Genomic DNA, 57,671 nt, shown 5'->3' with positions numbered 1-57,671 from the left:
CTTCACGCATCGGGCTGTGGCAGGCGTGAATGCTCAAACTTTGATCATCGGCGGCAAGCAAAAACGGCGGGCTTTTTTGCAATTCTTGCAGATCCAAAATCGCATTTTGCAGTTGCGCCAGCAAACTGTCGCCGTCCGCCGCCGCATAAGCATCGATTTCATTGGCTTCGCTCTGGCTTAATAACGCCAAGAAATCGCGCCCCATTTTGCCCCACGCCGCCAGCAGCGGATTGCCGGTTTGCAAGTAACCGAGCGGATCATCTTGCCAATCGGGCTGTGCCAATTGCGCCAACTGTTTTTCATTCAGCCAATCGCTTGACGCTTGCTCGGACGGCTTCAGGCGCTTGCGCAGTTTTAATTTTTGCAAAAACGCCGGATCGATAATATCGCCCCAGTAGTAACGGCACGGGTTATTAAAAAACAGGTGTACCTCGCAATATTGCGCCATTGCCTGCAACGTCTGCAAATAGACGTTCGGCAACGCGGAAATCCCGAAAATAAACAGGCGTTGCGGCAGGTGTTTCGGTTGCTGCTCGGCGAGGGTCTGCAAATATTGCCGGTGCAGCGCCGCACGGTGCCAACAACGCTCCTGTTTTTGCGCCGCCTGCCGTTCAATACGGGCATACAGCGCACGCCACAACTGCCCTTGCCAGCTGACCGCACTTTGCAGATCCTGTCTGAAACGAGCGGAAAGTTCGTTATCGGTTGTGCTGACGCCCTGCAGCAATTGCTGCAAGACGTTTTGATCTTGCTTCGCCTCCCACGCCGAAATCCAATCCGGACGATACACCAAATATTGATCAAACAGATCGGCGATTTTGCCGCTTAATTGATACAACTTTTCCTGTTCGCCGTGTTGCTGCTCACGCAGGTATTTTTTCAAACCGCCGAAATCGGGTTGGTCGAGCAAGGTCGGAATCAGCGCCATTAGGTGCCACTGCATCCGCTCTTTTTCAAAGGCGTTATGCTGCGGCACGTCGGACAAGGTGCGGTGATATTGGTGCCAGATAAAACTGGCAGGCAGCGGAAAACTGATATTGGCGGCAACACCGCACTTTTCGGCGATTTGCAGTTTCAGCCACTGCGCCATGCCCTGACTTTGCACCAAAATCTGTTCGCTTTGAAACGGATCCACCAGCGGTTGTAACGCCAGCAAACGGATCAACAGCGCTTGTTGCGTATCCAAATGGTTAGAATAATATAAATGCAGCACCGCATAGCCTCTATTTTGATTAAATGGCTTGATTGAATGGGGTTATTGTCAACGACAGCAGGCGCGGTTGCAAGCCTGATTATTCACTTTCTGCATTCAGCGTGATTTCGCCCGTCGCAAACCGCACTTTGACCTGTTTGCCTTGACAATTCAGCCTGAACACTTGTTGATTTTGTTCGCTTCGCGTTTCGCACGCTAGCCCCAAGCGTTGACGGGCAAATTGGTTCTGTGCCAGCAACAACGCTTGATAACGCTGGTAAGTCAGCAAACCGTCACGCTGTTGCAGATTGACCCAACGGGAAATCCCCGTCATCACCAAGCTGAACAGCGCCAGCGTCACCAGTACGCCGAGCAGACTAGCGCCTTTTTTGCCGTGAGCATAAATCGGCTTATAACGCCTTTTATAACGCATTTTATAACGTATTAAAATCATGCCAACTGCCCTGCTGATAGATCCATTGCCGATATTTTTCCGCCACCTGCCGCACCACGTCATGACTAAATTCCAGCTGGTTTTCTGCATGCAGCAACGCCGTTTGATAGATCACCGCGCCGATAATTTTGCCTTCGCCCGATAAATGCAAACGCTCCTTGGCAATCACCACGCCGTAAAAATCCTGTTCCGGTTGCCATTCGCCCGCCTGATCGAGCCATAAAATCTTATTCGCAGTATAATCTGCCGCAGCCAACGGCAATTCGGCAAAATCCCAAGCCGTTTGCCAGCGCTCGAAATCGGCGCTTAAAAAACGCGTTATTCCTTGTTGCGCCGCCTGTTGCGGCAAGGTTTGCAACAGCGACACACGGCGGCAGCCAATTTTATGCTGCTGATCCTGCGTTTTATCACTAAAGCGGATCGTGAAAAACAGCAGATCATCGGGCTGAACCGCACTTTGCGCACGGCAAAGCCGATCACCGTCAAGCACCGCACTTTGCTGCAACAAGTTTTCCCGTTGCTGCAAATAGCGCAACCGTTCGCCGAAATTGGCACGCTGCATGGCTAAAATCTGTTCGTCCAGCATTAAAAACAGCAACAAGGCGCTGGAGAGTATCAGCAAAGCGGAAAGCGTTACCATGCCTTTTTTGATCATGTTTTTTCCAACCTATTGAAAAATAAAGCCTATAACCGATTAACTATCGGAATAACGACCGCACTTTGATAGCGGATTTCGCTCTGTTTTTTATAGCTGCCTTCGATCTCCGCTAACACGCCTTTGCCGTTCGCCAGCCATGAAAAGTGCAAACGGGTGATTTGATAGGTATCGCTGTCCAGCAAATCGGTCCAGCCGCGCGTATCGCAACCTCCGTCGGCGATATAGGCGTGACATTGCGCCGCATCGCACTGCTGAACCGTGCCGTTTTTATACATCGCCCGTGTTTCGATCATCTTGCTTTTCAGGCGGTAGCCGAACAGCTCTTTTTGAATATCCTGCGTGTTGTTGCGCTCGTCACGCTGACATTGCGCACCGTGATTGCTGCCGATGCAACCGCTGTGATCCAAATCGTACCAAAACAGCAGACAACTGTTTTCCGGCTCTCGGTTGGCGTGGGTAATACTGCTTGCCGCACCGTCGGCATGGTTGAATAAATCGACATTGGATTGTTCAACTTGTTGATGAAAATGGTAAAATCCGCTGCGCGCAATATCTTTCGCCATTAACTGCAACACTTTTTGGATCTCTTGTTGCAATTGTAAGCGCAGTAGCAGTTCACGGTTTTGACTGAGCGCTTGGGTGAAAAAAGCGACGATTACCAGTAATAAAAACGAGCCGATCGCCGTGGCGACCATCAACTCCAATAGCCCGAAACCGTTTCTGTACGGCAGTTGAAACCGCACTTTGTTACGATTAATTGTCATTAACGCAGGCGCTGGCGGCTTGATCATCTTTCACCCTCAAACTTCCGACATTAAACAATGAAAAAATCGACCGCACTTTGCCCGCCTGCAACACAAAACAAGCGGCGGAAAAGGTATCGCGGATTCCGCTCAAACGGCTGATTTCATTCGGGTAATATTTTTTGCTGATAATTCGGGTCTGCTGCGGAAACGACGGATAATAGAAGTGCGCCTGCACCCTTTTCGGGCAGGCGTGCGCAATAAAACAGTCGCAAATCAGGTTATCCTTGCGCTGTACACTGACGCACCAGCGCCGCTGGCTGTCACGGTTGATCAACAAAAACCAAATATCCTGCGAATTTTCGATCCGCAGCTGCATATGACGCAAAAAAGCGAACAGCCTGCGCTGCTCTTTCTGCAACACCTGATAATCCGACAGCGCCTGCCACTGCGGCACTGCCAACGTTGCCGCCGCACTCAGCAACGCCACCACCAGCAACATTTCCAATAAGGTAAATCCATGACGCATTTTTCCTCCTTATGTTAGCCGTAAGTCTAAAAAAACGGGGAAAAATACAAAGTGCGGTCAGCTGTTTTTACGAGCGAGATCGCAAAAACAGCAATTGATTGATTTAAAAACGGAATAAATAAAAGCGGCAACTGACAAAGGGGAATGAAAGTGCGGTTTGGGATCAGATCACAAACCGCACTTTCGCCGTTTCAAGCTATCAGCTCAAGTCCACCTCTTTGGCAAAAAAGTAAGTGGTTAAAAAACCAACGCCATAGGCCGTTAACGTGCCGAGCAGATAAATCGCTATTGCGCCGAATACACCGTTCGGACCGGTTAATAACGGGATTGCCAACAGCCCTGACGGCCCGAATACACTGTTTAAGCCCATCGGGAAGCCCAAATAGGCAATCAGCCCAATCACAAAACCCCCTGCCGCACCGCCGATACAGGCAGTGATAAACGGCTTGACCCGCGGCAACGTGACCCCGTAAATCAACGGTTCGCCAATACCGAGAAAGCCGGGTAAAATCGCACCTTTGATTTGCGCACGCAAGAGCGAATGTTTGTTTGCCATGGTATATAGTGCAATGGCTGCGCCGACTTGCCCTGCGCCTGCCATTGCCAAAATCGGAAACAGCGCGTTGAATCCTTGGGTTTCTACCAAGGCAAAATAGACCGGCACAAAGCCCTGATGAATGCCGAACATCACCGACAACAAAAACAGCCCTGCCAGCACCGCACTGCCGAACGGATTGCCGTTTAAGTGACTGAACAACCATGACATTGCGTTAAACAATACCACTCCGACCGGCATGATCAACAAAAAGGTAAATGCGCCCATAATCAGCAGCGTTACGGTCGAGGTCAGCAGCATATCCAAATTATCCGGCACAAATTTTCGTACCCATTGTTCGACTTTCGCCCCGATAATCGCGGCAATCAGCACGCCGATAATATTGCCGCGCGGATCAATTTCCAGCCCGAAAAATGTGCTCATGCCGGAATAGATCCCCTTGGTCGCTTCCGGATTATAACCGAGGATAAAAAACGAAGCGATAATCGCACCGTTTACGCCGCTGCCGCCGAATGCTTTCGCGGCATTGTAGCCGATCATAATGCTTAAAAAGCTGAACAGACCTTTGCTGAAGACTTTCAGATAGCCGATCAGCGCAACCAGCGTAGCATTCGGATTTTCAACACCGGCGACAAAAGATTGTTCCAGTAACGTGCCGATACCCAACAACAAGCCTGCGCCGATAAACCCCGGAATCAATGGGGTAAAAATCGTGGCGAATTTGCTTAAAAATTGGTGCATTCCGCCGGTTTGTTGCTGTTTTAACTGCTGTTTGTGGCTTTGTGCAATCTCTTTTAAATCACCAACTGCCGCATTTTCCCGTAGATACGCCGTGCAGAGTTCCGCAGCCTTTCCCGCCTTACCCGGCCCCAAGATAATTTGCACCTGATCCTGCATATTGACCACGCCCAAAACACCGTCCAAGCGTTTCAATTCTGCTATATCCACCTCTTGTGCCTGATTGACTTTCAAGCGCAAACGCGTCATACAATTCCCGACCGAAGCGATATTGGCAGCGCCGCCGAGCAGTGTTACAACTTGTGAAATAAAATGTTTGTTTATCTCTGCCATCATGAACTCCTATTGATACTGTTAAAAGCCATTCCGTTGGAAATGCGCACTTAACGCTTGTCGAATAAACCCGTTATGTTGTGCCAGCAAGTGCTTCGCGTCATCAGCGGACAAATCGGTCAGAATCATCAGGATCGCCGTTTTACACTGCTGCTTGCTTGCTTTAAGCGCTTGTTCCGCTCGTGATTTTTCACAACCGGTCGCCTGCATGACGATATTCTTTTGCCGTTCGACCAATTTATGGTTGCTCGCCTGCACGTCCACCATCAAGTTACCAAACACTTTACCGCTACGAATCATCGCGGCGGTAGTCAACATGTTTAACACCAACTTTTGCGCCGTACCCGCTTTCATGCGCGACGAGCCGGTCACTACTTCGGCGCCGACCGCCACACAAATCGCAATGGCTGCCCGTTGCAATAACGGCGAATCGGGATTACAGGCAATGCCGACCGTGACACAGCCTATTTTTTCAGCGTATTCGATGCCACCCAGCACATAGGGCGTGCGGCCGCTTGCCGCAATACCGACCAAGACATCATGTTGGTGCAATCTAATCCCTTGCAGATCTTCAATTGCCGCTTGGCGATTATCTTCCGCGTTTTCCACCGCACTAAAAACCGCACTTTTGCCGCCGGCAATCAAGCCGATCACCTGCTGCGGATCCGTGCCATAGGTCGGCGGACATTCGCTGGCATCGAGAATCCCTAATCGTCCGGACGTGCCGGCGCCTAAATAAATCAGCCTGCCGCCCTGCCGAAATGCGCTGACAATATGGTCAACAGCCTGTGCAATGTTTGCGATCTGGGTTGCAACCGCCTGTGCGACCGTTTGATCTTCGCGATTGATCAGCTGCAAAATTTCTGTGGTGGATAAACGGTCGATTTCCGCCGATAGCGGATTGCGGCTTTCGGTGATTAACCGGTTAAGAACTTCCTGCATACAATCTCCTTTGCCAGTGCCGCTTGATAACGCGAAAACGGATATTAATGATTGACTAAAAACGCACTTTAAACTAACTTATTCCAAAATTATAAAAAATAAAGAATTATTTATTCTTTTTGTGAGGTAGATATGGGTTTTTTAAATAAAATCGAGTATTCACTAAACAGTTACTCCAAAACGGAACGGAAAATTGCCGAATTTATTTTGCAGCACAGCCTGCAAGTCAAAAATCTTCCCTCCACCAAATTGGCGCAAGCGGTCGGCGTCAGCCAATCTGCCATTATCAAATTCAGCCAAAAATTGGGCGTACGCTCCTACACCGAGTTCAGGGTGGCGCTCAGTGAAGATTTGGCGTTAAACCATACGTTAGAAAAGAGCCTCAAACTGCATGACGACATCGGCGCCGAGGACAGTCTGACAACCGTCGCCGAAAAACTTTTTCAAGAAAAGCAACAGGCGTTGCAAGAAACTTACCGGATTAATTCCCTGAAGACCCTGCAACAGGTTTTGTCGCAGCTGAACCAAGCCAAAAAAATTCTGCTGATCGGCATCGGCAATTCGGCGCTGGTCGCCAAAGATTTCGCCTATAAATTGAATAAAATTTCGATCACAGCGTTAACCGAAATGGATACGCACGCCCAACTGGTGCTGAGCCAAACATTAACGCCGCAAGATTTGTTGTTTGTGATCTCTTTTTCGGGGCAAAAGAAAGAGTTGTTATTGGCGGTTGAAACCGCCAAAGCGCGGCAGACACCGATTATTGCGTTGACATCGGCGACCTTTAACCCGCTGCACCCCTTGGCCGATCAACTGCTGTTTTCCATTGCCGACGAAGCGTTATACCGCAGCTCGTCGATTGCCTCGCGCACCGCGCAACACGCGATTACCGATCTGCTGTTTATGGGATTGGTGCAACAAAACCAGCAAACGGCACTGACGCAAATTCAACAAAGCAAACGATTGGTTGCCCGCTTATCCGAATAAAAAAAACCGCACTTTTGCCATCAAAAAGATGATCTTAAAAGTGCGGTTGTCGGGGTTAAGTAAAAAGGCTAGCGAAATTAAATCGTAACACCCAGTTTTTTCACGGTTTCCGTCGTGGTCCATAAATCATTAGCGATCAGGCGGAAATTGATCAATGCCGCCAGATAGCCGTCGCCTTCCGGAATTTTCGGTCCGGCGGTGGCGTCTTTGACAACGGTCACTTCAAAACCTTGTTCGATAAATTCGCGCAAGTGCGATTCGATACACAGATTCGCCGCCATCCCCGCTAAGATCACTTGATCCACGCCTTGTTTGCGCAATTGCAGCACCACGTCGTTGGTTTCCGGACCGAATACTTTATGCGGATTGGCGATAATGGTTTTGCCGTCATAGATATACGGTTTGTACTCCTCCATAAAATCCGCACCGGAACCTTCAAAGCCTTCCAAGGTGTATTGCCCTTTACGCGCAAACATACCGCTATCGTGCATGAAATGTTCGCCCGGACCGCCGAATTTCCAGCTGTGATCCTGCGGATAGTAATAGTGCGGCGATACAATCACCGGAATATCCACCGCTTTGGCGGCTTTGAACAGGCTTTCGATATTCGGCACTGTGTTGTTGCGGGTAATGCTTTCGCCCATCACACCCCAGCTGATTCCTTTCGGGCTTAAGAAATCAATTTGCGGATCAACCACCACCAACGCAACCCGTTTTTTATCCAGTTTCATACCGTGACGCGGCATGCCGTATTGTTCCGGCTCGGCATACGGATCCGCCGCTTTGCCCTCTTTGGCGGAAGCAACCGCACTTAAGCCCATTGCGCCCAATGCCGTTGCCGCCATCGCGATTTGCGAACCTCTGCCCAACACTTGACGACGTGTTGTATCAATTTGTTGCGTTTTCTTCTCATTACTCATCAGAATCACTCCTTTTAGTTGACTATTCAAACTGAACATTTAAGAATACTTCAACCGCATTGCTGAAATATCCCTTGTTTGTTGCTTCGGGGGTAGTATAAGAAAACCGTTACACAGCAAATTAACTGATCGTCCGGATTTTTTAACCGAGGAAACAAATGGATTCTTTGACGGAATTTTTTGCTCGCTTTAATTTCAGAAGTGATCTTTTTTTCAGCAGCCTGCTATGCCGAATCGGCGAATTTAACGAACCGAATAAAAGCTATTTGCATATCGTCCATGCCGGCGCATTTAATCTGGTGCTGAGTAATTCCCGCCAAAAACGCATCGACGAACCCTGCATGATTTTCTGCCCGAACAGCACATTACACCGGCTTAACCCGCTTGATGAGCAGGGAATCACCGTCTCTTGCATCAGCTTTGATTTTGGCGAAGGCGTCAAGAATCCGCTCAATCAGGCGCTGGACGAATGTGTGATTATGCCGTTGAGCCACTGCCCCGAATTGCTGACTATCGGGCAGGCGGTGTATCAGGAATATCAGGCGGAAAAACTGGGCAAACCGATTGCGATTCACCATTTATGCAGCTATTTTTTGATTCGGATTATTCGTTACGGTCTGGAAAAACAGCAATTGACCACCGGTTTTTTAAACGGTTTGAGCGACGCTAAATTAAGCCGCCTGCTGACCGCACTTCATCAAAATCCTGCACACCCGTGGCAGCTGGACGAAATGGCGGAACTGGCGGCAATGTCGCGCTCCAATTTCGCCGCCTATTTCAAGAAAGTTTTGGGCGTTTCCGCGATGGATTATCTGATCCAGTGGCGGCTGACTCTGGCGCAGCGTAAAATGCGCACCGGCACGCCGATCGCACTTGTGGCGGAAGAGGTCGGCTATCAATATGCCAGCGCCTTCAGCCGTGTTTTTACCGCCAAAATCGGCATGTCACCGCTCAAATGGCTTGCCCAATACAAAGAGAGTTAACCGCCCGATGAAAATTCCTTATAAAAAAATCGCCAAAAATGGCATTTCCCTGTTTTTAACCTTGATTGTGATAAGTGTGATCATCGACTGGCTGCGCAAGCCCGAAGTTCCGAATAATGCCGACAGCACCGCACTTTACGATCTGCAACACCAACCGTTCTTTTTAGGGCAACTGAGCCAAGATCGCCCGGCCGTTCTCTATTTTTGGGGAACTTGGTGCGGTTACTGCCGCTATACTTCGCCGGCAATCGACAGCCTTGCCAAAGAAGGCGTGCCGGTCGCCACCGTTGCCTTGCATTCCGGCGATAAAAACACGGTACAGGCTTATCTCACCGAACATGATTACCAATTCACGACCGTCAATGATCCAAGCGGAGACATTGCCGCCCAATGGCAAGTGGCTGTCACGCCGACCATTATCATTTTTGATCAAGGCAAAATGGAATTTTCCACCAGCGGTTTAAGCAGCTACTGGGGCATCAAAGTGCGGTTGTGGCTGGCTAAGTGGTTTTAATAAGAAGCATAAGTGGTTTTAATAAAAAGCATAAGTGGTTTTGATAAAAAGAATTTGAAGCTTATCGCAAATCTGCCAACAAACACTGTTCAAAAAATAAAACCTTGATACTTTAATACGGTAGGCTGTATCCAACAGGCTATAAGAGGTCATCAAATGAATTCCCTATAAACTGACGGGAGGTTTTTATGAGTGGTTTCGGACTGGTTATTCTCTTGATTGCGGGTATTCTGTTTATCGTTATTTCCACCGCAAAATACAAATTACACCCTTTCATTGCGCTGTTACTCACCGCATATGCGATTGCGCTGCTCTCTGGCGTGCCGATTGCCGATACGGTGAAAACCATCACCACCGGTTTCGGCGGTATTTTGGCGTATATCGGAATCGTGATTGTGCTTGGTACGATTATCGGCACGATTTTGGAAAAAACCGGTGCTGCCATTGCAATGGCGGATTTTGTGTTGAGCAAAATCGGGCGCCAGCGTCCGGTCTTGGCGATGAGCATTATCGGCTATATCGTCTCTATTCCGGTTTTCTGCGACTCCGGTTTTGTTATTTTGTCGTCGCTGAAAAAATCCCTGATTCGGCAAACCGGAAAATCCGCGGTGGCGATGTCGGTTGCTTTGGCAACCGGTTTGTACGCCACCCACACGCTAGTGCCGCCGACACCCGGTCCGATTGCCGCCGCCGGTAATTTACACGTCGATAACTTAGGTTTGGTGATTCTGTTCGGGCTGGTTATTGCCCTGTTTGCTGCCGCTGCCGGTTATGTCTATGCCGAGTGGGCAGGCAAACGTTATCGCTGTGCACAAGACGATCTACCGAAATTGGCGGATGATGAAGAGATTCAAGCCCTGTATAAACAGATTCCGTCCACCTTGAACGCCTTCTTACCGATTGTGGTGCCAATCGGCTTGATCGCCTTTGCCTCGTTGCTGAAACTGCTGTTTGTCGGCGTGGATAATCTGGTCTTAAAATGCTTCTATTTTATCGGCGAGCCGGTGACCGCACTTTTAATCGGTTTATTCTTTGCCGCCCGCTTACTGCCGGAATGGAGCAAAACCACATTAACCGACTGGATCGGACAAGGGGTGAAAGATTCGGGTAGTATTTTAATTATCACCGCTGCCGGTGGCGCTTTGGGCGGCGTATTAAAAGCCAGCGGTATCGGCGACTACCTCGGTTCGGTGTTGCAAGGCATGAGCTTGGGTATTTTGGTGCCGTTTATTATCGCCGCCGCCTTAAAAACCGCTCAAGGTTCGTCCACTACCGCACTTGTGGTCACTTCGACCATTCTTTACCCGTTACTGCCGGCGCTCGGCTTGGACAGCGCCATCGGTTCCGTCTTAACCATTATGGCAATCGGTGCCGGTGCGATGACGGTTTCGCACGCCAACGACAGCTTCTTCTGGGTCGTTGCCGAATTTAGCGAAATGGACGTCGAAACCGCCTATAAATCGCAAACCATGGCAACCCTGGTGCAGGGATTAGTCACGATTGTCATCGTCGCTATTTTGGCTTGGGTTTTACTATAACCGCCCTCTCTGACCGCACTTTCAAAGTGCGGTCAACTTCGATTTGAAAAATCCTTTTCTTTGCACAATAAAAACCCCGCAGCTACGGGGTCTATTTTTTCACTATAACTTCAACTTCCTGACCACTTCTTTCGATTTCGCCAAAAACGCTTTGCGTTCTTTCGCCGGCAAGCCGGTGTTGTTGCCCGGCAGTTTGACCGTCATCGGGTTCACCGGACGATCGTTAATATGGAACTCATAGTGCAAGTGCGGTCCGGTGGAACGGCCGGTATTGCCGGAAAGAGCGATGCGTTCACCGCGCTTCACTTTCTGCCCCGGTTTGACCAATGCGCGACTGAGGTGCATATACACGGTTTTATAATTACGTCCGTGCTGCAACACGATATAACGTCCGGCACCATTGGCTTGATACGCCACTTTAATCACTTCCCCGTCTGACGGTGCGATAATCGGTGTGCCGACCGGAATGGAGAAATCGACCCCTCTATGCGGTGTCACCCTGCCGGTCACCGGATGGCGACGCGCCGGATTGAAATGCGAAGAGATTTTCGGCTGGCGAGTCAAAGGATAGCGGGCAAAACCGCGTCCCAAGGTTTCGCCGTTGACGTTAAAATAAGCGCCGTTCGCCGCTTGAATCGCATAATAACTCTTACCGCCGCGAATGATATGAATCGCATCGACCCGCGCTTGTCCGGTCAGTTTATCGCCCAGATATTCGCGATCCATCAAAATCGCAAATTTATCGCCTTTACGCAGGCTTTTCATGCTGACTTGCCACTGTAGTGCGGTTGCCAATTGGTTGATCTGGCGTGCGGAAACACCGTGACGGCTGAGACTGTTGGAAAACGATCCCTGAATCTGCCCCTTAATCACTTCGGTTTTCCAAACGCTTTTCTTTTTCAGCACCTGCTGTTTATAGCTGCCGTCTGCCTGCCGTTCGTAAATCCGCTCTTCTTTATCCGATACCAACCAATTCATATACTGCAATTGATCGTCTTTATTCAAAATCCAATAAAACTGCTGTCCGGCTTTTAGATTTTTCAATTCCGGAAAGGATTTAATCAAGGCGGTGCTGACCGACGGCTCCAAACCGGATTGATCCAAAATGTCTTTCAGTTGCTGACCGCCAACCACGGTTTCACTAAACTGGTTATTAATCCGCCAAGCCTGATCGGCAACGTCTAATAAAATATCCAGCGCACTTTGCGCTTCCTCCGGCAAATATTCGCTATCTTCCCCGTCCGTTGCGTCGTCGCTAACCGAGCCGGGTTCGACTTCGTCGTCTTGTGCGCTCAAATCATCATGGTAGGACGTGGCGTTCGGATCTTCTTCGACTACGGATTTGGCACTATCTCCCTCTGTTATTGCAGGGGCTTGAGCGCTATCCGTTGCCGCTTGTTCTGCCGACGGTTGAGGCTGTTCGGTTTGAGGCGTTTCGTGCGGTGCGATTGTTTGATCTATCGTTTGATAAGCGGAATCGTCACTCAGTGCCGGTTGCAGATACTCCGCCACTTGTTGCTGTTGTTCGTGATCGTGGCTTGGAAAAATAAAATACATGGCTACGCCCCACAACAGGGCGAATATTGTCAAAAACAATAATTTCCGATTGCGCGCACGTCTTTTTCTTTCTCTGGCTAAAATAACACTTTTCACTCTAACGAATTCTTTATCGACATCTAATTTTAAATTCCTGCTTAAGCCCTTATCATACAGCAAACGCCCGACACCCAACAGCTGGGTCTGGTTATAGGACAGACGAAAGGTTTAAAAAGTTCTCACAAAAATAGCCGTTTGCCGATTAAAACAACAATTACAACCATTCTCTTTTTAGTCCGTCTTATTTAACGGCAGTGAGATAACTCGTGGCTATTGTACCCAAACGTAAAATCAGATATTCTGCAATCTTTTACGGCAACTCCTCCGTTCATCTCGGCAAAGGCAGATCATGGTGATTAACAGCGCGCAACAAGCACTTATCGAACTGAAAAATATCAGCGTCAATTTTGATTCCAAGACTGTTTTGAACAATATCAATTTGAAGCTCTACCCCAACTCGGTCACTACCATTGTCGGTCCGAACGGCGGCGGCAAATCGACACTATTAAAAGTCCTGCTAAAACTGATTCCCCCCACGCACGGATCGGTCACGGCAAAAACCAAACTGCGGATCGGCTATGTTCCGCAAAAAATTCATTTGGATCCGACTTTGCCGCTGACGGTGAAAAAATTCTTATCTTTAAAACAGAATCTGCAAGCCGAACAGCTGAATGAAATCCTGCAACGGCTCTCGATCCAACGCTTGGCCGATAACAGCATGCACAAGCTCTCCGGCGGTGAAATGCAGCGGGTTCTGCTCGCGAGGGCATTGCTCAATCAACCGGAATTGCTGGTTTTGGACGAGCCGGTACAAGGTGTTGATCTCAGCGGACAGGCTGAGCTGTACCAATTAATCAACGAAAGCAAAAACCGGCTCAATTGTGCTGTTTTGATGGTTTCCCATGATCTGCACTTGGTGATGGCAAATACCGATCAAGTGTTGTGCATCAACCAACATCTTTGCTGTGCCGGCACTCCGGAAACGGTGTCGGAACACCCTGATTTTATCCACTATTTCGGCGATCAGTTCGCACAGAATTTTGCCTTGTACACCCATCACCACAATCATAAACATAATTTACATGGTGATGTTTGTTGCAGTGCGGAGTCTGCCGCCAGCGACTGCCACCATACTCACCAATAGGAAACCCGCTCATGTTTGATATTTTACTGCCCGCCTGGCTTTGCGGTATGATTCTGTCCCTGCTCAGTGCGCCATTGGGCGCATTCGTGGTATGGCGCAAGATGTCCTATTTCGGCGACACGCTGTCCCACGCTTCGCTCTTGGGCGTGGCATTGGGATTATTGCTTGAGGTCAATCCCTATTTTGCGGTGATTATTATTGTATTGCTACTTGCCTGCCTGTTGGTCTGGCTGGAAAATTATACCGCCTTCTCTGCCGACACCCTGCTCGGCATTATCGCTCACAGCTCACTTTCACTCGGCGTGGTTGCGATTGCGTTAATGGATAATGTGCGGGTCGATCTGATCTCTTATCTGTTCGGCGATATCTTAGCGGTGGATTACGCCGATCTCTATTGGGTCATCGCCGGTGCGGCGATTGTGCTGCTGATTTTGCTCCGCTTGTGGAAGCCGCTGCTCGCCACCACCATCAGCGCCGAATTGGCACAGATCGAAGGGATCAACACCCGCAAAATGCAGATGATTTTAATGCTGATGACCGCACTTACCATTGCCTTGAGCATGAAATTCGTCGGCGCACTGATTATCACCTCGTTGTTGATTATCCCCGCCGCCACCGCACGCCGCTTTGCCAAAACACCGGAACAAATGGTGATGATCGGTTATGTTATCAGCTGCGTTGCTATTAGCTTGGGCTTGGGGTTATCCGCACTTTACGACACGCCGGCCGGCCCGTCGATTGTTATCGCCGCCTCCATGCTATTTATGTTATCGCTGTTTAAATCGCAACAACAATAGCATCACGAATAGCATCACGGCAGAATAACCCCATAACAGATAAAGCAAAACCCGCTATCGTCATTCGTATACAATAGCGGGCTTGTGTTCAATGACCAACTGCGGCTTGTCAATCGGCCTTTATCAATCGCTGTTGATTAATGCCTGCCGTTTAAAAACGTGACATAATCCGCCGCCACTTTTTCCGCTTCACGGATATAGAAATCCGGCGCTTCGTAGTCTTTCGGCAAATCATCGATATTTTTTAACGGTTTTTTACCTTCCGCTTTGAAACGTTCATTTAAATCTTTCAAACGGCGTTGCTCGTCTTCACGATTTTCCTGTTGGCGTTGTTTCAGATTTAAAGATAAAAACTTACGATCAGCCCAAGCTTTTTGGATCTGTAAATTACGTTCTAAAACAATAAACTCGCGCTCTTCGGTCATACGTTTTTGATGTAACGGCGTCAGATAGCTGATCGCGGCTTGCTGGGACGGCATAACGGTATAATTCGCCGCTGGCACTTTATCCCAAGGCAACGCATTGTCTTCACTGCTTTCACCGCTCTTTTCCGCATCTATGATCGCCGGAAATGTAATATCCGGCTCGACTCCTTTAATTTGGGTGCTGCCGCCATTGATACGGTAGAATTTCTGAATGGTATATTGGATAAAGCCTAACGGCGACTGATCCATATCATACACAAAATTCAGCGGTCGGCTTTGTTGCACCGTGCCTTTACCAAAGGTCTGCTGCCCCAAAATAATGCCTCGTTGATAATCCTGAATTGCCGCGGCAAAAATTTCGGAAGCCGAGGCGCTGTAGCGGTTGATCATCACCAATAACGGCCCTTGATAAACCTGTGCGCTGTCCGGATCCTGATGAATACGGATACGGTTATACGCATCACGCACCTGCACCACCGGACCGTCGGAAATAAACAAACCGCTCAATGCCACCGCTTCCGTCAACGCGCCGCCGCCGTTTTCGCGCAAATCAATAATCAGCGCTTGGGTATTTTTCTCTTTTGCCTGATCCAATAATTTGCGTACATCGTCGCTCAAACCGATATAGAAACTCGGAATTTTAATCACGCCGATGGTTTTTCCGTCGACCTGATTCACTTCCAGTTTCGCCGCATTGTCTTCGATCCGCACTTGATCGCGTACCAAGCTGATAATTTTGGTTTTTCCGCCTTTTGCCGGTTCGATTTCCAGACGGACGGTCGTGCCTTTTTTACCTTTGATCTTGTCAACCACATCATCTAAACGCCAACCGACCACATCTTCGATCTCCCCTTTCGCGCCCTGACCGACCCCGACGATTTTATCGCCTGCCGCCAATTTTTTACTGCGTTCCGCCGGTGCGCCTGGAACCAAGGATTTAATCGTGGTTTCATCGTCTTCCGACTGCAAAGTCGCGCCAATGCCTTCCAAAGAAAGGTTCATATCTTCGGTAAAGCTTTTGGCATTGCGTGGTGACAAATAGCTGGTATGCGGATCGATTTCGCGTGCAAAGGCATTTAAAAACAGTTGTGAGATGTCGTCGGCACGGGTTTGGTTCAAACGCAAAATCGCCAAATTATAGCGTTTGGTCAATTTTTTCTTGATGTCGGACCATTTTGTGCCTTTCAAGCGTTCGGTAATGACATCGTTTTTAAAACGCTGCAACCATAATTTATCCAACTCCGCACTATCACTTGGCCAAGTGGTCATTTTGGAACGATCGATCTCAATCTGATCGTCTGCGCTCAAATCCGGCTCTTTATCTAATAGCGAAAGCAAGTAAGCATAACGTTCATAACGGCGTTTGGTCATTAATTCGTAGGCGGTGTAAGCCAACCCTAGCTCACCGGAATACAAACTTTGCTGCAAACCGTTTGCCGCTTGCGCACGCAATTGATCAACATCGCTTTGTAAAAACGTATTGTGGTTATAATCCAAAAAATTCAGATAGCGGGTAAAGACTTTTTCTAAAAAAGCCTGATCAAGTGTAAATTTACTGTAATGCGACTGAGTTAAACGGGCAGTGACGCGTTTGGCTGCCGTTGATTGCGTTTCCCCCGGTTGCGGCAACGTAATCTCTTCATATTTAAGATTGGGTTTTACCGCTTGCACAGGTTGCGCCGTGAATGTTAACGAAGCCAACAATACGGCAAACAAACCCGATGGTAATTTATTTATCTTCATTCTCAATTCCTAAAATAGAAGCTGTTAATGGTTAATCTACTCTTTAATGTACGCCCGAAATGAATAGAACACCGCACTTTAAGCAAAGTACGATGTTCCGGCGTTTAACTAATCAAGATTAATGGATTATTCTGCATTATATAAATGTTCAAATGCAACATTCATCATGATACCGCTTTGCAGTTGCACTCTGGCAGTATCTTTCAACACATCCAAAACGGTGGCGCGATTGGCTTTTTCGGCTAATTTAACCTTGACCTGTTGTCCTTTCTGTAATGTCTCGATACTGACAGGCGTCAGATTGACGGCCGCCGCGCGAGGTTTGTTCTCACTGCCAACCGCTCTTTTTCCTTTTACTGCCGGTTTGGCATGGCGCTGCGTTTTTGTGCCTGTAGCCTTTCTGTTGTTTGCGCCCGCTTTTTCCGAGGTGTTTTTCTCGGCATTTTTCGCTTTTAGCGCTGCGCGCATTTGCGCTTTTCTTTCCGCCACTTTTGCTTTGGCTTGCTGCAATTGTTCAGCAGCGTGATCGGCATGCTCCTGCTCCAACACGCCGCAGGCATTGCCGTTTAAATCCACCCGTTCCGCACCGGTTTTACAGCCGTGCAGATAACGCCAGTTTGAGGTATATTGGCGCAACGCATGGCGAAGCTGGGTTTTACTGACCCGCTCGTCATTTTCAAGTGCGGTTGCCAACTCTTGGAAAATACCGATTTTCAGCGGTTTGGCTTCCCCTTCCAAACTGAAACAGAGCGGAAACTTCTCTGCAAGGTAAGCAATAACCTCTTTGCTGTTGCTCAATTTTTGTTGTTCTGTATTTTGTTGTTCTGCTTGTTGTTCTGTCATGAAATTACACATTCCCGAATCGTGGTATCAAATTTTTATGCGCACAAGAAATTAAAATGCGGACAAAAAACCAAAATGATAGGGGCATAGTCTAGCTTAATTTTTGATTGCTTGACAACATAAACCGCACTTTTATCCATTGATCTTGCCCGAGCGTTGCTTAATTATCACAATTAAAGCGCTTTTCCTGAAATATCCAGCTCTCCGACAACATAAAATTTTATGCCGGAACAAATATACAGCCGCAACTCAGTATAGAACGAAACGCAGTATGGAATGAAAGGTTATTTTGCCCTATAATCAGCCATTCAATATAGTATGCCGACGGCGTTTTATGCGGCGAGCCGCTCGGGCTCAATGTGATGTCATACGCATTTTTTACAGGAAAAATCATTATCAAAATCTTATCACGGGTTTCCAACAACCATCTGCTGCGTTGTGATGAATGCGATACGCTGGTAAATGTGCCGCGCTTGCATGCACGGCAGGTTGCCTGCTGCCCGCAGTGTAACGCCGAGCTGCGTTCGGGCAGCCGTTGGAGCTTGAAACGCTGTGCGATTATCGCCATCTCGATCCTGATTTTGATGCCGTTTGCCTTCACCTTTCCATTACTCAGCATTGATTTGCTGGGTGTGCCCGTTTATGCTTCGGTGTGGGAAGGCGCTTGGAAAATCGCCACCAATAACGATGTGTATACCGCATTTATGGTGCTGCTGTGCGCCATTATCATGCCGCTGTGCTTTGCCACGCTGGTGCTGTTTTTATGGATCGCCAAACATTTTAAACACCGCCCGCGCAACTTGTTGCTGATGCTCGGCTACATCAAACCGTGGGTGATGCTCGACGTTTATCTGGTCAGTCTGGGCGTTGCCGCCTTCAAAGTGCGCGAATATGCCACGCTGACGATTGATATCTATTTTTTGGCATTTGTGTTTACCGCACTTTTAACCACACTGCTGTTTATCAAAATTAATCCGTTGGCGTTATGGAACGAATTCTATCCGCAATTCAGTTACCCGACGTTGAACAAACAGCAAAAACCGCAAGAATTGACCCACTGCCATTGCTGTAATTATACTTTCCCGCTGCAACAGCGTACCCTTGACAGCAAAGGACGGCATTACTGCCCGCGCTGCGAATCGTTGCTGGATATCGATGACAACAGTAAATTGCAACGCACCTGGGCGGCGCTAATCGCCGGTATCATCATGTTGATTCCGGCTAATCTGCTGCCGATTTCCTATATTTACCTCAACGGTGTGCCGAGCGGCGACACCTTGATTTCCGGCGTGATTTCATTTATCGGCATGGGCAGTTATTTTGTTGCCTTTGTGGTTTTTGTCGCCAGTATTTTTGTGCCGCTCAGCAAAATCATGGCCATGTTTTATCTGCTGATCAGCGTACACCGCCAAAACGCCGGCAATATCGAACGCAAGATGAAAATTCTGCATTTGGTGCACTTTGTCGGCCGCTGGTCAATGCTGGATTTATTCGTGCTCTCACTGATGATGTCGCTGGTGACGCGCGGGCAGCTTATCAACTTTTCAGTCGGCCCTGCCGCATTTTATTTCGGTGCCGCCGTTTTTCTGACCATGATTGCCGCCGAGCAATTTGACAGCCGTTTACTTTGGAAACTCTATGACAAACAACGTAACCAACCCACAAAATAATCAGCCTCAGAAAACTGATCACAATGCGCCGCCTAAGGTGCAAAATGCTACCGTGCGGCGTTTGAAAAGTATTTCCCCTTTCTGGTTATTGCCGATTGTCGCTTTGATCATCGGTTTGACGCTCTTTGCCCGAATTTTGGACGAACAAGGGGAAAGTATCACCATCTACTTTACCAACGGTGCCGGCATTACGGCGGACAAAACCCCGATTCGTTATCAAGGCTTGCAGATCGGTGTGGTCAGAAAGGTCAAATTTACCGAAGATTTGAAACAAATTATGGTCACCGCCAGCATTAATCCGGAAGCCAAAACCGTCTTGCGCGAAAATACTCGCTTCTGGTTGGTGCAACCAAGCGCCTCTCTTGCCGGTATCTCCGGTTTAGATGCGCTGGTGTCAGGCAACTACATCACGCTGGCACCGGGCGACGGCGACAGTGCCGACGAATTTATCGCCGAATCGGAAGGGCCGATGGCACAAATGGACGAAGGGGATATTTTAATTCACTTGCTCGCTGACAATTTGGGTTCAATTTCTGCCGGTGCTTCGGTCAATTACCGCAAAATTCCGGTCGGCAGTATTTCCGATTACCGCTTTTTGGAAGACAAGAAAAAAGTGGAAATTGATGTGGTCATCAACAAGTCCTATAGCCACTTGGTGAAAAAAGATTCGCGCTTTTGGAACAGCAGCGGGCTGCAAACCGACATCAGCTTAAGCGGGATTTCGGTGGATATGGACAGCCTGACGTCACTGGTGATCGGTGGCGTGTCGTTTGACTCGCCCGACGACAGCCAAAGTGCGGTCAGCGGCGACAGTTACACATTGTATCAAGATGAAAAATCGGCACAACGCGGCATTGAGATCGATATTACATTGCCGAATATCCGCGGTTTGAGAATCAACAGCACACCGCTGTACTATGAAAACTTCAAAATCGGTACGCTTTCCGCTTTAGATGCCAATGTTGAAAGCGAAGTCAAAAATACGGTGCGCGGAAAACTGCTGGTCAATGAAAATATGCGCAATTTACTGCGTAGCGGCAGCCAAATTGTGATTAACGAAAACAGTTTGAATTCAGATAATTTAAATAATCTGGAAAAACTGTTGGCAGGCCCGTATTTTAATCTGGTCGCCGGCGATGGCGAGCTGCAAACCGAATTTACGGTTCTCACCCAATCTGAATTGCTGCTAAGTCTGCCGGATACGCTGGTGATCAGGCTGACCGCGCCGGAAACCTATAACGTCAATGTCGGGCAAGGAATTTTCTATAACGGCATTCGGATCGGCGAAATCGCCAAGCGCACTGTTTCCGTTGACGGCGTTGAGTTTCAAATTGCGATTGCCGAAGAATATCGCCACTTAATCTATGCCGATACCAAATTTATCGCCGCCTCGAATTTAAACGTCAACATCGGGGTGGACGGCATTCAATTCGAAGCGGCTTCTCCTGAGAAATGGCTGCAAGGCGGTATCCGCATTTTGGCAAACAAGCAGGGTGCTAAAAAATCGGGAAATGCCAAACCGTTAGCGCAATATCCGCTGTATAAAGACATCGGCAGCGCCGAAGCCGGCATCACCGGCGACAATCTGCAACCGACCATCGTCTTAAGCTCACCGGTGTTGCCGGGCATTGAAAACGGTTCGTTAGTGCTGTATAAACAGTATCCGGTCGGACAAATCATTGCCGTACGCCCGACGGATAAAGATTTTCAGATTGATGTTTTCATCAACAGCCAATACCGCAATTTATTGACCGACCGCAGCAAATTCTGGAGCGAAAGTGCGGCGCAAGTGGACATCGGTCCGAAAGGGGTCAGCATTCAAGCAGCGCCGATTATGCGCACCCTGAAAGGCGCGATCAGTTTTGAGAATTTTGGCGCGGCCAACAAAAATACCCGCCTCTACAACAATGAAACCGCTGCCCGTTCGGTTGGCAACGAAATCACCCTGACCTCAAGCGACGCCAAGGATCTAAGCCGCGGTATGCCGATTCGCTATATGGGCATCACGATCGGCGAAGTGGTGTCAATTGAGATTGATAAAAACAACCAACGCATTGTCAGCAAGGCGCTGATTCAACCGAATTATTACGGCTTAATCAGCAAAAAAGGCAGCAGCTTCCGTTTGGTGTCACCGCAAATTTCGGCCGGCGCGATCGAAAATCTCGACAGTTTGTTGCAGCCCTACATCGATGTCAATGTCGGCAACGGTGAAACGGCAAAAACCTTTCGTTTAATCAAAGAGATCAGCAATGCCGCCAAATTCGCCAACGGTCTGCCGCTGGTGTTGGAAACGTCCAGTGCTTTCAATTTAACCGAAGGTTCACCGGTGCAATATCGCGGAATCGAGGTCGGACTGGTGCAAAGAATGCGCTTGAACGAATTGGGCGATCGCGTATTGGTCGATATCCTTATCGGCGACAAATACAAACATCTGGTGCGGCAGAATTCAGAATTCTGGATCACGTCGGGCTACAGCTTCGGCTTCGGCTTGCAAGGCTTCGCCTTTGAAACCGGCAGCGTTCAGCAGTTCCTGAAAGGCGGTATCACTTTCGGCACGCCGTCCGGCCAAATAGTGCAACCAGCGGCCAAAGCCAGACAGCGTTTCTTGTTGCAACAAAAACTGCCGGAAGATTCCAAATTTTGGAACCAGGGCGCTTATTAACTGACGTAGTGTAAAGCGAGGGCGGATTTTATTCCGCCCTCGTTGTTACAGACCTTGCTTGTTACCGCACTTTCAATACCTAAATCTAAGCCGCCAAAACCGCAATTTTAACAATCACATCAACCGCACTTTGCATACTTTGCACGCTGGCTAATTCATATTTACTGTGAAAATTATAGCCGCCGGTGAAAATATTCGGACAAGCAATGCCCATGATCGCCAACTTTGCCCCGTCCGTGCCGCCGCGAATCGGTTTTTCCAACGGTGTGATACCGCAATCGCGCATGGCGTTCTTGGCTAATTCCAATGCTTGCGGAACCTTGCTGATCACCTCATACATATTTTTGTAATTATCCGTGATTTCGCAATGGAACCGTTGCTGTAATCCGTGTTTATCGGCAAATTCTTCCGCCCATTGGTGAAATTGCTGCTTGCGTATTTTAAAGCGTTGCGCATCAAATTCGCGGATCAAGTAGTGCATTCGTACCTGTTCGACATCGCCTTCGATTTTATCCAAATGGAAAAAACCTTCCCGTCCGGCTGTTTTTTCCGGCACCTCGTCTTTCGGCAAATATTGATGAAAATCACAAGCCAGCGCCAACGCATTGATCATTTTATCTTTGGCTTCTCCCGGGTGCGCGGAACGCCCTTGAATCAGAATTTGTACGCCGGCGGCATTAAAATTCTCAACCTGTAATTCGCCCAATTCGCCACCATCAATGGTGTAGGCCCAATCACAGGCAAAATCGGCAAACGGGAAAAAATCCATGCCCAAACCGATCTCCTCGTCAGGCGTGAATGCCAGCCGAATATTGGCGTGCGGCATTTTGCTGTCAATCAACTGCTCAAGTGCGGTCATAATCTCGGCAATACCGGCTTTATTATCGGCACCAAGCAAGGTGTTGCCGTCGGTCACAATCAGCGAATCACCGACCAGTTGCCGGAGAAAATGGTAATCGACCGGACTGATATAATCATCGCCCTTGCCTAAGGCAATATCACCGCCGCGATACTCTTGAATCAATTCGGCTTTGACGTTTTTACCGCTCATTTGCGGCGAAGTATCCAAATGCGCAATAAAACCGATCGTTTTTTTACTGCCGCAATTCGAGGGCAAAAGTGCGGTCACAATGCCGTAGCGGCTGAGTTTGATCTCGGCTAAACCCAGCTGTTCCAACTCTTCAACCAACTGCTCCGCCAAACGCAGCTGTCCGATTGAACTGGGCGATTTCTGCGCATCGGGTCTGGACTGGGTGTCAAACGCGATATAGCTAAAAAATCGGTTTAGCAATGTCTCCCGTTGCTGAAATGTCGTTGCCATATAGTTCTCCCTCCTGATATTTTATTGTTCGATTGTATTCGCCTTTGTCTATTCAGGTTATGATCGATAACAATTTTTTTTCACTTTCTGCGCGGAAAACAGAAATCTATGGCGTTATTACCCTTGCTTTATCAACGCTGGAGGTGAAACCGCACTTGGTCGATTTTACAACAAAGTGCGGTCGGCAGGCGGTTAACGGCTTGCAAACAAAAACAGCGTGGTTTTCTTATACGGCTCGCCGGCTTTGCTGATGCCGCCGTATTTGAACCATTCAGGGTGATTCGGGGTGTCGGGCAGGGCTTGGGTTTCGAGGGCAATGCCGGCGTGGTTGGCATAAACGCCGCAAGTGCGGTTTGGCGTGCCGGCAAGGAAGTTGCCGCTGTAAACCTGAATCGCCGGTTGATCGGTAAACACTTTCAGGCTGAGATCACCGTTGCCGGAGATCAGCTCCGCTTGCGCTTCAGCGCCGATCCCCTGACTGGCGAGCAAGAAAGCGTGATCGTAACCGGCGACGGTTTTTTGATCTTGGTCTTGCAAAAAATCCTGTGCGATCAGTTTGGTTTGGCGGAAATCAAAACCGCTGTTTTCAACTCTTTTTAACGGCGCATTCGGAATGCCTGCGTTATCGACCGGTAAATAATAATCCGCTTGGAGCTTTAAACGATGCTGCAAAATGCTTTGATCCGCACTTTCGCCGTCGAGATTGAAATAGGCATGGTTGGTCAGGTTTAACGGCGTGTCTTGATCGCTCAGCGCGCTGTATTCCACCAGCACCGCATTATCCGCACGCAGGCCAAACCGCACTTTGGCGTCCACATTGCCGGGAAACCCTTGATCGCCGTCAGCAGAAAACAGGCTGAACTGCACGCTGTCATGCTGTTGATCGGTTATCGTCCAGCGTTGCTGCGCAAAACCCGAGCTGCCGCCATGCAGCTGGTGTTTGCCCTGCTGATTGGCATCGAGCGAATAACGTTTGCCGTTTAGGATAAATTCGGCATTGGCAATGCGATTGGCAAAGCGTCCGACACTGGCGCCCAAATAAGCGCTTTGGGCAATGTGTTGCGCCACGCTTTCGCAGCCCAAAACCACTTCCCGCAGCTGCTGTTTGACCGGTATCCGACAAGAGAGCCAAGTGGCTCCCCAATCGCTGAGGCGGATTTTCATGCCGTTCGCATTGCTGATTTCAACCACTTGAAACGGCTTGCCGTCCGGCGCAACCTCTTCACGTTTAATGCTGATCATAGCACGCAAACTCCTTCCGAAGCATGACAGACATAAAACGTTTCTTTTAAGCCAGTACGTTTTTCATAATGATCGGCAATATTTTTGCGCACCGCTTCGATTTTCTCTTCCGGCGCCAACGCAACGATACAGCCGCCGAAACCGCCACCGGTCATGCGTGCGCCGCCACTGTCGCCGATCGCCTGCTGCGCCAGTTCCACCAAATAATCGATTTCCGGCACGGTGATTTCAAAATCGTCACGCATCGAATCATGGGATTGTCCCATTAATACGCCGACACGCTGCAAATCGCCGCTTTTCAGCGCTTCGACCGCATCAAGCACCCGTTGGTTTTCCGTAACGATGTGTTTCGCCCGTTTGGCGACAAGCGGATCAAGTGCGGTCAGCTCTGCCTGATGTTGCTCGAATTGCGCAATCGACACGTCACGCAGCGCTTTAACGCCGAAAAATTCGGCGGCTTGCTCGCACTGCTGTCGACGGCTGTTGTATTCTCCGGCAACCAAATCGTGTTTGACATGCGAGTTGACAATCATCACCGCCACGCCTTGCGGCACGGGCACGGCTTCGGTTTCCAAACTGCGGCAGTCGATTTTCAGCAGATGATCTTTTTGCCCCAATGCGGAAATCAATTGATCCATATTGCCGCATTGGCAGCCGACAAAACGGTTTTCGGCTTTTTGCCCAATTAAGGCGATTTCGACGTTGCTCAGCGCCAAGCCGCCCAACAGCTGACAGAATTTTCCGGTTGCCACTTCCAGCGCCGCAGAGGAACTCAAACCGGAAGAGAGCGGTACATTGCCGCTGATGGCCAGATCGGCACCGGTAGTGAATTCAGGGCATTTTTCTTGAATATATTTCACCACGCCGCGCACATAGCCGGTCCATTTATAGTCGCCGTCGGCATTAGCGTGCGCTTCAATCGGTCGGCTTAAATCGAATTCGTCCCATTGTTGCAAGTCGCTGGCGTAAACCCTGAAAATGCTGTCCGCCCTTTTGGCGCCGCTAATCGCCGTGCCGTAGTCAATTGCGCACGGCATGACAAAACCGTCGTTATAATCGGTATGTTCGCCGATAATATTGACCCGCCCGGGGGCGTACACCAATAACTGCGGCTCGTACTCAAATTGGTCGATAAACGCTTTTTGCGCTTGTTGTTGCGGTGGTAATAGCGAGTGTTGTAACGTCATGTTCGCAGTCTCCTTTTATTTTAATTTATAGTGAATATCGCTCAACTGTGCCAAGCGTGCGGCGGCTTGTTCGGCGGTTAAATCGCGCTGTGCTTCCGCCAGCATCTCATAGCCGACCATAAACTTGCGAATGGTGGCGGAACGCAACAGCGGCGGATAGAAAGCCGCGTGCAGCTGCCAGTGATCCAGATTGCGTCCGTCTTTAAAATACGGCGCATAGTGCCAGCCCATCGAATACGGGAACGAGCATTCGAACAGATTGTCGTAGCGGGTGGTCAGGCGTTTAATCGCCAATGCCAAGTCGTCGCGTTGCGCTTCGTTCAACTCGCTCATGCGTTTCACCGCCATTTTCGGCAGTAACAGGGTTTCAAACGGCCACGCCGCCCAATACGGCACGACTGCCAGCCAAAATTCGGTTTCCACCACCGTGCGGCTGCCGTCTTGCAATTCGGCGTTGACATAATCCAACAGTAAATTGCTGCCGTGCCGTTGGTAATAGTTCAGCAGATTGCTCTCTTTAGTGGCGATTTCATTCGGCAAAAAACTGTTTGCCCAAATTTGTCCGTGCGGGTGCGGCTGCGAACAGCCCATTGCCTCGCCTTTGTTTTCGAAAGCTTGCACCCAAAGATAATCTTTGCCCAACTCTTCCAGTTGTTGATTCCATGTATCCACCACCGCACGGATTTCGCTGACGTTCAGCTCCGGCAGGGTTTTGCTGTGATCCGGCGCAAAACAGATGACACGGCTCAAACCGCGCACGCCCATCACTTGAAACAGCGGATTCTCATTTGTCGGCGCATCGGGACTGTCCGGCATTAATGCGGCAAAATCATTGGCAAAGACGTAAGTGCCTTGATAATCGGGATTGACTTCGCCCGATATGCGCTTGTTGCCTGGACACAAGAAACAGTTTTCATCATAACTCGGCAATTGCTTGTCCGACGGTTTTTCGTTTTGTCCGCTCCAAGGGCGTTTGGCTCGGTGAGGAGAAACCAAAATCCATTCGTCTTTCAATGGGTTGTAACGTCTATGCGGGTGTTCCGTCGCGTCAAATTTTATCTCTGTCATCTTTATTTCACCTTATCATCAGTAGAAAACCACCATGTAATCGCTTACATTGTCTGGCGATAAATATAGCATAACCAGTGATACAAACCGTTAATCAGATCACAAAACCCCTAAATATTTGGCGGATTGTACTTGAAAATTTTTAAAATAGCGTATGATAGGAAACGTTTTCAATAAAAGTCGATGGGGGAAACAGTTTATGGTGACGATTCGTGATGTGGCAAAATGTGCTAATGTATCCGTGGCGACGGTATCGCGCGTCTTGAACGCGCACCCCTCGATTGCCGATAAAACCCGTGAAGCCGTGCTCAATGCGGTTCAGCAGTTAGGCTATTACCCGAACGCCAACGCCCAAGCCCTCGCCTCGCAAAACAACGATACGATTGGCGTGGTGGTCACTGATGTAACCGATTCGTTTTTTGCCATTCTGGTGAAATCCGTTGATCAGGTCGCTGCCCGACATAAACGTAATATTTTGATTGGCATCGGCTATCATGATCCGGAAAAGGAAAAACAAGCCATTGATTTATTGTTGAAAAAACGCTGTAACTCTTTAGTCGTCCATTCCAAGGCATTGAGTGACGAAGTGTTGCAAGAATACCTGACCCGCCATCCGGGCATGGTAATCATCAACCGCACGATTCCCGGTTTTGAGCAGCGTTGCATTGCGCTGGACAATGAAAAAGGAACCTATTTGGCGACAACCACGCTGATTCAACATGGCCATAACAATATCGGCTATATCGGTTCAAATCATCAGATTAATGATGAAACGGAACGCAAGTGTGGTTATTTAAAAGCGTTATCCGACAATCGGCTAACTATTTGTTACCACGCGATTGCCAATGCCTCGCCCGATTACCAAGGCGGCGAAGAGGCCATGATCAAGCTGCTCAGTTACAATTCCAATTTGACTGCGGTGGTTTGTTACAATGATTCCATGGCAGCCGGTGCATTATCGATCCTGAATGAAAACAATATTAAAGTGCCGCAGCAATTCTCGATTATCGGCTTTGACGATATGCCCATCGCCAGCTATTTGGTTCCCAAACTCACTACAATCCGTTATCCCATTGATCTAATGGCGAGTTATGCGGCAGAATTGGCTTTGAGTCTAGTCAACAAGGAAGTGGCGTCTCCGGAAAATATCACTTTTAATCCGACTTTGGTGAAGCGTTTCTCGGTAAAATCGATCTGATACGGATTAAAACTGTGATCTAAGCCTCATATTTTTTAATTTAATCATGTAATCGTTTTCATAATGTGAATAGGATCACATACTTTTTCGCTCTGCTTGCGTATCCTTGCTCCTGACGTTATCGCGCTTTGGCAGATAATATTCTACGTATCGGTTGCAGTTAACCCTGCCAATAATTTATTGGCTGCCCAATTGCCCGATGGCATTTATCTTTAATAGCAAAGATGGAGAACACCATGAAAAAAACCGTATTAACTTCAATTGCATTGGCTGTTGGATTCGGTATTGCCGCAACCTCTGCACAAGCAGCAAACCGTGTTGGTGTAACAATTTACAAATATGATGATAACTTTATGTCGCTCATGCGTCAGGAAATTGAAAAAGAAGCAAAAGCGCTGAAAGACATTGAGTTGCTGATGAACGACTCACAAAACGCCCAATCCATTCAAAACGATCAGGTGGACGTGTTAATTTCCAAAGGCGTAAAAGTGCTGGCAATCAATCTGGTTGACCCTGCCGCTGCGCCGACTATCATCAAAAAAGCCTCCGAATATGATATTCCGGTCGTGTTCTTCAATAAAGATCCGGGTCAGGCGGTGATCGACAGCTACGAAAAATCCTACTATGTCGGCACCGATCCGAAAGAATCCGGTGTGATTCAAGGGGAATTGATTTCCAAGCAATGGAAAGACAATGCGGCTTGGGATTTGAATAAAGACGGCAAAATCCAATATGTATTGCTGAAAGGCGAACCGGGACACCCTGATGCGGAAGCCCGTACCAAATATGTAATCGAAGAGATCAATAACCAAGGTATCGGCACTGAACAACTGTATGTCGACACCGGTATGTGGGACGCCGCAATGGCAAAAGATAAGAGCGATGCCTGGTTGTCCGGTCCGCAAGCCAACAATATCGAAATGATTATCTCCAACAATGACGGTATGGCGATGGGTGCGCTGGAAGCGGCGAAATCACACGGTAAAAACCTGCCGGTGTTCGGCGTAGATGCGCTGCCGGAAGTGTTGCAGTTGATCAAATCCGGTGCGATTGCCGGTACAGTATTGAATGACGGCGTCAACCAAGCGAAAGCGGTTATCCAATTATCCAATAATCTGGCTAACGGCAAAGCGGCGACCGAAGGAACCGATTTGAAACTGGAAAACCGCGTGGTGCGTATTCCTTACGTCGGTGTTGACAAAGATAACTTAGAAAACTTCTTAAAATAAAGACAATGTTGTAATCCGGGGAGAGTGTTTTCTCTCCCCATTGCCGCCTGAGGTTGGATATGAGTACAGAACAATCCGTACAAGCTGAACCAGTACAAACTGAAAGCAAAGTCCTGTTAGAGATGAAAGGGGTTAGCAAAACCTTTCCCGGCGTAAAAGCGCTCGACAATGCCAATTTGACTGTACGTTCGCATTCGGTTCATGCCCTGATGGGTGAAAACGGCGCCGGAAAATCGACATTATTAAAATGTCTTTTCGGGATCTACGCGAAAGATGAGGGCGAAATTCTTTTCCTCGGGAAACCGGTTAATTTTAAAACCTCAAAAGAAGCGCTGGAAAACGGAATTTCAATGGTGCACCAAGAGCTGAACTTGGTCAAACAAAGCAGTGTGATGGATAACCTGTGGTTAGGGCGTTATCCGCTCAAAGTTGGCTTAGTCGATCATGCAAAAATGTATAACGACACGCAAGCGATTTTTAAAGAATTAGATATCGATATCGATCCTAAAATGAAAGTGGGCAAACTCTCGGTTTCCCAAATGCAGATGATCGAAATCGCCAAAGCCTTTTCTTATAATGCCAAGATCGTAATTATGGACGAACCGACCTCTTCCCTTTCGGAAAAAGAGGTTAATCACCTGTTCTCAATTATCGAAAAATTAAAAAACAGAGGTTGCGGCATTATTTATATCTCGCACAAAATGGACGAGATTTTTAAGATTTGTGATGAAGTCACCGTGCTGCGTGACGGTAAATGGATCAATTCCATTCCGGTCAAGGGTGCGACAATGGACGGGATCGTGGCAATGATGGTCGGACGCGAACTGACCCAACGTTTCCCGCCGAAAAGCAATCAGTCGAAAGAGGTCATCCTGACGGTAGAAAACCTGACCGCACTTAACCAGCCTTCCATTAAAGATGTCAGTTTCGAGCTGCATAAAGGTGAAATTTTAGGTATCGCCGGCTTGGTCGGCGCAAGACGTACCGATATTGTGGAAACCATTTTCGGGATTCGGGAAAGAAAGAGCGGTGTGGTCAAGCTGCACGACAAAGTGATGCGCAACAAAACCGCACTTGAGGCGATCAACAACGGTTTTGCGCTGGTGACGGAAGAACGGCGCTCGACAGGGATCTATTCCAACTTAAGCATTGAATTCAATTCCTTGATTTCCAATATAAAATCTTATATGTCGAAATTCGGTTTGCTGAGCAATGCCAAAATGAAAAGCGATACCCAATGGGTGATTGATGCCATGAACGTGAAAACGCCGTCGCATAAAACCACCATCGGCTCGCTTTCCGGCGGTAATCAGCAAAAAGTGATTATCGGACGCTGGCTCTTGACCCAACCGGAAATCCTGATGTTGGACGAACCGACGCGCGGGATTGACGTTGGGGCGAAATATGAGATTTATCAATTGATTATGGAGCTTGCCAATAAAGACAAAGGCATTATCATCATCTCCTCCGAAATGCCGGAGCTGTTGGGCATCACCGACCGGATTATGGTAATGAGTAACGGCAAACTTGCCGGCACCGTCAACACCAAAGAGACATCGCAGCAAGAAATTTTACAGCTTGCCGCTAAATATTTGTAACCGCTTATAAAAAATAAAGAGAAGGGATAAAATCATGGCCGACTTAGGAAAAAACAAATCTCTTGATTTTCTCAAACAAAATGCAATCTACTTCGTACTGTTGATTTTGCTGGCTATTATCATCGCACAAGATGCTAGTTTTTTGAGTTTAATCAACTTCAGTAACATTCTGACCCAATCTTCGGTCAGGCTGATTATCGCGCTTGGGGTCGCCGGCTTGTTGGTGACGCAAGGAACCGACTTATCCGCCGGTCGTCAGGTCGGCTTGGCGGCGGTGGTTTCCGCCACCTTGCTGCAAGCGATGGATAACGTCAATCGGGTGTTCCCGAATTTGACCGAAATTCCGATTCCGGTGGTGATCTTGGTAGTCTGTGCGATTGGGGCGGTGATTGGTTTAATGAACGGTTTCATCATTGCGGTGCTGAATGTTACGCCGTTTATCGCCACCTTAGGCACGATGATCATTGTTTACGGTATCAACTCGTTGTACTACGATGCGGTCGGTTCTTCGCCAATCGCCGGTTTCAACCCGACATTCTCCGCCTTTGCGCAAGGGTATTTTAAATTCGGGCAGTTCAGGCTCTCCTACATCACGATATACGCCATTCTCGCCACGATTTTGGTTTGGGTGATGTGGAACAAAACCCGCTTCGGTAAAAACATCTTCGCCATCGGCGGCAACCCTGAAGCGGCACGGGTATCCGGTGTCAACGTAACCCGTAACTTAGTGGTTATCTACATGATCGCCGGTATGTTCTACGCTTTCGGCGGTATGTTGGAAGCCGGTCGGATCGGCAGCGCCACCAACAACCTCGGCTTTATGTACGAATTGGACGCCATCGCAGCCTGCGTGGTCGGCGGTGTCTCCTTCGCCGGCGGGGTCGGTACGGTTATCGGCGTGGTCACGGGGGTGTTAATCTTCACCGTCATCAACTACGGCTTGACCTACATCGGCGTCAACCCATACTGGCAATACATTATTAAAGGCAGCATCATTATCTTGGCAGTGGCAATCGACTCCTTGAAATATGCGAAGAAAAAATAAGTAAAACAGTAAAAATAAAAAGCACTGGCAAACTCACCGCACTTGGGCATCCTCTAACCAAGTGCGGTTTTTTCATTCTTTTACATCTACTTATCGCGAACAGCTATAAGTGCGTCCACAGAAATCATTTTGATTTGGAATCTAACAACCGTTATGAAGTCGCCAAATCATCAATGCGGATTTGAAGATTATTCCTTGAGTTAGATTAAACGGCACACTTGTCAGTAAACAACTCATCTTATTGTGCCAGCCGAAGCATGCGGATAATTATTCTTTCGGCAACGGCATATCTTTCGGATCAAAAGCCAAGACTTGGGTCAAAGATAGCGGACTAACCAATATTTTATCGATTCGTTTCTCATCCATATCAATAATTTCAAAGCGCCAGCCTTGCCAATCGACATAATCGCCGGTATTCGGTATCCGTCCCAACAGCAACATAATCATGCCGCTGAGGGTGTAATATAATCCTTTATCTTCTTCCGGCAATATTTTCAACGCCAAACGGTCTTTCATTTCCGGAATCGGGATCGTACCGTCTAAAAGCCATGAGCCGTCTTCACGCTGAATCGCCCAAGCGTCGGCTTCATTATTCGGGGTAAATTCGCCGGTCACTGCCTCTAGAATATCTTGCAGCGTAATAATGCCCTCCACTTCCCCGTATTCATCGATAACGAATGCCATCTGCATATTCTGTATTCTGAATTGCTCCAACAGTTCCATACCGGTCAAGGTTTCCGGCACATAAATACAAGCGGACAAATTAGCCGAATAATCAATTGGTTGCCCGTTGGCAATATAAATAAGCGCCTGCTTGGCGTGAATAACGCCTAAAATTTTATCCAAGCCGCCGTCGCAAACCGGAAAACGGGAATATTCCGAAGTAATTAAAAGTTGTAAATTATCTACCGCCGCGTTTTTAATATCAATAAACACCACTTCCGAGCGCGGAATAATTAATGAGCCTAATTTACGATCATCAAGCCGAAAAACATTGCGCACCATTTCATGTTGGTTTTGTTCGATAATACCGGCTTCCGATCCCTCCTCCAGCAGCGCGTGAATCTCTTCTTCGGTCACGCTGGACGGCTGAGTTTCCTTCACGCCGATTAATTTTAATAATGCGTGAGTCGAGAGCGACAACAACATAACAAAAGGTCGGGTTAAGGCAGCCAGTGTCTGCATCGGTTTCGCCACCAGACAAGCAATCGATTCGGGATTGATCTGTCCCAAGCGTTTCGGCACGAGCTCGCCGATAACAATCGAAAGATATGTAATCACAATCACGACAACGGCGGTCGCCGTGATATTGGCTGTTTTTAGCGCCAAACCGAAAGATTGCAGCCAAGCGGAGAGCGAACCGGCAAAGACGGCTTCGCCGACAATGCCGTTTAAAATCCCGATTGAGGTGATTCCGATTTGAATAGTAGAAAGAAAGCTTGTCGGATCTTCGCCCAATTTAAGTGCGGTCGAGGCGGCGTTATTGCCTTGTTCGGCAAGTTTGCTTAAACGTTTTTTGCGTGCGGTGACCAACGCAATTTCAGACATGGCAAAAATAGCATTTAATAAAATAAGTCCTAATAAAATCAAGACTTCCATGATTTCTCCCTTTGAAGTAAAAAATGCGGTAAATAAAAAATGAAATCGCTAGTGTCAAGCTAGGATTAAAAGAGTAATAAGGCGAGGGTGGTACGCTATCGGCATTCATATCAGGTTAATATGTTATCGTTATATCCTATTGATTGTTTTAAAAAATAATTGAATTATCGCGTAACTTAATATTCAATATCGTTTTTTCTGCGTTATTCATTTAACTGATTTTTCAATATAACCGTTTTTTCCTTTATGTCAATAAGCACCTATTTTATGACGGTACCATATCGGACAACGCAAAATTCAATAACGCAGAATTGGATAACACAAAAATTTATTTGCCGATACCGTATTGTTTTAATTTATTGGCAATAGTGGTGTGAGAGATGCCTAAACGATTAGCCAGCTTGCGTGTGCTGGGATATACGTTATAGAACTGTTTTAATACGCCGGCTTCAAATTCGTTGATAATTTGCTCAAGGCTCAACCCTTCATATTCGTTCAACGCCCATTCCGCCGTCTGTACCTTACCGCTGAAATCCGGCAGCGGCAACGTTTGTCCTTCCGACATCGAAATTACGCTACGATACAGCAAGTTGTGCAACTCGCGAATATTGCCCGGCCAATGATAGGCGCTCAGGCTGTCAAGATAGTGATTATCGTAGGTCGGCACGGCAATCGCCAGTTGCTCACTGATTTTTTGCAGGAAAAAATCCACCAAGTGCGGTATATCCTGCTTGTGTTGGCGTAGCGGCGGAATATTCAGGCTCAACACATTCAAGCGGTGATATAGATCTTCGCGCAATTCGCCTTTTTCAACGTAGTAAGCCAGCGGTTTTTGCGAAGTGCAGATCACGCGTACATCGGCGGAATGCTCTTGCTCTTCCCCGACACGGCGATAACTGCCGTCGTTTAAAAAACGCAACAGCTTGGCTTGCAGGCTTAACGAAAGCTCGTTAATCGAATCCAACAGCACCGTACCGTTGTCGGCATATTCGAAAAAACCGGTGCTGCTGTTGCCGTGCGTGCTGTCGCCGAACATCTCCTGTTCGGCGGCTTCCGGCGGCAAACCGGCGCAATTGACCGCTATAAATTTCTCATTTTGGCGTTTGCTCCACTGATGGCACAATTTGGCAAACAGATCTTTGCCAGAGCCGGTCTCCCCTTGAATCAGCAGCGGTGCGTCAGAACGGGCAAACTGCTTGAGTTGGCGCAGAAGCTGCTTCATCTCGCTACTTTCCGCCACAATTTCGGACGGTAGTTCGGATTGTGAAAATTCGGTTTTATTTTTATTATTCGACACCATAAACAGCCTCTTTAAAAGATTACGCCAGACGATTTAAAAAACGATAAAACAAACTTTGCGGATCGCCCGCCAGTTCACCATAATTCCCCTGCTCTTGCAACTCTCCACCGTCAATAACGCAAATGCGGTCAAATTTTTCCAGTGCGGTCAGGCGGTGCGTGACCATGATTAGGGTTTTGTTTTGGCAATGACGCAAAATCAGGTCTAAAATGCTGCGCTCGGTTTCGCGATCCAGCCCCTCCGTCGGTTCGTCCAACAACACGATCGGATTGTCGTTTAACAATATCCGTGCCAAGCCTAAACGGCGCTGTTCGCCGCCGGACAGCGGACGGCCGCCATCACCGAGCCATAAATCCAAACCTTCGTCCTGCGCAGTTAAATGCGCCAAACCGACTTGCTTTAACACCGCAGCCAGTCGTTGCTCGCTTGCCTGTTCGTTCGCCAACAGCAGATTATCACGCAACGTGGCGCTGAATACATAAACCCGTTGGCTTAGAAAACAGAATTGGCGGCGCAAAAAATCTTCCGCATAATCCGCCAACGGCAGCCCTGCCAAGCGCACTTCGCCCTGCTGCGGATCATAATTACGCAACAGCAGTTGTAGCAAACTGGATTTGCCGCTGCCGGTTTTGCCCAACAACGCCACTTTTTCGCCGGCAGCAATTTGCCAGCTAAATTGGCGCAAGACCGCACTTTCCTTCTTTTGGGCGGGGTTTTGTAGCGGATAAGAAAAACCGACACTTTCCAGCGATAACAACGGCACGGAATAATCCGCGTCACGCTCATTTTTTATACCGTTAAACACCACCAACGGCTGCTGCCCGATCACATCATTAACCCGTTCTGCCGCACTGATCACCTGCCCCAGACGCAAAAATGCCGCGCCCAACGGCATGAGAATTTCAAAAGACGCCAAGGCGGAAAAGGTAAACAAGGCAATATTCGCCAAACGCAGATAACTTTGATCGGCAAAGTTCGTTCCGCCAGCCAGCCATAACATCAGGATCAAAATCGTACCGTTACCGAGCAGCAATAACGCCGCCGCCAAACCGCTTAAATTGGCCTCTTTGGCTTGCAACTGCTGCCATTGTCGTTCGGTTTGCTGCAAGTTTTGCCGCTGTTGCGCTTCCACATTAAACAGCAATAATTCCGCCTGATTATGCAGCCAGTCGATAAAACGCACCCGATAGCCTGCCCGCTGCCGTATCAACTGTTCACCGAATTTTTTACCCAATTGATAGAAAACCACTGGAATCAATACCAACAAAGCGAATAGGGTTAACGCCAGATAGAGCGCTAAAGTGCGGTCAAGCAAGCTCAAGCCTAAAAACAGAAACAAAATTACCATCGCCGCACTGATAAACGGCGCAACCAAACGCAGATAAAGGCTGTCCAGCGTATCGACATCCGCTACCAGCCGATTAAGCAAATCGCTGTTGCGATAGCGTGCCAGCACCGCCGGCGAGAGCGGAATCAGTTTTTTAAACACCGCCATGCGCAAACGGGCAATCACCCTGAAGGTCGCATCATGGGTGACAACCCGCTCAAAATAGCGCAGCGCCGTACGCCCGATTGCCAAACCGCGCACGCCGGCGGACGGATAGAAAAAGTTAAACAGAATATTAGTCCCTGCCAACGCCGCCGCCGCCAAAAACCAACCGGACAAAGTGAGCAAACCGACGCTCGCCGCCAAGCCGCAGATCATCAGCACCACGCCGAACAACAAGCGGAAAGCCGAATATTTAAACATCGCTAAAAAAGGAAAAAGCGCACGCATTTCAATTCTCCGTCAATCAATCACCTGTTGGCGTTCCGCCAGCAAATCGGCAAAATAGCCGCTTTGCCGTTGCAACTGTTCAAAACTGCCCTGCTGCACGATCTCCCCTTGCCGCATGACCCAAATTTGATCCGACTGTTGCAGATCTTCAATCCGATGGGTCACCATCATCGTGCTTTGCCGTTTACTGAATTGCTGCAAAGTCGCCAACACCGCACTTTCCGAATGCGCGTCTAAACTGGCGGTCGGTTCGTCAAGCAGCAATAAGCCGCCTTTACGCAATAACGCTCTGGCAATCGCCAACCGTTGCGCCTGCCCGCCGGAAATGCCGAGCCCGCCTTCCTGAATTTGATAATCCAAGCCCAATTTATCCGTAAATTCAGCGGCATGCGCCGCTTGCAGCGCTTGTTGCAATTGTTCGTCCGTTGCCTGTTGATCGCCCAATTGCAAATTTTCACGAATCGTGGCGGCTAGCAACAGCGGATTCTGCCCGACCCAAGCGATCTGCTGCCGCCACTGCGCCAAATCCAAATCACGGATTTCAATACCGTTAACCTGCAAACTACCGCGATAGGGCAAAAATCCCAACAGCACATTCAGCAACGAACTTTTGCCGGCGCCGCTCTGTCCGATCAGCGCCACACTCTGTTTTGCCGCCAAATGAAAATTCAGCGGTTTGCTCAACGCCTGCCCCTGCGGGCTGAGAATTTCCAGCCCGACCGCACTTATACTGATTGCTTGTGCGCTGATCACCTGATTACTCTGCTGTGCCTGCACGGTCAAAAAATCCTGTGACAAAAAGTCTTCGATCGCATCGGCGGCGGCAACGGCGGCGGCACGATCATGGTAATAAGTGCCCAAGTCGCGCAGCGGTTGATAAAATTCAGGCGCCAAAATCAAACTAAAAAAGCCGACGAACAACGGCAACATCACGCCGCCATTACCAAATTCAATCTGCCCCAGATAGCTGAAACCGAAATAAACCGCCACGATAGCAATTGAAATCGAGGTAAAAAATTCTAGTACTGATGACGACAGAAAAGCGATTTTCAGCACGTCCATCGTACTTTCGCGAAACTCATCGGCGGCTTGATTCATGCTGCGCTGTTGCTGTTCGCTGCGCCCGAACAGACGCAGGGTTTCCAAACCGCGCAGCCGATCCAAAAACTGTCCGCTTAAGCGTCCCAACACGGTGATATTGCGTTGGCTGGTTTCGGCGGCTTTCAAGCCGACCAGCGCCATAAACAGCGGAATCAGCGGTGCGGTCAGCAACAGAATCAAACCGCTTACCCAGTTAATCGGAAACACCGCAATCAGGATAATCAACGGAATCAGCAACGATAAAAACTGCTGGCTGAGGTAACGGGCATAGAAATTGTGCAGATTTTCCACCTGTTCCAACACAATCGTCGCCCAAGTGCCTGCCGGATGGATTTTCATCGCCACCGGCCCGACGGCGTTGATCTTATCCAAGATCTGCCGGCGAATCGTTTGGCGCAAGCGCTGTCCGCCGTAAAATCCCAAGCGTTCGCGCCCGTAAAGAATCAAAGCACGGATCGCAAAAATCGCAAATAGCGCGATAAAAGCGTTTAAAAACGGTTCGCGCGCTAATTGTCGAATAATCAAGCCGTCTAAAATCCATGCCAACAGCCACGTTTGTCCCACCAGCAACACTGCACTGAAACAACCGAGCAGGATATTTAAATAAAGCGGACGTTTGATGATTTTTTGTTGCTGGCGCAACCACTTGGCAACCGTTTTTTGACGGGTTTTATTCATTGGTGATCCTGTGTATTTTTAACGAATCAAGACAAGCGCAAAACCGCTTAGTTCAAAATACAATTCGTGCCAGCCATTGTAGGGCGGATTCACTCTCCGCCCGTTTACGAAGTGCGGTTTAAGCACGAATCAATAAAGGAAAAATGCAAAGTGCGGTTCGGGCGGATAGCTAATCCGCCCCGGCTTTGCCTAATACTCCGCTTTAGCCTTACTGCGCATCTAAAAACCGTTCCGCATCGAGCGCCGCCATACAGCCGGTTCCGGCAGAGGTGATCGCTTGGCGATAGTTGTGATCCATCACGTCACCGGCGGCGAACACGCCTTCCACCGACGTGGCGGTCGCATTGCCGTCCAGACCGGATTTAACCACGATATAGCCGTTATTTAACGCCAATTGCCCGTCGAAAAGTGCGGTATTCGGCGAATGTCCGATCGCAACGAACACGCCGTCCAGTTTGACCTCTTCGCTGTTGTTCGATTCGGTATCTTGCAGGCGAATGCCGGTCACGCCCATCTCATCGCCCAACACCTCTTGCAGCGTGCGTTTGGTGTGCAGAATGATTTTGCCCTCTTCCACCCGTTTCATCAGGCGGTCAAGCAGGATTTTTTCACTGCGGAATTGATCACGGCGGTGTACCAAATGCACTTCGGAAGCCACGTTGGCTAAATACAGCGCCTCTTCCACCGCAGTGTTGCCGCCGCCGATCACCGCCACCGGTTTATTGCGGTAGAAGAAACCGTCGCAAGTGGCACACGCGGAAACGCCGCGCCCTTTGTAGCTCTCTTCGCTTTCCAAGCCTAAATATTTGGCGGAGGCGCCGGTGGCGATAATCAACGCATCGCAGCTGAATTCGTGCATATCGCCGCTCAATTTAAACGGACGGCTGCTGAGATCGACTTTATTGATGTGATCAAACACGATTTCGGTATTAAACTTCTCGGCGTGCTGCAACATGCGCTGCATTAACTCAGGGCCGGTGGTGTCAGCGTAATCGCCCGGCCAGTTTTCGATTTCGGTGGTGGTGGTGAGCTGTCCGCCCTGTTGCAGCCCCGTTACCAACACCGGATTCAAATTGGCACGCGCCGCATAAACCGCCGCCGTATAGCCTGCCGGTCCTGATCCTAAAATCAATAATTTGCAATGTTTAACTGTCATTATTCGACTCCTGAAATAAATGAAATTCCGGTTATTATAGCCAAAAGTGGCGGATTAGCTAGGGCTTCCTGACAATTCGTTTAGGAGGGGATTTTTGTTGCTGAAAATGCAGATGCAAGGCAAAAAACGCAACAAGATTAGTCATCTTGCGAGGCTTTTTAACGCAGCAGATGCGTTTTCAGGGACGAAAAGTAACCGTAAATCGAATTGTCAACAGCTCCTATCTTGAATCGCTGAAATTAATAGAGCAAAGAGTAAAGCTGGCGGCGATATTTATTCGCAATCGGATCGCTACTACCGATTGCCGCCAAAATCGACAGATACTGCTGTTTCAATTCGCCGTTTGCCACGCTTAAATCCTGTTTTAAGAAACCGAATAATAGTTCCAGCGCTTCGTCGTTGCGCCCTGCCTGATGCAGTTGCAGCGCCAGTTTCAGTGCAATTTCAGGGCTTGGGTTGTGGTTGAAATCCTGCTGTAACTGCTGAATTTCCGGCGTGTCCGCCGCTTGAATCAACAGGTCAATCTGTGCCTGCAAGCCCTGCCAACGGCTGTCGCGATCCTGAATCGGGATCTGCTGCAAAATATCCTGCGCCGCTTCGGTGTTTTTCATCGCAATATAGGTTTCGGCGTACAGCAATGCAATCTCGCTGTTTTTGCGATCGGACAAACTCCACGCCTCTTTCAGCAACGGCAAGGCGCTGTCGTAGTCTTCCGCTTGCAGGAAATCCAGTGCTTGATTGAATTTGATCTCTTCCTCTTTCGGCAAAATCACGCTCAAGCGCACGTTGAGCTCTTCTTCGCTCAACACCCCCGGAAACGCATCAATCGGCGCACCGTCCTTAAACAGATAAGTGGTCGGCACGGCTTGAATTTGAAATTGGCGCGCAATCGTCTGTTGCTGTTCGCAATTGACTTTCACCAACACGAACGCGCCGTTATTTTGCTCCGCCAAACGCTGCAAAAGTGCGGTAAAGCTTTCCGATTCGGCGTGTGCCGGCATATAAAAACTGAACACCAATGGAAATTGTTGGCTGAGCTGTAGCACTTCATTGAAATTTTGTTCTGTAATATCAATTATATATTCTTTATTGTCAGGCATATTCGATCTCTCTTCGGTTGAACGTGAATGCGGATAGTTTAACAAATTTTGCCTATTAAACCGTTAATTTATTATAAATTGGGATCTTAAACAAAATTTAAAGCCGCAGACCGCACTTTTGCTATTTTAATCTGCTTTATATAGTCAATTAAAATAAGAACAAGGCGGCGAGTCGCAGGCAGTACAGATAGTACGGCAAGACGAAGCCAACGCTGTATTGTTCTTATTTTAATTGACTATAGCTACAAAAAAAGCCGTTGTTTTGGTCACAACGGCTTATGCGATTTACAGGCGGTTAACCCTATTTATATTTTTTGTGATATCCATTGCGGATTTCAAGCAGCTGCTCCGCTTGTTGTTTAGCTTGGGGCAAGTCGCCTTTTTCAGCGGTTTCAATCGCTTGCTTGGCGGTGTCCAATAAGGTTTGAAAACCTTGTTTATAGTCCGCCACTTCGCTACTGTCGGCGGCTTTGTCGTGCAGACTGTAAGGCAGAGGCTGCTGTTTCGCCTGTTCCACCGCAGCGCTGAATTGTTGTAGCGATTGGATAAACGTTTGGCTGTCGTCGGTTTTCAGCGCAGCGGAAACACTGCCGCCCATTGCCCGCATCTCGCTTTTCAGATTCGCCGCCGCCGAGAAACTGGTCACGGTTGCCAATGCCAATACCGCACTTCCGACCAATGCCTGCCAATTTTTGCTCAATTTCATCTTAATTCTCCCACAGTTAAATCCCTCACAAAAGACGGTTTGCCCACAAACGGGACAAACCTCAAAAATCATTACACGTTCTTCACTGCATCGGCGATACGTTGCGCCGATTTCTGCGCCAACTCACCGTCAGCACATTCAACCATAACACGGATTAACGGCTCGGTGCCTGACTTTCTTAACAGAATTCTACCGTTTCCGTCTAATTCTTTTTCCACTTCCGCCGCAATCGCTTTCACCTTGCCATTTTCCAACGGATTGTCGCCGCCGCCGAACCGGACATTGATCAACACTTGCGGGAACAGTTTGACCGCACTTGCCAGCTCGTTGAGCGACAGTTTTTGCTGTACCATTGCCGCCAACACTTCCAACGACGCGATAATGCCATCGCCGGTGCTGTTTTTATCCAAAATAATGATGTGTCCCGAATTTTCACCGCCGAATTTCCAGCCGTGTTCTTCCATTTTTTCCAACACATAACGGTCACCGACATTGGCACGCACAAACGGAATCGACAGCTGTTTCAACGCCACTTCCAACGCCATGTTGCTCATTAACGTGCCGACCACGCCGCCTGCCAGTTTGCCGGCGCGCAAGGCTTCACGAGCGATAATAAACAGAATCTGATCGCCGTCAACGGTGTTGCCCAGATGATCGATCATAATCAAACGGTCGCCGTCACCGTCATACGCCAAGCCGACATCGGCTTTCGATTGCAGCACGATTTCACGCAAGGCATGAATATCGGTCGCACCGCACTTTTCGTTGATATTCAAACCGTTTGGCTTGGTGCCGATTTCGATCACTTCCGCCCCCAATTCGCGCAGCACATTCGGCGCAATGTGATAGGTTGCACCGTTGGCGCAATCGACCACGATTTTATAATTTTCCAGACTTAAATGCGCCGGAAAAGTGCTCTTGCAGAATTCGATATAGCGCCCCGCCGCATCGGATATCCGGCTGGCACGTCCCAATTCGGCGGATTCGACGCAATCCATCGGCTGTTCCAACATCGCCTCGATCGCTTCCTCCACATCGTCCGGCAGTTTCGTGCCTTTGTTGGAGAAGAATTTAATGCCGTTATCCCAGTAAGGATTATGCGATGCCGAGATCACGATGCCGGCTTCGGCACGGAAAGTGCGGGTTAAATACGCCACCGCCGGTGTCGGCATCGGGCCGATAAACGCGGCGGACAAACCGGCGGCCGCCAAACCGGCTTCGAGGGCGGATTCCAGCATATAACCTGAAATACGGGTGTCCTTGCCGATTAACACTTTGCGGCTGCCTTGTGTCGCCAGCACTTTTCCGGCTGCCCACCCCAGTTTTAAAGCAAATTCGGGCGTGATTGGAAACGTGCCGACCTTGCCGCGCACCCCGTCGGTACCAAAATATTTACGCTCTGCCATAATGAGATTCCTTTTGTTGATCTGTTATAAAATATTTATGAAACAATAAATTAAGCCGTTTTCGTCGCCTGCCAAACTTTCAATGCGTCCGCCGTTGCCGCCACATCATGCACGCGCAAAATCGTTGCGCCGTTGATTGCCGCCAGCAACGTGGCGGTCACGCTGCCGACCAACCGTTGTTCGACCGGTTTGTCCAGCAGCTGTCCGATCATGCTTTTGCGCGACAGCCCTGCCAGTACCGGATAGCCGTGATCGCAAAAACGGTGCAGTTGCTGCAACAGTTGATAATTATGCTGCATGGATTTACCGAAACCGAAGCCCGGATCCAGAATCACATGCTGCGGTTTGATACCGGCGGCGATACACGCTGCGGCACGCTGTTGTAAGAACGCCAGCACTTCCGCCACCACATCTTGATAGTGCGGATTGTGCTGCATAGTGCGCGGCTGCCCCTGCATATGCATAATGCACACCGGCAGATCCAGTTCGACCGCACTTTGCAACGCGTTTTCCTCCTGCAAGGCACGGATATCATTGATCAAATCCATGCCGACTTTCGCCGCTTCGCGCATCACTTGCGCTTTGGAGGTGTCCACCGAGATCCAGCAGTCAAAGCGCTGGCGCACCGCCTCCACCAGCGGTACAACCCGTTGCAGCTCCTGTTCCAAACTCACTTCCGCCGCCAGCGGACGGGTCGATTCGCCGCCGATGTCGATAATCTCTGCGCCGTCGTTCAACATCTGCTCGACGTGGTAAAGCGCTTTGTCCAGTTGGTAAAATTGTCCGCTGTCGGAAAACGAATCGGGCGTAAAATTGAGAATGCCCATAATTTTGGGTGTGGATAAATCCAAGGTGCGGTTTTGATTGCTGATTTTCATAATTATTTGATTATTCTTAGTAAAACGGCTTTTAATAAAACGATTCTTAGTGAAAGCGACTCTTGGTGAAAACTATTCTTGATGAAAGTATTGCTCTTCCTGCGGCAACATTTGATAAGGATCGGGATAACGATATTCGAAATCCAGCTCCTGCACAATTTTATTGCCGTGCACAATCCGCTGCAAATCGGCATCGTCGGCGATAAAGTGCGGTTCGTCCAAACCGAGCAGCTGCGCCATTTGCTGATAATAATCGGCGCGTTTCGGGTGCTGCGGCGCACTCAAATGGTACAGCCGTTTATAGCCTCTGGTTTCAAGCAACAGCTGAATCGCCAAAATACAGTCGGTTTGATGCACCAGATTGACCGCTTGGTTGCCGCCCTTGATCGCTTCTCTGCCTGCCAAACGGCTGACAGGGTGGCGATCAATACCGATTAAACCGGCAAGGCGCAAAATATCGCAATCGACGCCGTTCAGTTGCAGCAGCCAGTTTTCGATTTCATGCAGCGCCCGTCCGACTTCCGATTCCGGTTCGACCGCACTTTCTTCGTGGTATTCGCCGTTTTTTTGCGGAAAAACCGATGTCGAGCTGATAAACAGCAGATGTTGCACGCCGTGCAGCAAGGCTTCGTTCACCAGATTTTTAATTCCGTCGATATAGCTGGCGGTATCGAAAAAATACTGGCTCGGCGGAATGTTGATAATCAGCGAATCGACCGACAGCAACTCGTTCAGATCGTCCGGATCGGCGTCGACTTGCGGCGTCAGTTGTAAAAAATAGGCTTCGAAACCGTTCAGCCGCATACTTTCCGTACCGTCGTGCGTGCGTTTGCTGCCTTTTACTTCCCAGCCGACCCGCTGCAAATGTTTTGCCAACGGAAACCCTAGCCAGCCCAAACCAACGATTGCTACCGAATTCATGTTGTTTTTATCCTACCGTTTTACCGAAATATTCGATGATAATATCAAATGCTGCATTTGCCCGTACAGCATTGTATGCCGTTGCATTATCGCTAATGAATGGGGTTGTAGCAAGGGATCGATCTGCAAAAGCAGCGTCGTGCCCAATTTTCGGCTGAGATAATCCGCCGTGCGGCGTAACCAGCCAATCCGCTGCGGTGCGAATTTATCCCAAATCGAAATTACGCCGCCCGGTTTCAACACCCTGACCGCTTCTTCCATTAGCGCTTGCGGTTGGTCGGTCACGGCCAAAATCAAATGTAACAGCACCAAATCGACACTGTGATCCGCCAACCCCGACTGCTCCGCCCGTCCTTGCCGCAAGGTGAGCGCCAACTCATGTCCTTGTGCTTGCAATTGCCGTTGCAAGTCTGCGCTTTGTTTCAACATTTGCGCAGAAAAATCCACCGCCAGCACCGCACTTTGCGCCGGCAGATAAGGCAGATCCAAACCGCTGCCGCAACCGACACGGTCAACGGTTCGGACAATGCCAAGCGCCGAAACAGCTGTTCGCGCTGTGAAGCGGCGGTTTTCAGCAGCAAATTGTAAAATCGGGCATAACAATCCCAACGTTTGGCAGTGACCATGTTCTTTTCCCGTTACCTCGCCTTAATTTCCTGTTGCCTCGCCTTAACTTAAAGTGCGGTATCTTTTGATATTTCTGTCCGTGCTTTTTGCAACAACCATTCGCAAGGGCGGAAACGTTCGCCGTATTGTTCAACCATGCGCTCCAATTCGGCGACAATCGTCGCGGCGCCGGTCTGTTCGATATAGGCATAGATTCCGCCTCTGAATTCAGGGAAAAACATGCCCAATACCGACGCCACATTGCCCTCGTTCAGGTTGGTAATCACTTGTTCTTGTGCGCAGTACGCCGCTTCATTCAACATCATCAGGATACAGCGACGTACGATTTGTTCCGGCTCCAGATTGTTTTCCACGACGGTTTCCAACACTTGGTAAATGCTTTTATCCACTTGGGTGCGGTCGCCGCTGCGCGAATGGTACAGATAAAAACCGCGCCGGTTTTTACGGCCTTTACGTTCGTTACGCAACAGATAATCCACTTTCGGCGGCGGCGCAAAACGTGTCCCGAAAGCTCGTTCCAATTTCGGCAGCGCTTTCACCAAAATATCCAAGCCCATTTCGTCAATCATCGCCAACGGCCCGTTTTTGAAACCGAACTCCTGCAATGCACGATCAATCGTACCGACTGCCTCGCCGTCCAACAGGCAATAGTAGGCCTCCAACAGATAAGGGATCAGAACACGGTTGATAAAAAATCCAGGGGAATCCTTGACCAACAGCGGCACTTGCCCCTGTTCAATCACCAAACTGATCGCTTTGGCAATGGTTTGCTGCGATGTCGCCTGATTCGGAGAAAAGTGCGGTACGATTTCAACCATGCGGCGCTGGCTGACCGGTGTAAAATAGTGTACGCCGATGACATTTTGCGGCCGCTGTGCTTTTGAGGCAATTTCGGCAATCGACAGGGTTAAGGTATTACTGGCGAAAATGGTGTTTTCGTCATAGTAATTTTCACTTTCTTCGATCAAATTTTGCTTTAATTGCAGATCTTCATACACCGCTTCAATCACGATATCCGCCGTCTGCTTGCCGATAAAACGCTCACCGCCGCTGATCAGATAAATTTTTTGTAACAGCTTGCCGTAAGGCAAATGCCCTTGATCCACCGCTTTTTGCAAGAGCAGGTAACTCAAACGCAAGGCTTTTTGTACTCCGTCCGGATTAATATCCTTAATCCGCACCGGCAAACCGGCTCTGGCGGCGGTGATATAGGCAATGCCTGCGCCCATAAAACCACTGCCCAACACCGCTACTTTTTTAATTTTATCGCTGCTCTGCAAATCATAATATTGATGGCGCATTTCGCGGTTGGTATGTTCCATTTGCCGCAAGACAACGGATGTTTGATCGCCGAACAGCGTAACAAAACACTCTCTGACCGCACTTGGCAGACTTTCCTGCTGCTGTTTAAACAAATTGAGAATAGCCTTGATCGCCGGATAATTGTCAAAGGCTTTCAACCAAATTTGTTGTTCCACCTGTTCGATAAGATAGCGTCGCAGCCAGCCGATATTTTCTCCCCTGACCAGTAAATTGGCCAGCATGTTCTGATAGCCCTTTTTCACTTTTTGCGCAATCGAACCTGTTTCGCCACGAATATAGCGACAGGCTACTTGAAACAGCAGCGCGCGCGGTAAAGTTTCATCAACCAACTCTTTTGCCAATGCGCTGCCTGCGCTGATTTTATCGCCCGAAAGCAACATCAGCAGCCCTTGTTTCAAGCCGATTTTTTGGGTCAACAAATGACAGCCGCCGGCAAACGGCAGCAATCCGGATTTCACTTGCGGCATTGAAAAACGGGTTGCCGCATCATTCGCCGCCAAGCGGTAATCGCAGGCTAATGCAAGTTCCAAGCCCAACCCGAAACAGCTGCCCTGCACCGCACAGACCGTCGGGAATTTCAGCTGGCGAATCTTTGCCAGCAAATTTTGGCTCTGCTGTGCGAAATCATATAATTCGTCCGGACTTTTTTGCTCCAGCCCCGACAAGCTGAAGCCTTGTACAAAGCTGTTTTCCTTACCTGAAATAAAAATCAGCCCTTGCAGCGGCCAGCCTGCCAGTTGCGTCAATAACGCGTCCAAATAATAAATCGCGTCCTGATTCAGCCAGTTCTGCTTTTTCGCCGTCACATTCAAGGTAATGACTGCGATATCACGTTGGTAAAAACTGAGTTTAAACAGTTCGGAATGCTGTTCACCCTGATAGTCGAATGTTTGATTGCCTTGATTCTCTGCCTGCATATTCATCTCCCGACTACTCCCGTTCCAATACCATTGCCGCGCCCAAACCGCCCAAACCACTGGAGGCGATAAGTGCGGTTTCGCCTCCTTGCCGTTGCAGCTGGTGCAGGGTTTGGATCAAAACCCGCAAACTGGTGATTGCCCTTGGCGAACCGTATGCCAGCGAACCGCCCAATACGTTAAATTTATCCATATCCACCGTGCCCAATGCCCGTTCCCGCTGCAACTGCTGCCGTGCAAACTGTTTGGATTCGAAGAGTTGCAAGTTTGCCAAGATCTGCGCCGCCGACGATTCGTGCATATCAATCAGATCGATATCGCCTAACTCCATATCCGCCCAAGCCAATGCCTTGGCTGAAGCGTAAGTTGCGCCAAGCAGCATATTATTCCACACATCATTACCGGTGATGGCGAAACTACGGATATAACCCAGCGGTTGCAATTGATACTGCTCTGCCAACTCCTCACGCATCAACAACACCGCCGCCGCACCGTCTGCCGGTTCGGACACGCTCCACGCAGTCACGGTGTTATGCCGTCCGGTTTGTAACGGCTTAAAATGTGCATAATAATCCGCATTAATCTGATCGCTGATCATATTGTCTTTGGTGACATAATGGCGGTAAGGTGCCGGGTGGGACAACATCACCTGCTCACTCATCAACCCCTGCTGCCATGCCAGCGCCGCCAGCTGATGGGAGCGTGCGCTGTATTGATCCAGTTGCTCACGGCTTAAAGCAAAATTTTGCGCCATTTGCTCGGAAATATCCGCCAGCGAATAGTTGGTCATCGCATCGCGCAGATTAACCTGCTGCAATTTGATGTCCTGCCGTGACAGGCGTTTGAACAGATTCCATTTGCGGCTGTAACTGGAGGTGCGCCACATATCGCGCAACGTGCGGATCACTTTGGGTTTCAAACTGAAAGGCGCATTGGAAATCGAGTCGGCGCCACCCGCCAAACCGCAAGAAATCGATCCGCTGATAATCCCGTTGCACACATTCGCCACCGCCTGCAAACCGGTAATACAAGAGCTGCTCAAGGTATAAGCCTGCGCATGCGGCATTGACAACGTTAGGGCAATTTCACGCGCCAAATTCGGCACGTCCGGCTGTTGAATCACTTGGCCGAAAATAAACTTTTCCACCACTTCCCGTTCCAACGGCAGACGGTTTAACAGTTCATTGGTGACCATAATGCCCAAATCGGTAGCGTAGCACTCTTTAAAACCTGAATTACGCCGCATAAACGGCGTGCGTAACCCCGCCACAACGGCGATCCGCTCACCGCGCGCATTGACCAGTTTCTGCTGAATAGGCATTTCAAAACCTCGATTCTTTCACTGTGATATTTTTGCTATAGCATAACAAATCCTTAGCAAAATTAACCATGATTTTTTATTTTACTTTGTAGATCGCCGACTTGTTGATACAATTTCCTACTATTTTTTAACCGATGGTTTTGAAGAAAAAAGTCATGACAAAGAAAAAAACAAAAGCCGGATCAAACACCATTGCGCTCAACAAGAGGGCAAGACACGATTATTTTATTGAAGAAGAAATCGAAGCCGGCCTTTCCCTGCAAGGCTGGGAAGTCAAATCCATGCGCGCCGGCAAAGCCAATATCAGCGACAGTTATGTGATTTTCAAAAACGGCGAAGCCTATCTGTTCGGTGCGATGATCACGCCGTTGAACGTAGCGTCGACCCATGTGGTCGCCGATCCGACCCGCACCCGTAAATTGTTGCTCAGCAAACGTGAACTGGATAATCTGTTCGGCAAAGCCAACCGCGACGGTTTTACCATTGTCGCCTTGTCGCTGTACTGGAAAAATGCGTGGGCAAAAGTCAAAATTGGTTTGGCAAAAGGTAAAAAACAACACGACAAACGTGATGCGATTCAAGATCGCGAATGGCAGCGCGCCAAAGAGCGGATCATGAAGCACAGCGCCAGAGGCTAGCAACCGGAAGCCGGCAAAAGGAAGCAAAGAGCAAGGCGGAATATGTTCCGCCTTTAGAATATCCCCCATCTTTTTTTGACATTTCCTCTTACTCCGAATGGCTTTGCTCCTGTTAACCCGTTGATAAATAAAAAACACCGGCACATTCGGGCAAAGATAAAATCTTGTTGCCGCTCACAAATTTCACTACCGCCGCTTTTCCCTCCCCGGCTTATTTTGTACAATCATGGTGCTTTTCAATAAGCACAAAATAGCTTTTACAATTCGTTAAACTTCTGATATCACAAAGGTTCCATTATGAAATTATTCACTTGGCCTGTGGTTGCAGGTGCTGCACTTGGTATCGTTGCTCCCATTCTCGTCCATTTCGGCAATCCCGGTAATATGGGATTTTGTGCCGCTTGTTTTTTGCGTGACACTTCAGGTGCGCTCGGTTTTCACCGCGCGGGTGTTGTGCAATATCTCCGTCCCGAATTAATCGGTTTGGTTCTCGGCGCTTTGGCAAGTGCGGTCTTGGCAAAAGAATTCAAACCGCAAGGCGGCTCTTCGCCCTTAATCCGTTTTATGTTGGGGGTTTTCGCCATGCTCGGCGCGTTGGTTTTTCTCGGCTGCCCGTGGCGTGCCTATCTGCGTTTGGGCGGTGGCGATTTTAGCGCCATTGCCGGTATTCTCGGTCTAATCGCCGGTATTTTGTTTTCGCTGGTTTTTATCAAACGCGGTTTCTCGCTAGGCCAAAGCAGTAACATCGGCAAAGCCGCCGGTCTGCTACCGGCGATATTCGCCGTGATATTGTTGGCTCTGCTGCTGACCCGATTCCGTTTCGGCGACAATTTGCCGGTTTTCTTCTCCGAAAAAGGCCCTGCCGCACAACACGCCGATATTTGGCTGTCATTGGGCGCCGGCATGTTGATCGGCGTGGTGATGCAACGCTCCCGTTTTTGTTCTATCGGTTCGGTACGCAATTTCGTCCTGTTTCGCGACAGCTATCTGTTAAACGGTATTATCGCCCTGCTGATTTTTACCACCCTGACCAACCTGCTGTTAGGTCAATTCAATCCGGGCTTTAACAACCAGCCGATTGCGCACAATGATTACCTCTGGAACTTTCTAGGCATGGCGCTTTCCGGTCTGTGTTTCGCACTTGGCGGCGGCTGTCCGGGCAAGCAGTTGGCACATTTGGGTGAAGGGGATAACGATGCGGCGATCTTTTTGTTGGGCATGTTGATTGGTGCGGCGGTCGCGCACAATTTCGGCTTGGCAAGCAGCCCGAACGGTATCACCCAATTTGCGCCTTATGCGTTGGCAATCGGTTTTGCATTTTGCGTTTATATCGGTTTGAGCAATAAAAGTGCGGTTTGACGAATTAATGGCGAATCGGTAAGAAAAAAGCACCTCGTCTGCGGAGGTGCTTTCAACTAATTGGCATTTATTGTTGATGCTGGGTAATCAGCCGTTTCGGGTGAATCACATTATTTTCATCGACTTCCGCCACACCGAGAAAGTGCTGCTGATAACTGTATAACCGCACTTGCCCTTGCAGTTGCTGCGGATTGTCGAAGCGCAGCCGCTGTCCGAAACCGATTGCACGGGTCTGTTCTTCGTTCAGTTCGATTTTCGCCAGATTTGCCACTGCGCTGTCTGCCGCCAGCAAATGCTGATCCAGCAACGTCAAATCTTGCTGTTCTGCCAGCTGTTGCAGGGTTTCCAATGTCACCATCGCCTGCGCCGGATAATCCGCGACCGCACTTCGGCGTAAAACGGTGACGTGTGCGCCGCAGCCGAGATATTCCCCCAAGTCGTCAACCAAGGTGCGGATATAAGTGCCTTTTGAACAGTGCACCTCAAGGGTCAGGAACGGCGCTTGATAGTCGATAAATGTCAGTTCGAAAATCGTAATCGGACGGGCTTCGCGTTCGACGCTGATGCCGGCGCGGGCATATTCATACAGCGGTTTGCCTTGATGTTTCAGCGCCGAAAACATGGTCGGTACTTGCTGCAAATCACCGCGAAAGTGCGGTAATGCGGCTAAGATCTCGTCCAAACCGCACTTCACCTCGCGCACCTCAACCACTTCGCCTTCGGCATCGGAAGTATCGGTGCGTTCGCCCAATTTGGCGGTCACGCGATAACGCTTATCGGCGTCCAATAAAAATTGGGAAAATTTGGTCGCCTCGCCCAAACAGATCGGCAACATTCCCGTCGCCAACGGATCCAGTGCGCCGGTATGTCCGGCTTTGTTGGCTTGGTACAACCGCTTGACTTTTTGCAGCAGATCGTTGGAACTCAACCCCTGCGGCTTATCCAACAACACCACGCCGTCAATATCACGTCCTCGTTTTCTGGGTTTAGACACGTTGTTTCCTGTTTAATTATCCGTTTTCGTCCTCGTTTTCGGCTTTATGCTTGGCTTTGTCTTCGTTCAGCACTTTGCTGACCAGATTCGACATGCGCATACCTTCGACCAACGAGTTGTCATATTCAAAACGCAGCTCCGGCACGATGCGCAAACGCATGGCTTTGCCAAGCAGGGAGCGGATGTAGCCGGACGCTTTTTGCAGCCCTTCCATACCTTGTTTAACCGCTTGTTCGTCTTGGTCGAACAGGAACGTCACGAACACTTTGGCGTAAACCAAATCGCGCGACAGTTCGACGTCCGACACCGTTACCATGCCGATACGCGGATCTTTGACTTCACGTTGCAGGATAACGGCGATCTCTTTTTTAATCTCTTGCGCCACCCGTTGCGAGCGGCTGAATTCTCTTGCCATGTTATTTTCCATATAGCTGAAAGGCGATCCGATCATTGCCTTAACCGAATGACAAAGATTCCGACATACGATCTATGTTATAAAAGTAGGGGCGGATTGCATATCCGCCCGAACCGCACTTTGCATTTTTCCATTCCGGATCAAATGCCGATAACCTTTCGTAAAGCGACGGATATGCAATCCGCCGCGACATTCGCCGATAAATTGTCTTTGCCAATCCGCTAAGGCGATCACTGATCGCCTTTTGTGGTTGTTTGTGATTAAATCGTGCGTTTAATCTCAACGGTTTCGAACACCTCGATCTGATCACCCACGCGAACGTCGTTGTAGTTTTTAACCCCGATACCGCACTCCATGCCGTTACGCACTTCGTTGACATCGTCTTTAAAGCGGCGTAACGATTCCAATTCGCCCTCATAGATGACCACGTTATCACGCAGTACACGGATCGGATTGTTACGTTTCACCACGCCTTCGGTCACCATACAACCGGCAATCGCCCCCAGTTTCGGCGATTTAAACACGTCACGCACTTCCGCCAGACCGATGATCTGTTGCTTGAATTCCGGCGCCAGCATACCGCTCATTGCCGCTTTCACTTCGTTGATCAGATCATAGATCACCGAATAGTAGCGCAGATCGATATTTTCCGCTTCGATCACTCGGCGCGCAGACGCATCGGCACGCACGTTGAAACCGACCAGAATCGCATTCGAAGCAGCGGCTAAGGTGGCATCGGTTTCGGAGATACCGCCCACGCCGGAGCCGACAATTTTCACTTTCACTTCGTCAGTTGACAAATCGACCAATGACTGACAAATCGCTTCCACCGAACCTTGTACGTCGGCTTTGACCACAATATTCACTTCGGCAACGTCGCCTTCGGTCATATTGGTAAACATATTTTCCAGTTTGGCTTTTTGCTGACGCGCCAGTTTGACTTCACGGAATTTTCCTTGACGGTGCAAGGCGACCTCACGCGCTTTCTTCTCGTCACGCACCACGGTCGCTTCGTCACCGGCTGCCGGCACGCCCGACAAGCCCAAGATTTCCACTGGAATGGACGGACCGGCTTCTTCCACTTCTTTGCCGTTTTCATCGCGCATCGCACGCACACGGCCGTATTCCAAGCCGCACAACACGATATCGCCGCGACGTAACGTACCGGATTGAATCAAAACGGTCGCAACCGGTCCACGGCCTTTATCCAAATAGGATTCGATCACAACACCGCTTGCCATCGCATCGGTTACCGCCGTCAATTCCAACACTTCCGACTGCACCAGAATCGCTTCCAACAGCTCGTCGATTCCCATACCTTGTTTGGCGGAAACGTGCACGAATTGGGTATCACCGCCCCACTCTTCGGAAATCACGTCGTATTGCGACAATTCGTTTTTGACCCGATCCGGATCGGCTTCCGGTTTATCAATTTTATTCACCGCCACCACTAATGGCACTTTTGCCGCTTTGGCGTGTTGGATCGCTTCGATGGTTTGCGGCATCACGCCGTCATCGGCCGCCACCACCAACACCACGATATCCGTCGCTTTCGCCCCGCGCGCGCGCATCGAGGTAAACGCGGCGTGTCCCGGGGTATCCAAGAAGGTGATCATGCCGTTATCGGTTTCCACATGATAAGCACCGATATGTTGGGTAATCCCGCCCGCTTCGCCGGACGCCACTTTGGTTTTACGGATATAATCCAATAATGAGGTTTTCCCGTGGTCAACGTGCCCCATGATGGTCACTACCGGCGCACGGTTGACTTCGACGGCATTGCTATCACGATCGCTCAACAGCGACTCTTCCAACTCGTTTTCACGGCGCAGCACCACTTTATGCCCCATCTCTTCGGCAACCAGTTGTGCGGTTTCCTGATCAATAACCTGATTAATGGTTGCCATTGCGCCCATACCCATCATGGTTTTGATCACTTCGGTGGCTTTCACCGCCATTTTCGCCGCCAATTCGCCGACGGTAATGGTTTCGCCGATCACCACTTCACGGTTGACCGGTTGTGCCGGTTTGGTGAACTCTTGTTGTAACGAGCTGCCGCGACGCTGATTTTTACCGCCCCGAATGTTTTTCTGATTACGGCGATTAGCTTCGCGCTCAGTCTTGTTGGTGTCGTCGTCACGTCCGCCTTTTTTGGCTTTGTTGATTTTTTTGTTACGACTGCGCCCTTCTTTGCGACGCGCTTCTTCATCTTCCGCTTCCTGCGCGTAACGCGAGGTTAAGCGGGCATCAACCACCGCCGGCTCTTCGCTTTTTGGCGTCTCTTCCTTGTCAGAAGTCAGTTCCGCCAAACGGCGGGCTTCTTCCGCCGCTTTGCGTGCTTTTTCTTCCGCTTTCTGTTCTGCCAACGCTTCCGCTTTACGGCGCAGTTCGGCTTCTTCCGCTTTCAGCTTCTCTTTTTCCGGATCGGCTTTCTTGGTCTCTTTGCTTTCAACCGCACTTTGCTCGGCTTTAGCCGCTTTTTGTTGCGCTTCGCGCTTGGCTTTTTCTTCGGCTTCACGTTTTGCCTTCGCTTCGGCTTCCGCTTTGGCTTTCTCTTCCGCTTCACGTTTGGCCTGTGCTTCCGCTTCCAGACGCGCTTGTTCTTCCGCTTTTTGCTTGGCGATGTCTTCGGCAGAAGTCGGCGTGAACGTCCGCTTTTTACGCACTTCTACCCGCACTTCTTTATTTTTGCCGCCTGTACCGGCAATTTTCAGCGTGCTGCGCTCTTTTTTCTGCAACGTTAATTTTTTCGGTTTAACGCCTTCGCCACTCAACGATTTTAACAACTGTCTTTCTTCTTCCGCCGTAATCGGATCGCTTTCCACTTTTTGGATACCGGCATCGGATAACTGTTTTAATAACTGTTCAAGCGGGGTGCTAATCTCGTTAGCAAGCTGTTTGACTGTTTTACTCATTAATTCCCCCTAATTTACTCTGCGGTGTTAAACCAGCAGATATTTCTTGCCGCCATAATTAATGTTGCGGCTTTTTCTTCGCTTAATTCTTCGATATCGGATAAATCATCAACGCTTTGTTCCGCCAATTCTTCCAAATTGGTGATGCCTTTTTCAGCAAACTTAAATGCCAAGTGGCGATCCATACCGTCTAACGCCAACAGTTCCGGTTGAATATTCGATTGTGATAATTTTTCCTGTTCGGTCAAAGCAATCGTGGTCAGCGCACTTTTCGCGCGCGCGCGCAATTCATCAACCAAGTCTTCGTCCATGCCGTCGATTTCCAACAGATCGTCGGTCGGCACATAGGCAATTTGCTCCAATGAAGTAAAGCCTTCGTCAACCAGTAACTCGGCGAAATCTTCATCAATATCCAAATGTTGCACAAACAGATTCAGCGATTTGCTGGTTTCCTGCTGATGTTTCTCACTCAGTTCGTCGGTGGTCATCACATTCAACGTCCAACCGGTCAACTGGGTTGCCAGACGCACGTTTTGTCCGTTACGTCCGATCGCCTGCGCCAAATTGGCGGCTTCCACCGCAATATCCATCGCATGTTTGTCTTCATCGACCACAATCGAGCTGACATCGGCCGGCGCCATGGCATTGATCACGAATTGCGCCGGATTGTCGTCCCACAGCACGATATCCACCCGTTCGCCACCCAACTCATTGGTGATCGCCTGCACACGCGCACCGCGCATACCGACGCAAGCGCCGACCGGATCAATACGGCGGTCATTACTTTTCACCGCAATTTTAGCACGCGAACCCGGATCACGCGCCGCGCCTTTGATTTCAATCAGCTCTTCGCCGATTTCCGGCACTTCGATACGGAACAGTTCGATAATCATTTCCGGTTTGGCACGGGTCACAAACAGTTGTGCGCCTTTCGATTCCGGTTTGATTTGATACAACACGCCGCGCACACGGTCGCCGGGGCGGAAATTCTCGCGCGGCAGCATGTCTTCTTTCATAATCACGGCTTCGGCTTGGTTACCCAAATCCAGTTGGATAACGTCACGGCTGACTTTCTTCACCACACCGGTGACGATTTCACCTTCCTGACTGCGGAACTGTTCCAATACTTTATTGCGTTCCGCTTCACGGATTTTGCTGCTGATCACCTGACGCGCGGTTTGCATGGTGATACGATCAAAGGCAATAGACTCGATTTCATCTTCGATAAATTCACCCAGTTGAATTTCCAGCTCTTCGTAACGGGCGGCTTCCAGCGTAATTTCTTTGGTCGGTGCGCTCACTTCTTCCACCACTAACCAACGGCGGAAGGTTTCAAAATCACCGGTTTTACGATCGATGACCACACGCACATCAATATCCATTTCATGTTTTTTCTTGGTCGAAATCGCCAAGGCGTTTTCCAGCGCTTCGAAAATCTTTTCGCGCGGTAGTAATCTTTCGTTTGATACGGCTTCGGCCGCCAATAAAATCTCTTTGCTCATGTTTGCCTCTGTCTAAATCACCGCGTTATGCCAACGCCCTGATCAAAATTAATTGTCAAATTTATAAATAATATTGCCTTTTTGGATATTGCCGAATGCAAATACCTGTGGGTTGCCGTCGACAATCAGCGTAATCATGTCGCCTTCGACACTGTCCAGTTTGCCGCTCCATTTACGACGATCCAACACCGGTACCCGCAAATGCACGGCGATTTCCTGCCCGACAAAACGCTGGTAGTGCGCCAAGGTAAAAAGCGGTCTGTCAAGACCGGGCGACGACACCTCAAGGTTATATTTATCGGCGATCAAATCCTCTACGTCCATCAACGCACTGACTTCGCGGCTGACATCGGCGCAATCGTCAACGCTTACGCCGCCATCTTTATCGATATAAACGCGCACGGTCAGAAAACGGCCGCTGCGCTGGCATTCGATACCGACCAATTCACAGCCCAACGCTTCAATCGAGCCTTGCACCAATTCTTGTATTTTTTGTTCCAAAGTTGCCAAGACAACCCCCAATTTATCAACACATTTATCAAAAAATAAGATATAAAAAAAGGGCTGACAGCCCGTTTTAAAATTGTCTAGCGCCGGCTAAACAGTCAAAATTATCACACAAAAAAACCCCATATCGGGGCTTTGTAGGCTAGAACCGGAAGCTCATATTTTTGTTTTAACGTCTTGTTACGGCTAAAACAAAGCACCCGTTGCGTTTTGGCTTTACATTGAAATTCAAGCTGATGATAAATTTCAATTGGTTGCGGGGGCTGGATTTGAACCAACGACCTTCGGGTTATGAGCCCGACGAGCTACCAAGCTGCTCCACCCCGCGTCCGAAAATATGCGCGTATTGTAATGAGTTCAACGGCAAATAGCAAGTTTTCCTGCAAAGAAAGCGCATTAAATGCAGGGCAAGATCGCACTTTTCCTCAAAATATGATCTAATAAGCCTTTAATACGTTAAAATACAAGGTAACGTCATGGACTTATTCCGCTTTTTCGGTCAATTGGAAGACCCGCGTAAAGATATCAACCAAAAATATCCTTTTCTTGAAATCATTTTTCTGACCATGAGCGCCGTCATTTCCGGTGCGGAAGGTTGGACGGACATTAAACGGTTCGGGGAATATCATTTGGCGTGGTTGCGTCAATATTTACCTTTTGAGCGCGGCATCCCGGT

48 protein-coding genes and 1 tRNA gene (1 of these 49 running past the window's edge) are annotated in these 57,671 nt (G+C 49.0%); 15 read left to right on the top strand and 34 right to left on the bottom strand.

Features of this window, described 5'->3' with window-relative positions; translation table 11 throughout:
- The 7 genes from recC to murQ all read right to left on the bottom strand — a co-directional run.
- Nucleotides 1–1,213 carry the 5' end (the start) of an exodeoxyribonuclease V subunit gamma gene (gene recC, locus B8880_RS13520; protein WP_159460764.1) on the bottom strand. Its footprint begins 2,330 nt before the window's first position, so the window shows 1,213 of its 3,543 coding nt (coding positions 1–1,213); it begins with the start codon at nucleotides 1,211–1,213; the stop codon falls past the left edge of the window.
- 79 nt (nucleotides 1,214–1,292) lie between these two features.
- Nucleotides 1,293–1,646 carry a DUF5374 domain-containing protein gene (locus B8880_RS13515; RefSeq protein WP_084258101.1) on the bottom strand — a complete coding sequence of 118 codons (354 nt, stop codon included), beginning with the start codon at nucleotides 1,644–1,646 and terminating at the stop codon, nucleotides 1,293–1,295.
- A complete protein-coding gene (locus B8880_RS13510) occupies nucleotides 1,627–2,301 on the bottom strand; it encodes a DUF2572 family protein (protein ID WP_084258100.1) in 675 nt (224 codons plus the stop codon). Before B8880_RS13510 ends, B8880_RS13515 begins: the two co-directional genes overlap by 20 nt.
- Nucleotides 2,302–2,330: 29 nt before the next feature.
- Nucleotides 2,331–3,095: a prepilin-type N-terminal cleavage/methylation domain-containing protein gene (locus B8880_RS13505; RefSeq protein WP_084258099.1), complete on the bottom strand. Its 765-nt coding sequence runs from the start codon at nucleotides 3,093–3,095 to the stop codon at nucleotides 2,331–2,333.
- Nucleotides 3,058–3,576: a type II secretion system protein gene (locus B8880_RS13500; RefSeq protein ID WP_084258098.1), complete on the bottom strand. Its 519-nt coding sequence runs from the start codon at nucleotides 3,574–3,576 to the stop codon at nucleotides 3,058–3,060. The genes B8880_RS13505 and B8880_RS13500 overlap by 38 nt, the downstream gene beginning before the upstream one ends.
- Nucleotides 3,577–3,775: 199 nt before the next feature.
- Entirely contained in the window at nucleotides 3,776–5,203 is a 1,428-nt protein-coding gene (murP, locus tag B8880_RS13495) for a PTS N-acetylmuramic acid transporter subunit IIBC (RefSeq protein WP_084258097.1), read from the bottom strand.
- 21 nt (nucleotides 5,204–5,224) lie between these two features.
- Nucleotides 5,225–6,145 carry an N-acetylmuramic acid 6-phosphate etherase gene (gene murQ, locus B8880_RS13490; protein ID WP_084258096.1) on the bottom strand — a complete coding sequence of 307 codons (921 nt, stop codon included), beginning with the start codon at nucleotides 6,143–6,145 and terminating at the stop codon, nucleotides 5,225–5,227.
- A 132-nt stretch (nucleotides 6,146–6,277) separates the two neighbouring features.
- Between murQ and B8880_RS13485 the strand changes: the two genes are divergently transcribed.
- Complete coding sequence (locus B8880_RS13485) at nucleotides 6,278–7,132, top strand: SIS domain-containing protein (protein ID WP_084258095.1); 855 nt, start codon at nucleotides 6,278–6,280, stop codon at nucleotides 7,130–7,132.
- 77 nt (nucleotides 7,133–7,209) lie between these two features.
- Here B8880_RS13485 and B8880_RS13480 read toward each other — a convergent pair whose 3' ends face one another.
- Nucleotides 7,210–8,052 (bottom strand): cysteine hydrolase family protein, encoded by an 843-nt coding sequence (locus tag B8880_RS13480; protein WP_084258094.1) that lies wholly within the window; start codon nucleotides 8,050–8,052, stop codon nucleotides 7,210–7,212.
- A gap of 158 nt (nucleotides 8,053–8,210) precedes the next feature.
- Here B8880_RS13480 and B8880_RS13475 point away from each other — a divergent pair, with 158 nt between their 5' ends.
- The 3 genes from B8880_RS13475 (at nucleotide 8,211) to B8880_RS13465 (ending at nucleotide 11,087) form a co-directional block, all read left to right on the top strand.
- Entirely contained in the window at nucleotides 8,211–9,035 is an 825-nt protein-coding gene (locus tag B8880_RS13475; protein ID WP_084258093.1) for a helix-turn-helix domain-containing protein, read from the top strand.
- Nucleotides 9,036–9,042: 7 nt separating this feature from the next.
- Nucleotides 9,043–9,549, top strand: a complete 507-nt coding sequence (locus B8880_RS13470) for a protein disulfide oxidoreductase (protein ID WP_084258092.1) — start codon at nucleotides 9,043–9,045, stop codon at nucleotides 9,547–9,549.
- A gap of 188 nt (nucleotides 9,550–9,737) precedes the next feature.
- A complete protein-coding gene (locus tag B8880_RS13465; RefSeq protein WP_084258091.1) occupies nucleotides 9,738–11,087 on the top strand; it encodes a GntP family permease in 1,350 nt (449 codons plus the stop codon).
- Between the two features lie 102 nt (nucleotides 11,088–11,189).
- Here B8880_RS13465 and mepM read toward each other — a convergent pair whose 3' ends face one another.
- Entirely contained in the window at nucleotides 11,190–12,644 is a 1,455-nt protein-coding gene (mepM, locus tag B8880_RS13460) for a murein DD-endopeptidase MepM (protein WP_084258090.1), read from the bottom strand.
- A 388-nt stretch (nucleotides 12,645–13,032) separates the two neighbouring features.
- On the opposite strand from mepM, the gene znuC reads away from it, so the two are divergent.
- Nucleotides 13,033–13,827, top strand: a complete 795-nt coding sequence (gene znuC / locus B8880_RS13455; protein WP_084258089.1) for a zinc ABC transporter ATP-binding protein ZnuC — start codon at nucleotides 13,033–13,035, stop codon at nucleotides 13,825–13,827.
- Nucleotides 13,828–13,838: 11 nt separating this feature from the next.
- The gene (gene znuB / locus B8880_RS13450; protein ID WP_084258088.1) at nucleotides 13,839–14,624 is read left to right on the top strand and encodes a zinc ABC transporter permease subunit ZnuB; all 786 of its coding nucleotides are present in this window, start codon (nucleotides 13,839–13,841) and stop codon (nucleotides 14,622–14,624) included.
- 137 nt (nucleotides 14,625–14,761) lie between these two features.
- Here the strand turns inward: znuB and prc are convergent, their stop codons facing one another.
- Nucleotides 14,762–16,792, bottom strand: a complete 2,031-nt coding sequence (gene prc, locus B8880_RS13445) for a carboxy terminal-processing peptidase (RefSeq protein WP_084258087.1) — start codon at nucleotides 16,790–16,792, stop codon at nucleotides 14,762–14,764.
- Between the two features lie 126 nt (nucleotides 16,793–16,918).
- A complete protein-coding gene (proQ, locus tag B8880_RS13440; RefSeq protein WP_084258086.1) occupies nucleotides 16,919–17,635 on the bottom strand; it encodes an RNA chaperone ProQ in 717 nt (238 codons plus the stop codon).
- A 362-nt stretch (nucleotides 17,636–17,997) separates the two neighbouring features.
- On the opposite strand from proQ, the gene B8880_RS13435 reads away from it, so the two are divergent.
- On the top strand, nucleotides 17,998–19,305 hold the full coding sequence (locus B8880_RS13435) for a paraquat-inducible protein A (protein WP_084258085.1): 1,308 nt from the start codon (nucleotides 17,998–18,000) through the stop codon (nucleotides 19,303–19,305).
- The gene (locus tag B8880_RS13430; protein WP_084258084.1) at nucleotides 19,274–21,967 is read left to right on the top strand and encodes an MlaD family protein; all 2,694 of its coding nucleotides are present in this window, start codon (nucleotides 19,274–19,276) and stop codon (nucleotides 21,965–21,967) included. Before B8880_RS13435 ends, B8880_RS13430 begins: the two co-directional genes overlap by 32 nt.
- A gap of 85 nt (nucleotides 21,968–22,052) precedes the next feature.
- On the opposite strand, the gene pepT is transcribed toward B8880_RS13430, so the two are convergent.
- The 4 genes from pepT to B8880_RS13410 form a co-directional block, all read right to left on the bottom strand.
- On the bottom strand, nucleotides 22,053–23,288 hold the full coding sequence (pepT, locus tag B8880_RS13425) for a peptidase T (RefSeq protein WP_084258083.1): 1,236 nt from the start codon (nucleotides 23,286–23,288) through the stop codon (nucleotides 22,053–22,055).
- A gap of 192 nt (nucleotides 23,289–23,480) precedes the next feature.
- Nucleotides 23,481–24,530 carry a galactose-1-epimerase gene (gene galM / locus B8880_RS13420; protein WP_084258082.1) on the bottom strand — a complete coding sequence of 350 codons (1,050 nt, stop codon included), beginning with the start codon at nucleotides 24,528–24,530 and terminating at the stop codon, nucleotides 23,481–23,483.
- Nucleotides 24,527–25,717, bottom strand: a complete 1,191-nt coding sequence (galK, locus tag B8880_RS13415; RefSeq protein WP_084258081.1) for a galactokinase — start codon at nucleotides 25,715–25,717, stop codon at nucleotides 24,527–24,529. The genes galM and galK overlap by 4 nt, the downstream gene beginning before the upstream one ends.
- Before the next feature lie 15 nt (nucleotides 25,718–25,732).
- Entirely contained in the window at nucleotides 25,733–26,785 is a 1,053-nt protein-coding gene (locus tag B8880_RS13410; RefSeq protein WP_084258080.1) for a UDP-glucose--hexose-1-phosphate uridylyltransferase, read from the bottom strand.
- Nucleotides 26,786–26,984: 199 nt separating this feature from the next.
- Between B8880_RS13410 and B8880_RS13405 the strand changes: the two genes are divergently transcribed.
- The 4 genes from B8880_RS13405 to mglC all read left to right on the top strand — a co-directional run bounded on the left by B8880_RS13405 (nucleotide 26,985) and on the right by mglC (nucleotide 31,855).
- A complete protein-coding gene (locus tag B8880_RS13405; protein WP_084258079.1) occupies nucleotides 26,985–27,983 on the top strand; it encodes a substrate-binding domain-containing protein in 999 nt (332 codons plus the stop codon).
- 236 nt (nucleotides 27,984–28,219) lie between these two features.
- Nucleotides 28,220–29,212, top strand: coding sequence for a galactose/glucose ABC transporter substrate-binding protein MglB (gene mglB / locus B8880_RS13400; RefSeq protein WP_084258078.1), 993 nt, complete (start codon nucleotides 28,220–28,222; stop codon nucleotides 29,210–29,212).
- Between the two features lie 59 nt (nucleotides 29,213–29,271).
- Nucleotides 29,272–30,810 (top strand): galactose/methyl galactoside ABC transporter ATP-binding protein MglA, encoded by a 1,539-nt coding sequence (mglA, locus tag B8880_RS13395; protein WP_084258077.1) that lies wholly within the window; start codon nucleotides 29,272–29,274, stop codon nucleotides 30,808–30,810.
- Between the two features lie 34 nt (nucleotides 30,811–30,844).
- Nucleotides 30,845–31,855: a galactose/methyl galactoside ABC transporter permease MglC gene (gene mglC, locus B8880_RS13390; protein WP_084258076.1), complete on the top strand. Its 1,011-nt coding sequence runs from the start codon at nucleotides 30,845–30,847 to the stop codon at nucleotides 31,853–31,855.
- A 267-nt stretch (nucleotides 31,856–32,122) separates the two neighbouring features.
- On the opposite strand, the gene B8880_RS13385 is transcribed toward mglC, so the two are convergent.
- The 13 genes from B8880_RS13385 to B8880_RS13325 form a co-directional block, all read right to left on the bottom strand.
- Nucleotides 32,123–33,454, bottom strand: a complete 1,332-nt coding sequence (locus B8880_RS13385) for a hemolysin family protein (protein WP_084258075.1) — start codon at nucleotides 33,452–33,454, stop codon at nucleotides 32,123–32,125.
- A gap of 328 nt (nucleotides 33,455–33,782) precedes the next feature.
- A complete protein-coding gene (locus B8880_RS13380; RefSeq protein WP_084258074.1) occupies nucleotides 33,783–34,754 on the bottom strand; it encodes a sigma 54-interacting transcriptional regulator in 972 nt (323 codons plus the stop codon).
- A gap of 19 nt (nucleotides 34,755–34,773) precedes the next feature.
- Complete coding sequence (gene cydC, locus B8880_RS13375) at nucleotides 34,774–36,531, bottom strand: heme ABC transporter ATP-binding protein/permease CydC (RefSeq protein WP_084258073.1); 1,758 nt, start codon at nucleotides 36,529–36,531, stop codon at nucleotides 34,774–34,776.
- Between the two features lie 12 nt (nucleotides 36,532–36,543).
- On the bottom strand, nucleotides 36,544–38,310 hold the full coding sequence (gene cydD / locus B8880_RS13370; RefSeq protein ID WP_084258072.1) for a heme ABC transporter permease/ATP-binding protein CydD: 1,767 nt from the start codon (nucleotides 38,308–38,310) through the stop codon (nucleotides 36,544–36,546).
- A 208-nt stretch (nucleotides 38,311–38,518) separates the two neighbouring features.
- Complete coding sequence (gene trxB / locus B8880_RS13365) at nucleotides 38,519–39,466, bottom strand: thioredoxin-disulfide reductase (RefSeq protein WP_084258071.1); 948 nt, start codon at nucleotides 39,464–39,466, stop codon at nucleotides 38,519–38,521.
- 239 nt (nucleotides 39,467–39,705) lie between these two features.
- A complete protein-coding gene (locus tag B8880_RS13360; protein WP_084258070.1) occupies nucleotides 39,706–40,566 on the bottom strand; it encodes a co-chaperone YbbN in 861 nt (286 codons plus the stop codon).
- Between the two features lie 301 nt (nucleotides 40,567–40,867).
- On the bottom strand, nucleotides 40,868–41,272 hold the full coding sequence (locus B8880_RS13355) for a cytochrome b562 (RefSeq protein WP_159460762.1): 405 nt from the start codon (nucleotides 41,270–41,272) through the stop codon (nucleotides 40,868–40,870).
- A 71-nt stretch (nucleotides 41,273–41,343) separates the two neighbouring features.
- Entirely contained in the window at nucleotides 41,344–42,678 is a 1,335-nt protein-coding gene (gene glmM / locus B8880_RS13350) for a phosphoglucosamine mutase (protein WP_084258068.1), read from the bottom strand.
- Between the two features lie 50 nt (nucleotides 42,679–42,728).
- The gene (folP, locus tag B8880_RS13345) at nucleotides 42,729–43,556 is read right to left on the bottom strand and encodes a dihydropteroate synthase (RefSeq protein WP_084258067.1); all 828 of its coding nucleotides are present in this window, start codon (nucleotides 43,554–43,556) and stop codon (nucleotides 42,729–42,731) included.
- Nucleotides 43,557–43,628: 72 nt separating this feature from the next.
- A complete protein-coding gene (locus B8880_RS13340) occupies nucleotides 43,629–44,477 on the bottom strand; it encodes an SDR family oxidoreductase (protein ID WP_084258066.1) in 849 nt (282 codons plus the stop codon).
- Nucleotides 44,478–44,489: 12 nt separating this feature from the next.
- A complete protein-coding gene (locus tag B8880_RS13335) occupies nucleotides 44,490–45,086 on the bottom strand; it encodes a class I SAM-dependent methyltransferase (protein ID WP_084258065.1) in 597 nt (198 codons plus the stop codon).
- A gap of 65 nt (nucleotides 45,087–45,151) precedes the next feature.
- Nucleotides 45,152–47,344 carry a 3-hydroxyacyl-CoA dehydrogenase NAD-binding domain-containing protein gene (locus tag B8880_RS13330; RefSeq protein WP_084258064.1) on the bottom strand — a complete coding sequence of 731 codons (2,193 nt, stop codon included), beginning with the start codon at nucleotides 47,342–47,344 and terminating at the stop codon, nucleotides 45,152–45,154.
- Nucleotides 47,345–47,357: 13 nt separating this feature from the next.
- Entirely contained in the window at nucleotides 47,358–48,665 is a 1,308-nt protein-coding gene (locus B8880_RS13325; RefSeq protein WP_084258063.1) for an acetyl-CoA C-acyltransferase, read from the bottom strand.
- Nucleotides 48,666–48,820: 155 nt separating this feature from the next.
- Here B8880_RS13325 and smpB point away from each other — a divergent pair, with 155 nt between their 5' ends.
- Nucleotides 48,821–49,303: an SsrA-binding protein SmpB gene (smpB, locus tag B8880_RS13320; protein ID WP_084258062.1), complete on the top strand. Its 483-nt coding sequence runs from the start codon at nucleotides 48,821–48,823 to the stop codon at nucleotides 49,301–49,303.
- A gap of 297 nt (nucleotides 49,304–49,600) precedes the next feature.
- Nucleotides 49,601–50,662, top strand: a complete 1,062-nt coding sequence (gene yedE, locus B8880_RS13315) for a YedE family putative selenium transporter (RefSeq protein ID WP_084258061.1) — start codon at nucleotides 49,601–49,603, stop codon at nucleotides 50,660–50,662.
- A gap of 67 nt (nucleotides 50,663–50,729) precedes the next feature.
- On the opposite strand, the gene truB is transcribed toward yedE, so the two are convergent.
- The 6 genes from truB to B8880_RS13285 form a co-directional block, all read right to left on the bottom strand.
- Nucleotides 50,730–51,656 (bottom strand): tRNA pseudouridine(55) synthase TruB, encoded by a 927-nt coding sequence (truB, locus tag B8880_RS13310; protein ID WP_084258060.1) that lies wholly within the window; start codon nucleotides 51,654–51,656, stop codon nucleotides 50,730–50,732.
- 16 nt (nucleotides 51,657–51,672) lie between these two features.
- Nucleotides 51,673–52,071: a 30S ribosome-binding factor RbfA gene (rbfA, locus tag B8880_RS13305; RefSeq protein WP_084258059.1), complete on the bottom strand. Its 399-nt coding sequence runs from the start codon at nucleotides 52,069–52,071 to the stop codon at nucleotides 51,673–51,675.
- 260 nt (nucleotides 52,072–52,331) lie between these two features.
- Nucleotides 52,332–54,986: a translation initiation factor IF-2 gene (infB, locus tag B8880_RS13300; RefSeq protein WP_084258058.1), complete on the bottom strand. Its 2,655-nt coding sequence runs from the start codon at nucleotides 54,984–54,986 to the stop codon at nucleotides 52,332–52,334.
- Between the two features lie 14 nt (nucleotides 54,987–55,000).
- Nucleotides 55,001–56,488 carry a transcription termination factor NusA gene (nusA, locus tag B8880_RS13295; RefSeq protein ID WP_084258057.1) on the bottom strand — a complete coding sequence of 496 codons (1,488 nt, stop codon included), beginning with the start codon at nucleotides 56,486–56,488 and terminating at the stop codon, nucleotides 55,001–55,003.
- Between the two features lie 48 nt (nucleotides 56,489–56,536).
- Nucleotides 56,537–56,998, bottom strand: coding sequence for a ribosome maturation factor RimP (gene rimP, locus B8880_RS13290; protein ID WP_084258056.1), 462 nt, complete (start codon nucleotides 56,996–56,998; stop codon nucleotides 56,537–56,539).
- 248 nt (nucleotides 56,999–57,246) lie between these two features.
- Nucleotides 57,247–57,323: transfer RNA gene (locus B8880_RS13285), tRNA-Met, on the bottom strand.
- Between the two features lie 148 nt (nucleotides 57,324–57,471).
- On the opposite strand from B8880_RS13285, the gene B8880_RS13280 reads away from it, so the two are divergent.
- Nucleotides 57,472–57,671 (top strand): transposase family protein (locus B8880_RS13280; RefSeq protein ID WP_143933449.1); only part of this gene is annotated, 200 nt, incomplete at its 3' end.

This window comes from Pasteurella testudinis DSM 23072, from assembly GCF_900176075.1.
Lineage (GTDB): Bacteria > Pseudomonadota > Gammaproteobacteria > Enterobacterales > Pasteurellaceae > Chelonobacter > Chelonobacter testudinis.
This window is presented reverse-complemented; position numbering and strand designations above follow the sequence as displayed.

Bases quoted from the DNA above. Each gene is read 5' to 3' on its own strand.
- B8880_RS13515 (WP_084258101.1), bottom strand. From the start codon at position 1,646: ATGATTTTAATACGTTATAAAATGCGTTATAAAAGGCGTTATAAGCCG.
- B8880_RS13510 (WP_084258100.1), bottom strand. From the start codon at position 2,301: ATGATCAAAAAAGGCATGGTAACGCTTTCCGCTTTGCTGATACTCTCC.
- B8880_RS13505 (WP_084258099.1), bottom strand. From the start codon at position 3,095: ATGATCAAGCCGCCAGCGCCTGCGTTAATGACAATTAATCGTAACAAA.
- B8880_RS13500 (WP_084258098.1), bottom strand. From the start codon at position 3,576: ATGCGTCATGGATTTACCTTATTGGAAATGTTGCTGGTGGTGGCGTTG.
- murP (WP_084258097.1), bottom strand. From the start codon at position 5,203: ATGGCAGAGATAAACAAACATTTTATTTCACAAGTTGTAACACTGCTC.
- murQ (WP_084258096.1), bottom strand. From the start codon at position 6,145: ATGCAGGAAGTTCTTAACCGGTTAATCACCGAAAGCCGCAATCCGCTA.
- B8880_RS13485 (WP_084258095.1), top strand. From the start codon at position 6,278: ATGGGTTTTTTAAATAAAATCGAGTATTCACTAAACAGTTACTCCAAA.
- B8880_RS13480 (WP_084258094.1), bottom strand. From the start codon at position 8,052: ATGAGTAATGAGAAGAAAACGCAACAAATTGATACAACACGTCGTCAA.
- B8880_RS13475 (WP_084258093.1), top strand. From the start codon at position 8,211: ATGGATTCTTTGACGGAATTTTTTGCTCGCTTTAATTTCAGAAGTGAT.
- B8880_RS13470 (WP_084258092.1), top strand. From the start codon at position 9,043: ATGAAAATTCCTTATAAAAAAATCGCCAAAAATGGCATTTCCCTGTTT.
- B8880_RS13465 (WP_084258091.1), top strand. From the start codon at position 9,738: ATGAGTGGTTTCGGACTGGTTATTCTCTTGATTGCGGGTATTCTGTTT.
- mepM (WP_084258090.1), bottom strand. From the start codon at position 12,644: ATGTATTTTATTTTTCCAAGCCACGATCACGAACAACAGCAACAAGTG.
- znuC (WP_084258089.1), top strand. From the start codon at position 13,033: ATGGTGATTAACAGCGCGCAACAAGCACTTATCGAACTGAAAAATATC.
- znuB (WP_084258088.1), top strand. From the start codon at position 13,839: ATGTTTGATATTTTACTGCCCGCCTGGCTTTGCGGTATGATTCTGTCC.
- prc (WP_084258087.1), bottom strand. From the start codon at position 16,792: ATGAAGATAAATAAATTACCATCGGGTTTGTTTGCCGTATTGTTGGCT.
- proQ (WP_084258086.1), bottom strand. From the start codon at position 17,635: ATGACAGAACAACAAGCAGAACAACAAAATACAGAACAACAAAAATTG.
- B8880_RS13435 (WP_084258085.1), top strand. From the start codon at position 17,998: ATGTCATACGCATTTTTTACAGGAAAAATCATTATCAAAATCTTATCA.
- B8880_RS13430 (WP_084258084.1), top strand. From the start codon at position 19,274: ATGACAAACAACGTAACCAACCCACAAAATAATCAGCCTCAGAAAACT.
- pepT (WP_084258083.1), bottom strand. From the start codon at position 23,288: ATGGCAACGACATTTCAGCAACGGGAGACATTGCTAAACCGATTTTTT.
- galM (WP_084258082.1), bottom strand. From the start codon at position 24,530: ATGATCAGCATTAAACGTGAAGAGGTTGCGCCGGACGGCAAGCCGTTT.
- galK (WP_084258081.1), bottom strand. From the start codon at position 25,717: ATGACGTTACAACACTCGCTATTACCACCGCAACAACAAGCGCAAAAA.
- B8880_RS13410 (WP_084258080.1), bottom strand. From the start codon at position 26,785: ATGACAGAGATAAAATTTGACGCGACGGAACACCCGCATAGACGTTAC.
- B8880_RS13405 (WP_084258079.1), top strand. From the start codon at position 26,985: ATGGTGACGATTCGTGATGTGGCAAAATGTGCTAATGTATCCGTGGCG.
- mglB (WP_084258078.1), top strand. From the start codon at position 28,220: ATGAAAAAAACCGTATTAACTTCAATTGCATTGGCTGTTGGATTCGGT.
- mglA (WP_084258077.1), top strand. From the start codon at position 29,272: ATGAGTACAGAACAATCCGTACAAGCTGAACCAGTACAAACTGAAAGC.
- mglC (WP_084258076.1), top strand. From the start codon at position 30,845: ATGGCCGACTTAGGAAAAAACAAATCTCTTGATTTTCTCAAACAAAAT.
- B8880_RS13385 (WP_084258075.1), bottom strand. From the start codon at position 33,454: ATGGAAGTCTTGATTTTATTAGGACTTATTTTATTAAATGCTATTTTT.
- B8880_RS13380 (WP_084258074.1), bottom strand. From the start codon at position 34,754: ATGGTGTCGAATAATAAAAATAAAACCGAATTTTCACAATCCGAACTA.
- cydC (WP_084258073.1), bottom strand. From the start codon at position 36,531: ATGCGTGCGCTTTTTCCTTTTTTAGCGATGTTTAAATATTCGGCTTTC.
- cydD (WP_084258072.1), bottom strand. From the start codon at position 38,310: ATGAATAAAACCCGTCAAAAAACGGTTGCCAAGTGGTTGCGCCAGCAA.
- trxB (WP_084258071.1), bottom strand. From the start codon at position 39,466: ATGACAGTTAAACATTGCAAATTATTGATTTTAGGATCAGGACCGGCA.
- B8880_RS13360 (WP_084258070.1), bottom strand. From the start codon at position 40,566: ATGCCTGACAATAAAGAATATATAATTGATATTACAGAACAAAATTTC.
- B8880_RS13355 (WP_159460762.1), bottom strand. From the start codon at position 41,272: ATGAAATTGAGCAAAAATTGGCAGGCATTGGTCGGAAGTGCGGTATTG.
- glmM (WP_084258068.1), bottom strand. From the start codon at position 42,678: ATGGCAGAGCGTAAATATTTTGGTACCGACGGGGTGCGCGGCAAGGTC.
- folP (WP_084258067.1), bottom strand. From the start codon at position 43,556: ATGAAAATCAGCAATCAAAACCGCACCTTGGATTTATCCACACCCAAA.
- B8880_RS13340 (WP_084258066.1), bottom strand. From the start codon at position 44,477: ATGAATTCGGTAGCAATCGTTGGTTTGGGCTGGCTAGGGTTTCCGTTG.
- B8880_RS13330 (WP_084258064.1), bottom strand. From the start codon at position 47,344: ATGCAGGCAGAGAATCAAGGCAATCAAACATTCGACTATCAGGGTGAA.
- B8880_RS13325 (WP_084258063.1), bottom strand. From the start codon at position 48,665: ATGCCTATTCAGCAGAAACTGGTCAATGCGCGCGGTGAGCGGATCGCC.
- smpB (WP_084258062.1), top strand. From the start codon at position 48,821: ATGACAAAGAAAAAAACAAAAGCCGGATCAAACACCATTGCGCTCAAC.
- yedE (WP_084258061.1), top strand. From the start codon at position 49,601: ATGAAATTATTCACTTGGCCTGTGGTTGCAGGTGCTGCACTTGGTATC.
- rbfA (WP_084258059.1), bottom strand. From the start codon at position 52,071: ATGGCAAGAGAATTCAGCCGCTCGCAACGGGTGGCGCAAGAGATTAAA.
- infB (WP_084258058.1), bottom strand. From the start codon at position 54,986: ATGAGTAAAACAGTCAAACAGCTTGCTAACGAGATTAGCACCCCGCTT.
- nusA (WP_084258057.1), bottom strand. From the start codon at position 56,488: ATGAGCAAAGAGATTTTATTGGCGGCCGAAGCCGTATCAAACGAAAGA.